This window comes from Pantoea septica, from assembly GCF_002095575.1.
Taxonomy (GTDB): Bacteria; Pseudomonadota; Gammaproteobacteria; order Enterobacterales; family Enterobacteriaceae; genus Pantoea; species Pantoea septica.
Window position 1 is genome coordinate 57,672 of record NZ_MLJJ01000013.1, and the last position, 57,671, is coordinate 115,342.

Here is a 57,671-nt window from a genome sequence, read left to right on the forward strand (position 1 = left end):
AGCGGGCGCTTACCGTCACCTGCTGACCGGCGTCTCCTATATGCTGCCGATGGTGGTGGCGGGCGGCCTGAGCATTGCGCTCTCCTTCGCCTTCGGCATTACCGCCTTTAAAGAGCCGGGCACGCTGGCGGCGGCGCTGATGCAGATCGGCGGCGGCAGCGCCTTTGCGCTGATGGTGCCGGTGCTGGCGGGCTTTATCGCGTTCTCTATTGCCGATCGTCCGGGCCTGACGCCGGGCCTGATTGGCGGCATGATCGCCACCAGCATTAACGCCGGCTTCCTCGGCGGCATCATTGCCGGTTTCATCGCCGGTTATGCGGCTAAGCTGATCAGCGGCAAGCTCAAGCTGCCGCAGAGTATGGAAGCGTTGAAGCCTATTCTGATTATTCCGCTGGTGGCCAGCCTGATTACCGGCCTTCTGATGATCTACGTGGTGGGCAAACCGGTTGCGGCGATCATGACCGGCCTGACTGCCTGGCTGGCGAACATGGGCACGGCGAACGCGGTGCTGCTGGGCGCGATTCTGGGCGGCATGATGTGTACCGATATGGGCGGTCCGGTGAATAAAGTGGCCTACGCTTTCGGCGTCGGCCTGCTGAGTTCGCAGACCTACGCGCCGATGGCGGCAATTATGGCTGCGGGTATGGTGCCTCCGCTGGCGATGGGCGTTGCAACGCTGGTGGCGCGCCGTAAGTTCAACAAAGGTCAGCAGGAGGGCGGTAAAGCGGCGCTGGTGCTCGGCCTCTGCTTTATCTCTGAAGGCGCGATCCCGTTTGCGGCACGCGATCCGATGCGCGTACTGCCGTGCTGTATCGTCGGCGGCGCACTGACCGGCGCTATCTCGATGTATATCGGCGCGAAGCTGATGGCGCCGCACGGCGGCCTGTTCGTGCTGCTTATCCCTGGCGCGATTACGCCGGTGCTGGGCTACCTGGTATCGATTATCGTCGGCACGGCGGTGGCGGGACTGAGCTATGCCATCCTGAAACGCCCGGAAGAGGAGCTGGCGAAAGCCTGATCCTTGCTATAAGAAAAAGGGAGCCATGCGGCTCCCTTTTTCTTTCGTGCCTGCGCGGGTGGCATGGCCCGATCGCAAAGACGCAAAAGACGGCATCCTTGCCAGCTCGGCCCACGCGTCTACGCACCTCATCCCTGAGGCGCGCCCGTTCCCGGGCCAACGCCTGGCGTTGTTCAAACAGGCTCCCGGCGTTTTTGTCCATGGCGCGGGACGCTTCGCTCTTCGGCCCATGCCACCCGCTTGTTAACCTTTGTGCGGTGTGCAGGCAGCAAGGCGGTTTTAACTCTTCTGCTCTGCCTTTAGCCAGGCGATCTCATCTTTCCAGATATCCGGATTAATGGTTTCCAGAATCAGCGGAATACCATCAAAGCGCGCATCCTTCATCAGCCAGCTAAACGGCGTTTTGCCGATATTGCCTTCGCCAAGGCTGTGATGACGATCAACGCGGCTGCCGAAGGCGCTCTTGGCGTCATTAAGGTGCATGCCGCGCAAATACTGGAAGCCGACGATGCGCTCGAACTCGGCGAAGGTCTCTTCGCACGCCTCTTCGGTACGCAGATCGTAGCCGCCCGCGAAGGCATGACAGGTATCGATACAGACGCCGACGCGCGATTTATCCTCGACGTGCTCGATAATGGTCGCCAGATGTTCAAAGCGAAAGCCGAGGTTGCTGCCCTGGCCGGCGGTATTCTCGATGACCGCCACCACCTGCGAGGTCTTATCCAGCGCGATATTCACCGACTCGGCGATGCGCTTCAGGCACGCCTCTTCGTCTATCTTGTTCAGATGGCTGCCGGGATGGAAGTTAAGCAGCGTCAGACCGAGCTGCTCGGCGCGCTGCATCTCGTCGATAAAAGCGGCGCGCGACTTCTCCAGCGGCTCCGCTTCCGGATGGCCCAGGTTAATCAGAAAGCTGTCGTGCGGCAGGATCTGCTGCGGGCCAAAATGATATTTTTCGCAGGCGGCCTTGAAGGCGTCGATGGTCTCCGCCGAAAGCGGGGCCGCCTTCCACTGCCGCTGATTCTTGGTAAACAGGGCAAACGCGGTGGCTTCCAGTTCATGGGCACGAATCACTGCCTGCTCTACGCCGCCAGACGCGCTGACGTGTGCGCCGATATATTTCATGCCGCTTCTCCAGAAAAGGCTGACTAAAAGAAGCCCGCATCATACCCGATGCGTCTAATGCAAGAAATGCTGCGCCAGCAGATTGATGGCGCCGCCGCCGACGATCAGCCAGACGAATACCATCAGCCCCAGCAGCAGCGGTTTCACGCCTGCCTGACGCAGCGCGCCGAAGCGCGTGGTGAGGCCGAGCGCCGCCATCGCCATCGCCAGCAGCAGGTTAGCGACCTGATTAATATCGGCGACCCAGGCGGCCGGCAGCAGATGCAGCGAGTTGAACAGCGCCACGCCGATGAAACCGAGCGCGAACCAGGGAAACGCGATGCCCTGGCGCGGCGTTTGCTGCGGCGCGCGGCGCAGCCAGCCGCTCAGGCAGAGCAGAAACGGCGCCAGCATCATGACGCGCAGCATTTTAGCGATCACCGCGCTGTTCTCCGCCACCGGACCTACCGCATGACCGGCCGCCACCACCTGCGCCACCTCATGGATGGTCGAACCGGTAAAGATGCCGAACTGCGCGACGCTCAGCTGAGGGAAGTAGTGCTGCGCCAGCAGCCAGAGCGGGGGATAGATCAGGATCGCGAGGGTGCCGTACAGCACCACGGTCGCCACCGCCACCGCCACTTTCGTCGGCGACGCTTTCACCACCGGCTCGGTCGCGAGCACCGCCGCCGCACCGCAGATGCTGCTGCCCGCGCCGATCAGCCAGACCGTTTCGCGGTCAAGCTTCAGCAGCTTTATGCCCAGCAGACAGGTAATAAAGAAGGTCGAGCTCAGCGTCAGCACGTCGATCAGCACGCCGCTCGCGCCGACATCGGCGATCTGCTGCAGCGTAATGCGAAAACCGAACAGAATCACGCCGAGGCGCAACAGCTTCTGCTTCGCCAGCAGCACGCCCGCGTCGCAGTGCGGGGCGAGAGAAGGGTAAAGCGTGTTGCCGACCAGAATGCCGAGCATAATCGCCAGCGTCAGCGCGCCGAGGCCCAGACCGGCGATCTCCGGGCGCTGCGCCAGCCAGGCGGCACCGCCGGCAATCGCAGCGGTCAGCAGCAGGCCGGGAAAGCGGTGATGAATAAAAAAGGGAAGTCGAGGAAAAGTCAGCTCTGTCATAATCTGCTCCTTATGTCGGGCAAAGCATGCGCCGCGCTGGCTTAAAAGTGAAATTGATAATATATTTATAATTAACCAGATAAAACGATAAGGCCGAAAAATGTTGTTTGGACGTTTGCGCCGCTGGGCCGCTCTGATCAAAAAAGATGTGCTGACGCTGTGGTTCGCCTGCCGTGACCCGCGCACCCCATGGTGGTTCAAGCTGCTGGCCTTCGGGCTGGTGGCCTATGCGCTCAGCCCCATCGATCTGATCCCCGATTTCATCCCCATCGTCGGCCTGCTCGACGATGCGATTATCATTCCGCTCGGCGTGCTGATCCTGCTGCGTCTGCTGCCGCGCGACGTCCGCATCGGCAGCGCTGAGCGCGCCGAAGTGCAGCGGGCGCGCGGCAAAAAAGTGGTCAGCGGCTTCGGCCTGTTTCTGATGGTGCTGATCTGGCTGGCGGTGCTGTACTACCTTGTCCAGCGCTACGCGATGTAAGGAGAGCCCATGCATATCACGCTGCGGCAGATAGAAGTTTTTACCGAAGTGCTGAAAAGCGGCTCGACCACGCAGGCTTCGCAGGTGCTGGCGCTCTCGCAGTCGGCGGTGAGCGCGGCGCTGGCGGATCTGGAAGGCCAGCTTGGCGTGCAGCTGTTCGATCGCGTCGGCAAGCGGCTGGTGCTCAACGAACACGGCCGCTTGCTCTATCCGCGCGCCGTTGGCCTGCTGGAGCAGGCGGGCGAAATCGAACAGCTGTTCAAAGAAGACAACGGCGCGATCCGCATCTACGCCAGCAGCACCATCGGCAATTACCTGCTACCGGGCATGATAGCCGCCTATCGCCGCGACTTTCCCGGCCTGCCGCTGGAGTTGAGCGTCGGCAACAGCCAGGATGTGATCAACGCGGTGGCCGATTTTCGCGTCGACGTCGGCCTGATCGAAGGGCCGTGCCATATGACCGAGCTGGTAAGCGATGCCTGGCTGGAGGATGAGCTGGTGGTCTTTGCCGCGCCCGATGCGGAGATCCTGCGCCAGCCGGTGACGCTGGAGAGTCTCGGCAACGCCCCCTGGATCCTGCGCGAGCACGGGTCCGGCACGCGTGAAATCGTCGACTATCTGCTGCTTTCGCACCTGCCCGCTTTTCAGCTGGGCATGGAGCTGGGCAACTCCGAGGCGATCAAGCATGCGGTGCGGCACAATATGGGCATCAGCTGTCTGTCGCGGCGCGTGATCGCCGATCTGCTGGAGGCGGGCTCCTTAGTGGAGCTGACGATTCCGCTGCCGCGGCTGACGCGTACCCTGTACCGCATTCATCACCGTCAGAAGCACCTTTCCAGAGCGCTGGACCGTTTTCTCTCCTACTGCCGAGAGTAGCCGCAAGAGGTTTTTGCTTATAATTCAGCGGCGATCATGAAGGTAACTAATAACACGGCGTCAATGCTATACAGCGCAGGGTGAATTGCTACAATCGCGCCTCATTTTTAGCGAGCCTAGTGTTTACACATGCATAACGACACAAATACAACACAACAACCTGCGTTACGACGCGAGTTAAAGGCGCGTCACCTGACGATGATCGCCATCGGCGGATCGATCGGCACCGGCCTGTTCGTGGCCTCCGGCGCCACCATCTCCCAGGCGGGGCCGGGCGGCGCGCTGCTCTCCTACGCGCTGATTGGCCTGATGGTCTACTTTCTGATGACCAGCCTCGGCGAGCTGGCGGCCTTTATGCCGGTTTCCGGCTCCTTCGCCACCTACGGCGCAAAATATGTGGAAGAGGGCTTTGGTTTCGCTCTCGGCTGGAACTACTGGTACAACTGGGCGGTGACCATCGCCGTGGATCTCGTCGCGTCGCAGCTGGTGATGAACTACTGGTTTCCCGATACGCCGGGCTGGATCTGGAGCGCGCTGTTCCTCGGCCTGATGTTCCTGCTTAACGTTATTTCGGTAAAAGGCTTTGGCGAAGCAGAGTACTGGTTCTCGCTAATCAAGGTGGCGACCGTGATTATCTTTATCGTGGTCGGCGTACTGATGATCGTGGGCATCCTGCGCGGCGGCGAGCATGCCGGCTGGCATAACTGGCAGGTCGGCGACGCGCCCTTCGCTGGCGGATTCGCCGCAATGATCGGCGTGGCGATGATTGTCGGCTTCTCTTTTCAGGGCACCGAACTGATCGGCATCGCGGCGGGCGAATCAGAAGATCCGGCGAAAAACATTCCGCGCGCGGTGCGCCAGGTGTTCTGGCGTATTCTGCTGTTTTATATCTTCGCTATTCTGATTATCAGCCTGATCCTGCCTTATACCGATCCGCAACTGCTGCACAACGACGTGACCGACATCAGCGTCAGCCCCTTTACCCTGGTATTCCAGAACGCGGGTCTGCTCTCGGCGGCGGCGGTAATGAACGCGGTGATCCTGACTTCGGTGCTGTCGGCGGGCAACTCCGGCATGTACGCCTCGACGCGCATGCTCTATAACCTGGCGAGCGAAGGCAAAGCGCCGCGCATTTTCGCCCGGCTGTCGAAAGGCGGCGTGCCGCGCAACGCGCTGCTGGCGACCACCGTCGTGGCGGGCCTCTGCTTCCTGACCTCGAAGTTCGGCAATCAGGAGGTTTATCTCTGGCTGCTCAATACCTCGGGCATGACCGGCTTTATCGCCTGGCTGGGCATCGCCATCAGCCACTATCGCTTCCGTCGCGGCTATATCAAGCAGGGCCGCAGCCTGGACGACCTGCCGTACCGCTCGGGCTTTTTCCCGCTCGGCCCGATTTTCGCCTTCGTGCTCTGTCTGATTATCACGCTGGGCCAAAACTATCAGGCGTTCCTCAACGACAGCATCGACTGGTACGGCGTCGCCGCCACCTATATCGGCCTGCCGCTGTTTCTGCTGATCTGGATGGGCTATAAGCTGACCCGCGGCACCCGCTTCGTGAAGTACAGCGAGATGGACTTCCCGACACATAAAGAGTGAAGCTAACCAACGCAGCAAGCGCGGCCCGGCCGCGCTTTTTTCGTTAAGATGCCGTTTTGTTTAGGTTGGAGAATTGATAATTATTATCATCTGCTCTATTGTGGCAGCGTTTTCGACCGAACCCTTAAAACAGGCTTTTTATGACGGACTCAACTCTGCCCGCGCAGGGCGCTATGGGCCGCTATCATCAGGTACTGCGCCGCCGCATGCTGATGATTGCCGTGCTGGTGCTGGCGATTATCGCCTCGCTGGTGCTGGACTTTACCCTTGGCCCGGCCGGCCTCTCGCTGTCGACTCTCTGGCAATCGCTGCTCCATCCCGCCACGGTTGACGCCGGCACGCGCGTCATCGTCTGGGATATTCGTTTACCCTACGCGCTGATGGCGGTAGTGGTCGGCTTTTGCCTCGGACTGGCGGGCGCCGAGATGCAAACCATCCTCAACAACCCGCTGGCCAGCCCCTTTACCCTCGGCGTCTCTTCGGCGGCGGCGTTCGGCGCGGCGCTGGCGATTATTCTTGGCATCGGCATTCCCGGCGTGCCGGATCAGTGGCTCATCTCCGCCAACGCCTTTGTGTTCGCGCTGTTCGCCGCGCTGATGCTCGACGGCGTCACGCGCTGGACGCGGGTCTCCACCTCGGGCGTGGTGCTGTTCGGCATCGCGCTGGTGTTCACCTTTAACGCGCTGGTGTCGATGATGCAGTTTATCGCCAGCGAAGATACCCTGCAGGGGCTGGTGTTCTGGACAATGGGCAGCCTGGCGCGCGCCTCCTGGGAGAAACTCGGCGTGCTGAGCGCCGCCTTCGCGCTGCTGCTGCCGTTCTCGCTGCTCAGCAGCTGGAAGCTGACCGCGCTGCGCCTCGGCGAAGATCGCGCCGTCAGCTTCGGCATCGACGTGCGCCGCCTGCGCCTGGCGACGCTGCTGCGCATCAGTATTCTCTCTGCGCTGGCGGTCGCCTTTGTCGGGCCGATCGGCTTTATCGGGCTGGTCGCGCCGCATATCGCCCGCATGATCTTCGGCGAAGATCATCGCTACTATCTGCCCGCCAGCGCCCTGACCGGCGCGCTGGTGCTCTCTATGGCGTCGGTCGCCTCCAAAAACCTCATTCCCGGCGTGATTATTCCGGTCGGCATCGTCACTTCGCTGGTCGGCGTGCCGTTCTTCCTGAGCATTATTCTGCGCCATCGGGGGAATGTATGACTCAGGGTCTGACGTTAAAAGGGTTCACGGCGGGCTATCCCAAACGCAAGGTGATTGAAAACCTCAGCGTGGCGCTGCTGCCGCGCGGCCAGATCACCGTGCTGCTGGGGCCGAACGGCTGCGGCAAGTCGACGCTGCTGCGCGCGCTGGCCGGGCTGAACAAAGGGCAGGGCGAGCTGTGGCTTAACGGCGAAGAGCTGATGCAGCAGCCGTTCGCGCGTCGCGCCCAGCGCGTGGTCTATCTGCCGCAGACGCTGCCTGCGGGCGTGCATCTGCACGTGCTGGAATCGATTATCGTGGCGCAGCGCGCTTCGGGCGGTTTGCATAACGCCGCCAGCGAGGCGGAAGTGATGTATCTGCTGGAGCAGCTCGGCATTTCGCATCTGGCGATGCGCTATCTCGATCAGCTTTCAGGCGGGCAGAAACAGCTGGTCGGTCTGGCGCAGTCGCTGATCCGTCGTCCGGAGCTGCTGCTGCTGGATGAGCCGCTGAGCGCGCTGGACCTGAATTATCAGTTTCACGTGATGGATCTGGTGCGTCGCGAAACCGCCCAGCGCAATATCGTCACCGTGGTGGTAGTGCACGACATCAATATCGCCTTACGGCATGCGCACCATGCGCTGATGCTGAAAGAGGGCGCATTGATAGCGGACGGCGTGCCGGAGCAGGTGATTACGCCGGAGACGCTGGCGCAGGTGTACGGCGTGAAAGGGCGTATCGAACGCTGCTCGCAGGGGATGCCGCAGGTGATGATTGACGGGCTGGTCGGCTCGGGGCTGGTTTAAACCGCGCGCAGCGGAGTTGAGAACGTGGTTGGCATGGCCCGAAGAGCAAAGCGTCCCGCGACAGGGACAAAAACGTCGGGAGCGTTTTTGCACAACGCAGCGCGTTAGCCCGGTGACGGGCGCACCTCAGGGATGAGGTGCGAATGTCGCGGGCCGAGCTGGCAGGGATGCCGTTTTTTGCGTCTTTGCGATCGGGCCATGCCAATCGCGTGTGCGCAATGCCTGTCGGCTGCACACCTTGCCAAACGTTCAGGGCCGCGATGCGGCCCTGAACGACCTACACCAGCAAGTGCTGCGCGTGGAAGCGCAGATGATCCTCGACGAAGGTCGCGATGAAGTAGTAGCTGTGGTCATAGCCCGGCTGCACGCGCAGCGTCAGCGGGAATCCAACCTCTTTCGCCACCGCATCCAGCCGCTCCGGCTGCAGCTGATCCGCCAGGAACTGATCGCTGTCGCCCTGATCGATCAGGATCGGCAAGCGCGACTGCACCTCGCGCATCAGCGCGCAGCTGTCGTATTCGCGCCAGGCCGCGCGATCCTCGCCCAGGTAAGCGCTGAACGCTTTCTGCCCCCAGGGCACCTCGGCTGGATTCACGATAGGCGCAAAGGCCGACGCCGACGCAAAGCGGTTGCCGAGACGCAGCGCCAGCATCAGCGCGCCGTGGCCGCCCATCGAATGCCCCATAATCGACTGCCGCTCGCTGATATTGAAGTTGCTGGCGATCAGCGCCGGCAGCTCCTGACTCAGGTAGTCGAACATGCGAAAGTGCGCCGACCAGGGCGCCTGGGTCGCGTTAAGGTAAAACCCCGCGCCCTGGCCGAGATCGTAAGCCTCGTCGTTGGCGACCGCCTCGCCGCGCGGGCTGGTGTCCGGCATAATCAGCACCAGACCCAGCTCCGCCGCGACGCGCTGCGCCCCGGATTTGGTGCTGAAGTTCTCATCCGTGCAGGTCAGGCCTGCCAGAAACCACACCGCAGGCGGCGGCGTGTCGCCTTTCGGACCGGGCAAAAAAATGCTGAAGGTCATCGGGCAGTTAAGCGCGGCTGACTGATGTCGCCAGCGTTGCTGCCAGCCGCCGAACATCCGGTGTTCTTCCAGCAGTTCCAGCGTGGATGCCATATCGCCTCCCGATTACTTGTTAAAGTGCACCACCGAACGGATCGACTTCCCTTCATGCATGAGATCGAAAGCGTCGTTGATCTCTTCCAGCGGCATGGTGTGGGTAATAAAGTCGTTCAGCGCGAATTTGCCGTCGAGGTAATCCTGCACGATGCCCGGCAGCTGCGAGCGGCCCTTCACGCCGCCGAAGGCGGAACCGCGCCAGACGCGACCGGTCACCAGCTGGAACGGACGGGTTGAGATCTCTTCGCCCGCGCCGGCCACGCCGATAATCACCGATTCGCCCCAGCCTTTATGACAGCACTCCAGCGCGGAACGCATCACGTTGACGTTGCCGATGCACTCAAAGGAGAAATCGACGCCGCCGTCGGTCATCTCGACAATGACTTCCTGAATCGGCTTCTCATGATCTTTCGGGTTCACCAGGTCGGTCGCGCCCAGCTTGCGCGCCAGGTCGAATTTGCTGGTGTTGATGTCGATAGCGATGATGCGTCCCGCTTTCGCCATCTTCGCGCCGATAATCGCCGACAGGCCGATGCCGCCGAGGCCGAAAATCGCCACGGTATCGCCTTCTTTCACTTTGGCGGTATTCATCACCGCGCCCATGCCGGTGGTCACGCCGCAGCCCAGCAGACAAACTTCTTCCAGCGGCGCCTCTTTGCTGATTTTCGCCAGCGAAATTTCCGGCACCACGGTGTACTCGGAGAAGGTCGAGGTGCCCATGTAGTGGAAAATCGGCTTGCCGTCTTTAAAGAAGCGCGTGGTGCCATCTGGCATCAGGCCTTTGCCCTGGGTGGCGCGGATCGCCTGGCAGAGGTTGGTTTTACCCGACAGGCAGAATTTGCACTTGCCGCACTCCGGGGTGTACAGCGGGATCACGTGATCGCCGACTTCAACGCTGGTGACGCCTTCGCCGACCGCTTCTACCACGCCGCCGCCTTCATGGCCGAGGATGGCCGGAAATACGCCTTCCGGATCTTTGCCGGACAGGGTATAGGCATCGGTATGGCACACGCCGGTAGCGACGATGCGCACCAGCACTTCGCCTTTCTGCGGGGGCATCAAATCCACTTCTTCGATTTTCAGCGGTTCGCCAGCAGCCCAGGCAACGGCGGCGCGAGTTTTAATCATGTTCATGCAATCCCTCTTGCGGTCAGATAGGGACGCGCCGGTCTGGACGCGTCCGTGGGTCGTGATATCAATAAAAATAGCGCGTAATCGGCAATTACTCTGCCAGCTGCAGCGGATGCAGCAGCTGGTCGTCCTGCGGGCGGTCGTCGAACATATCAATAATCAAATACTTCAGCGCTTCGACGTTGGGCGTAAAGGCGTCGCGACGCCACATCAGCCAGGTGGCGGTGTCGCGATACGCCGCCGGCAGCTGATGCGCCTGCACGCGGGCGCGCTCAGGCATCTGCTTCAGCACTGATTCGGGGATCATCGCCACGCCGGCGCCGCCCGCCACGCAGGCCATCATCGCGTGGTAAGACTGGATCTCCATTACGCTAGCAGGGGCGACGCCGCTCTCGCGATACCAGGCTTCCAGCTTCACGCGATAGGAGCAGCTGTTGCGAAAGGCGAACAGGGTGTCGTTTTGCGTGTCGCGCGCGCTCTCGACCGGCGCATGATCCAGGCTGGTGATCAGCGTCAGGGTTTCGCGAAAGGCGATGCAGCCGTTGAGATCGTCATAAGGCGCCGGACCGTCCACCAGCGCGGCGGCCAGCGTGCCTGCGCGCACCTTGTCGATAATCTCGCCGGAGGTGCTGGTGATCAGCGACAACGACACTTTCGGGAAGCGCTGATGATAGGCCGCCAGCAGGCCTGGCAGGCGCGTCGCGGCGGTGCTCTCCATTGAGCCGAGCGCGAAGTTGCCGGCCGGTTCACCCGCGCGCGCCATGCTCAGCGCCTCGTCGCTCAGCGCCAGGATGCGCTGCGCGTAGTTAAGGAAATTGTGGCCCATCGGCGACAGACGAAGGCGCTGTTTCTCGCGTATAAACAGATCGACGCCCATCTCCTCTTCCAGCTGGCGCAGCCGCGTGGTGAGGTTGGAAGGGACGCGATGGAGTTGTTCCGCGGCGCGCGCCAGCGAACCGGTTTCGGCCACGGAACAGAACATGCGTAGCTGGACAAGATCCATGTATTCTCTTCCCGTAAACAACTTGATGTGAATTATTCAGTTTTCGTAAGTTTAATAAGCTGGCATGTTATAAGCAAGCGATAATGAAACCCAGGAGTAGGGATATGGCTTTTCGCGTGGCGCTCAGCGCCTTTCTGGCGCTGGTGGTGGTGATGGGCATCGGGCGTTTCGCCTTTACGCCGCAGATGCCGCTGATGATACATGACGGGCAGCTGACGCTGACCAGCGCCAGTCTGGTGGCGGCCCTCAATTATCTCGGCTATCTGTGCGGCTCTTTTGACGCGATGCGCGCGCGGCGGCGCGTTGAGCTGCGCCTGCAGCTGGGCGTCTGGGGGGCGGTGACGCTGACGCTGCTTTCCGCCTGCGTCAGCGGCCCCTGGCTGCACGGGGCGGTGCGCTTTTTAATCGGCTGGGCGAGCGGCGTGGCGCTGGTGCTGGTCGCCGCCTGGAGCAGCGAGCAGCTGCATCATTACGGGCGCCCCAGCCTGTCGGCGGCGGTATTCGCCGGACCGGGCGCGGGCATCTTTATCAGCGGCCTGCTGGCGGTACAGCTGCATGCCTCGCAGGCGTCCGCCTCGCTGGCGTGGGCCGCCTACGGCCTGCTGGCGCTGCTGATTATCGCCGCTATCGCGCGCAATTTGCCGCGCCGCGTCGGCGAGCTGCATCGTCCCGATCAGGCGCCGGATCCGCTGGTGCTGACCGCTGACCTGCGGCGGCTGGTGCTGAGCTACAGCCTGGCGGGCTTCGGCTATATCCTGCCCGCCACCTTTCTGTCGCAGATGGCGGCGGCGCGCTTTCCCGACGGCGCTTTCGCCCAGTTCGTCTGGCCGATCTTCGGCGGCGCGGCAATAGTCGGCATCGCGCTGGGGATCCTGACGCGCGGCCTCGCCAGCAACAACCAACGACTGGCTTATGTGCTCTGGGCGCAGGCGCTGGGCGTAGCGGCGGCGGCGGCGCTGCCCGGCTTTAGCGGCCTGCTGCTCGGCGCGCTGCTGGTGGGCGGCGGCTTCCTCTGCGTGGTGCAGCTGGCGCTGGCCTATGCGCGCGAGCTGGCGCCGCAGCACACGCGCTATATGGCGGGGCTGCTGACCACCGGCTACGCCGTCGGACAGCTGGTGGGACCGGTGCTGTCGTCGCTCTCCACCGCGCTGCTGCATCGTCTGGAGCCGGCGCTCTGGATCGCCGGGCTGGGACTGGCGGCGGCCGGACTGCTGGTGTGGCGACGATCGTCGTGAAAAGCTTTCATCGCCGATTGGATTGATTACTGGATTACCCTGGCGGAAAGCTTCACAATACGCGCTCAGAATTGAACCCGCCGGTCTCTCCGGCGGGCGTTACACCTGCGGAGATGAGTACGATGAGCACCCTTAGTCAGGAAGCTATCCTGGTTCACGAAGCGCTGCTGGCGCGAGGCCTGGAAACGCCGTTACGCGCGCCGACGCGTGAAATGGATGATGAAACCCGTAAGCGCCTGATCGCCGGCCACATGACCGAGGTCATGCAGCTGCTGAATCTGGATCTTGAGGATGACAGCCTGATGGAGACGCCGCATCGCATCGCCAAAATGTATGTGGACGAGGTTTTTTCCGGTCTGGATTACGCTAACTTCCCCAAGATCACCGTTATCGAAAACAAGATGAAAGTGGATGAGATGGTGACGGTGCGCGATATCACCCTGACCAGCACCTGCGAGCATCACTTCGTGATTATCGACGGCAAAGCGACCGTGGCCTATATTCCGAAAGAGAAGGTGATCGGCCTGTCAAAGATCAACCGCATCGTGCAGTTCTTCGCCCAGCGCCCGCAGGTGCAGGAGCGTCTGACTCAGCAGGTGCTGGTAGCGCTGCAGACGCTGCTCGGCACCAATAACGTCGCGGTCTCTATCGATGCGGTGCACTACTGCGTGAAAGCGCGCGGGGTGAAAGACGCCACCAGCGCCACCACCACCACCTCGCTGGGCGGCCTGTTTAAGTCGAGCCAGAATACCCGTCAGGAGTTCCTGCGCGCGGTGCGTCATATTTAAAGATTACCAGCAGCCTTAGCCGCCGCCTGCCATCAGGCGGCGGTGCTTTATGCCAACAGGGATCGCTATGCAACGTTATCATGCGCTGGATTTCATTCGCGGCTGCGCCATCCTCGGCATTCTGTTGCTCAATATCGTCGGCTTCGCCTTGCCTTCCGCCGCCTATCTTAATCCCGCCTGGCGCGGCGATCCCGCAACCGACGAGGTCTGGACCTGGGCGGTGCTCGACATCCTGGCGCAGCTGAAATTCCTGACCCTGTTCGCGCTGCTGTTTGGCGCGGGCCTGCAGCTTCAGCTGCCGCGCGGCGGCCGCTGGCTGTCGGCGCGCCTGACGCTGCTGGCGCTTATCGGCCTGTTTCACGCCGTGGCGATGTGGGAAGGGGATATCCTGCTCGATTACGCCATTATCGGCCTTATCGTCTGGCGTATGCTGCGCGACGTGCCCTCGACGCGCAGCCTGTTTCATACCGGCGCGCTGCTCTACCTGGTGGGCTGCGGCGTGCTGCTGATCTTCGGCTCAATCTCCGATCCCGAGCCGAGCCGCTCGTGGCTGCCCGGCGCGGCCGACCTGGAGTATGAACGCTTCTGGAAGCTGGCCGGCGGCTGGGAGGCGGTGCAGAACCGCCTCGACCATCTCTCCTCCAGCCTGATGGCGCTGGCGGCGCAGTATGGCTGGCAGCTGGCCGGGCTGATGATGATGGGCGCCGCGCTGCTACGCTGCGGCTGGCTGACCGGCGAGTTTAGCCTGCGCCACTACCGCCGCTGCGCCGCGCTTCTGCTGGCCGTCGGCTATGCCATCGCCCTGTTTGGGGTAGCGACGCAGTGGATGCTGCACTGGTCGTTTCGCTGGAGCGGCTTCTACCTGCAGGTGCCGCGCGATCTCGCCAGTCCCTTTATCAGCCTCGGCTACGCCGCGCTGATCCTCGGCTACTGGCCGCAGCTGGCGCGCTGGCGCGTCACGTCGGCGATTCAATGCGTCGGCCGCATGGCGCTGAGCAACTATCTGCTGCAAACCCTGATCTGCACCACGCTGTTCTACCGCTTCGATCTCTTTATGCGTTTCGATCGCCTGCAGCTGCTGGCGTTTGTGCCGGCTGTCTGGCTGGTCAATATTCTCTTCTCTACGATTTGGCTGCGCTTTTTCCCGCAGGGCCCGCTGGAGTGGCTATGGCGTCGCCTGACGCGGCTGGCGGCGGGCAAAACGCCGCATCGCTCCTCATCCAGATAATGATGTTCATCACAAAGGTTACATAATTGTATGTAACCGTTTTCATGAGTGTGACGTGATTCACGCTGCTGCCTCGCCGCGCCTGCCAGAATAGCGCCGGATTACTTCCCGGCGTGATGCCTTTTTTTCCTCTGTGGAACAGCTGCATGATAACGATTCGTGATGTTGCCCGTCTGGCTGGCGTGTCGGTGGCGACCGTCTCGCGCGTGCTGAATAACAGCAGCGCCGTTACCGCGGAGACGCGCGACGCGGTGCTGCAGGCGGTGGATTCGCTGGGCTACCGGCCCAACGCCAACGCGCAGGCGCTGGCAACGCAGATCAGCGACACCATCGGCGTCGTGGTGATGGACGTCTCCGACCCCTTCTTCGGCGCGCTGGTGAAAGCGGTGGACACCGTGGCCCAGCGCCTGCACAAACATGTGCTGATCAGCAACTCCTGGCATCAGGAAGATAAAGAGCGCCATGCGATCGAGGTGCTGATCCGTCAGCGCTGCAATGCGCTGGTGGTGCATGCGAAAACGCTTTCAGACGAAGAGCTCGCCTCGTTTATGCAGCAGGTGCCGGGCATGGTGATGGTCAACCGCATCGTGCCGGGCTTCGCCCATCGCTGCGTCAGCCTGGATAACGTGGCGGGCGCCCTGATGGCGACCCGCATGCTGCTGCAGCAGGGACACGGCCGCATCGGCTATCTCTGCTCCAGTCACGACATCGAAGATGTGCAGCAGCGGCGCGAAGGCTGGGAGCAGGCGCTGGCGGAGCAGGGGATTCGGCCGCAGGAGAGCTGGATCGCCAGCGCCGAGCCCGATATGCAGGGCGGCGAGGCGGCGATGGTGGAACTGCTGGGACGCAACGTGCATCTCAGCGCTATTTTCGCCTATAACGACGGCATGGCGGCCGGCGCGCTTACCGCGCTGAAAGATAATGGCATTCAGGTGCCGCAGCATTTCTCCGTCATCGGCTTCGATGATATCCCGATGTCGCGTTACACCGATCCTCAACTCACCACGGTGCGCTATCCCATTGTTTCTATGGCCAAACTCGCCACCGAGCTGGCGCTGAGCGGCGCGGCGGGCCAGCTGGACGTCAGCGCGCAGCACGTCTTTATGCCGACGCTGGTGCGTCGCCATTCCGTGGCGCAGCGGCAAAATGTGGAGTCGGTCACTAATTCAGGCGATAGCGCCATGTAACCGTTTTCAATCTGTGATTGTATTCACAGTTAATTAACATGCCGCTCACTATGATGGCAGCGTCTTACCGGACTGAAACATTATGTAACGCCGCACTAACCGCAGCAGGCGTGGTTTCAGCAACCCGTTGAAAAGGTTCATCACATCTTGAGGATGCGTTGTCGCACATGGAAGTCAGTTTTCTGGACGGCGATTCAGCGGGGCAGCGCGATCTCACTCGCCTCTTTGCGACTCGCCGAATCTTATTTTACCGAAAGCTCCTGCGCGCCAGACGCGTCTGAGCCAGTACTACCCTGCAAAAAACCGGAGATACCATGAATAAGAAGGTTTTCACGCTCACAGCTTTGGTTGCCAGCATGATGTTCGGCGCAACGGCACACGCAGCGGACACGCGTATCGGCGTGACCATCTATAAGTATGACGACAACTTTATGTCGATGGTTCGTAAGGACATCGAGAAAGAGGCCAAAACCCTCGGCGGCGTACAGCTGCTGATGAATGACTCGCAGAACGACCAGTCCAAACAGAACGACCAGATCGACGTGCTGATGGCGAAAGGCGTGAAGGCGCTGGCGATTAACCTGGTGGATCCGGCCGCGGCGGCCGTGGTGATTGATAAAGCGCGCGGCAACGACGTGCCGGTGGTGTTCTTCAACAAAGAGCCGAACGCGAAAGTGCTGGCCAGCTACGACAAAGCCTACTATGTCGGCACCGACTCTAAAGAGTCCGGCATTATTCAGGGCAAACTGATCGAGAAGCACTGGAAAGCGTCGCCGAACTGGGACCTGAACAAAGATGGCCAGATTCAGTTCGTGCTGCTGAAAGGCGAGCCGGGCCATCCGGATGCTGAAGCGCGCACCAAATACGTTATCGATACCCTGAATCAGGACGGCATCAAGACCCAGCAGCTGGCGATGGATACCGCGATGTGGGATACCGCTCAGGCGAAAGACAAGATGGATGCGTGGCTCTCCGGCCCGAACGCCAACAAAATCGAAGTGGTGATCGCCAACAACGACGCCATGGCGATGGGCGCCGTCGAAGCGCTGAAAGCGCATAACAAGACTTCAATTCCGGTGTTCGGCGTCGATGCGCTGCCGGAAGCGCTGGCGCTGGTTAAGTCGGGCGCGCTGGCGGGCACCGTGCTGAACGATGCAGAGAACCAGGCGAAAGCGACGCTGGATATGGCGAAAAACCTGGCGGACGGCAAAGCCGCGACCGAGGGCACCAGCTATAAGATCGCCGATAAGATCGTCCGCGTGCCTTACGTGCCGGTCGATAAAGAGAACCTGTCTCAGTTCCAGAAGTAATCCTGTCCGGGCGCGGCTGAGCCGCGCCCTGTTTTCACGTGACCAACGCTTTTTTTAGCCAGGTAAATTATGGCCAGTGATAATCCGACCGCGCAGCGTGAATATCTGCTGGAAATGACGAACGTCTCTAAGTCATTTCCAGGGGTTAAAGCCTTAGATAATGTGAATTTAAAAGTGCGGCCTCACTCCGTTCATGCATTGATGGGTGAAAACGGCGCCGGTAAATCGACATTATTGAAATGCCTGTTTGGTATTTATAAAAAAGATACGGGGAGCATCCTGTTTCAGGGTGAGGAAATCGATTTTAAAAGTTCGAAAGAGGCGCTGGAAAACGGCGTTTCGATGGTGCATCAGGAGCTGAACCTGGTATTACAGCGCACCGTCATGGACAATATGTGGCTGGGCCGCTATCCGCAAAAAGGGCCGTTCGTCGATCAGGAAAAAATGTATCGCGATACCAAAGCGATTTTCGACGAGCTGGATATCGATATCGATCCGCGCGACAAAGTGGCGACGCTCTCTGTTTCGCAGATGCAGATGATCGAAATCGCCAAGGCGTTCTCTTATGACGCCAAAATCGTCATCATGGACGAGCCGACCTCTTCGCTGACCGAGAAAGAGGTGAACCACCTGTTCACCATTATTCGCAAGCTGAAAGATCGCGGCTGCGGCATTGTTTATATCTCGCACAAGATGGAAGAGATTTTCCAGCTGTGCGACGAGATCACTATTCTGCGCGACGGTCAATGGATCGCCACCCAGCCGCTGGAAGGGCTGGATATGGATAAGATCATCGCCATGATGGTCGGCCGTTCCCTGAACCAGCGCTTTCCCAACAAAACCAACGTGCCGGGCGAAACCATTCTTGAGGTGCGCCATTTAACGTCGCTGCGTCAGCCGTCGATTCGCGACGTTTCGTTCGACTTGCGGAAAGGGGAGATTCTGGGCATCGCCGGGCTGGTGGGCGCCAAGCGTACCGATATCGTCGAAACGCTGTTCGGGATCCGCGAGAAGGTGAGCGGCACGATTAAGCTGCACGGCAAGCCGATTAATAACCACAGCGCCAATGAAGCCATCAACCACGGTTTCGCCCTGGTGACGGAAGAGCGCCGCTCGACCGGTATTTATGCCTTTCTCGATATCGGGTTTAACTCGTTAATCTCCAATATCAAGAAGTATAAAAACAATATCGGGCTGCTCGATAATAAGCGGATGAAAAGCGATACCCAGTGGGTTATCGACGCCATGCGCGTAAAAACGCCGGGCCATCATACGCAAATTGGATCGCTTTCGGGCGGCAACCAGCAAAAGGTGATTATCGGCCGCTGGTTACTGACCCAGCCTGAAATATTGATGCTCGACGAACCGACGCGCGGCATTGACGTCGGCGCGAAGTTCGAAATTTACCAGCTGATTGCCGAGCTGGCGAAGAAAGAGAAGGGCATCATTATTATCTCTTCCGAAATGCCGGAGCTGTTGGGCATTACCGATCGTATTCTGGTGATGAGCAACGGTCAGGTAGCGGGCATTGTAGATACCAAGACAACCACGCAGAACGAAATATTGCGTTTAGCGTCATTACACCTTTAATGAAGCAAGGGCTGTTAACATGAAAGCGACTACTAAAAAGAATGCGCTAACCTGGCTGAAAGAGGGCGGCATTTATGTCGTTCTGCTGGTTTTGCTGGCTATTATTATTTTCCAGGATCCGACATTTTTAAGCCTGATGAACCTGAGTAATATTCTGACCCAATCCTCGGTGCGTATTATTATCGCGCTGGGCGTGGCGGGTCTGATCGTTACGCAGGGCACCGACCTGTCGGCCGGTCGTCAGGTCGGTCTGGCGGCGGTGGTGGCGGCGACGCTGCTGCAGGCGATGGATAACGCCAATAAGGTGTTTCCGACGCTGGATACCGTGCCAATTCCGGTGGTGATTCTGGTGGTGTGCGCGATCGGCGGCCTGATCGGCCTGGTGAATGGCCTGATCATCGCCTACCTCAAGGTGACGCCGTTTATTACCACGCTCGGCACCATGATTATCGTTTACGGCATCAACTCGCTCTACTACGATTTCGTCGGCGCGTCGCCGATTGCCGGGTTTGACAGCGGCTTCTCGAAGTTCGCTCAGGGCTTCCTGCGCTTTGGCGACTTCAAGCTCTCTTACATCACCTTCTACGCGATTGCCGCCATCATTTTCATCTGGATCCTGTGGAACAAGACCCGCTTTGGCAAGAATATTTTTGCTATCGGCGGCAACCCGGAAGCGGCGAAAGTCTCTGGCGTTAACGTCAACCTCAACCTGATTCTGATCTATGCGCTTTCCGGCGTGTTCTACGCCTTCGGCGGCATGCTGGAAGCGGGCCGTATCGGCAGCGCCACCAACAACCTCGGCTTTATGTATGAGCTGGACGCCATTGCGGCGTGCGTGGTGGGCGGCGTTTCTTTTGCCGGCGGCGTAGGGACGGTTGCGGGCGTAGTGACCGGCGTGCTCATCTTTACCGTGATCAACTACGGTCTGACCTATATCGGCGTGAACCCTTACTGGCAGTACATTATCAAGGGCGGCATCATTATCTTCGCCGTGGCGCTGGATTCGCTGAAGTACTCGCGTAAGAAGTAAGTCAAAAAGGTCGCTCAGGCTTGTTGCAGACAGCCTGGGCGTCAAAACGCGGGGGGCAGGGCTCGAGGAGCAAAGCGTCCCGCGACAGGGATGTCGCGGGCCGAGCGAGCATGAATGCCTTGAGCGACTTTGCGATCGAGCCCTGCCATCCGCGTGAGCACTTTATCTTTCTTTCAGGAGCGGCCTAAGAGCCGCTCTTGCTATTTCCGCGCTTTCTGCTCGCTTTCCAGCAGCTGCTCCGGCGTCACCGCCGGATAGCTCTGCGCATCTTCCGGCACCTCATGCACTGCCGGAATCGGCACCAGCGGGCCGAGGAAGCGCGGTTCACGCTTCATCACGAAGAGATCGGCCAGCGCACCGAGGCGCGCGCCCACCTCGCGGAAGCGGACGCTAAGCATATTCTTCGGCGACGGCACCGCGTAGCACTGCGCCTGAATCCCCATATGCAGGGCGATAAACAGGGCGCGCTCGCAGTGGAAGCGCTGGGTGATGATAATAAAGTCGTTGGTGTCGAACACCTTGCGCGTGCGTACGATGGAGTCGAGAGTGCGGAAACCGGCGTAGTCCAGCACGATATCCTGCGGATCGACGCCGGCTTTGATGAGATCGCGGCGCATGGTCATGGGTTCGTTATAGCTGCTCATGGCGTTGTCGCCGCTCAGCAGCAGATAATTGACCTTGCCGCTGTTATAGGCGTTCAGCGCGCCCTGAATGCGATAAAGGTAATACTGATTATAGACGCCGGTGCGGTAATACTTCGCGGTGCCCAGCACCACGCCCACCTGGCGATGCGGCAGCGAGGCGACATCTTCATAAATATAGGGCGCGGTTTTCCAGCTGATCCAGCGATCCAGGCCGAGCGCGGTCGCCACCACCAGTAAGATGATGAATAAGAGACCAATAAAAACGCGTTTCAACATACGCGTGAGCGCTCAGGGTCAGGAAAAATCGGTGCATCAAGGCTACTTGAGGACCGGCTACGAAGCAAGGCGGCGCCGGTTGGCTGATGGATTTTTGCGCGGCAGCCGGGCCTGGAACGGCCCGGCGACCGGTTGTCAGATCGAGGTACGACGATAGTGACGATACTGCGGCAGCCAGAAATTGTTGGCGACCGCCTGCGACAGCACATCTTCCGACGTGACCACCGCGACGCCCGCCAGCTGCGCGGCTTTGCCCACTTCCATGGCGATGATTTTCGACACGCCCTGAATATCTTTGATCTCAGGCAGCACCGGACCTTCGCCCTCGTTCACCAGCGGCGAACAGTCGGCCAGCGCGCGGCTTGCCGTCATCAGCATTGAGTCGGTGACGCGCGTCGCGCCGGCGGCGATCACGCCCAGACCGATGCCCGGGAAAATATAGGAGTTGTTGCACTGCGCGATCGGATAAATTTTGCCTTTCCAGCTCACCGGCGAGAAGGGGCTGCCGGTCGCTACCAGCGCCGCGCCGTCGGTCCACGCGATAATATCCGCCGGCGTCGCCTCTACGCGCGATGTCGGGTTCGACAGCGGCATCACGATAGGACGCGCGCAGTGCTTATGCATCTCGCGGATAATCTCTTCGGTAAACAGGCCCGGCTGGCCGGAGACGCCGATCAGAATATCGGGACGAGCGTTACGCACCACGTCCAGCAGCGAGATAGAATCGCTGGCGGTGTCCCACGTTTTCAGGTTCTCGCTCTTCTGCACCAGCTTGCTCTGGAAGTCGAGCAGGTTCGGCAGCTTGTCGGTCAGCAGGCCGAAGCGATCGACCATCAGCACGCGCGCGCGCGCCTCTTCATCGCTCAGGCCTTCCGATTTCATCTGCGCGATAATTTGCTCGGCGATGCCGCATCCGGCGGAGCCTGCGCCGAGAAACACCACTTTTTGCTCGCACAGGCGGCTGCCTGCGGCGCGGCTGGCCGCGATCAGCGTGCCGACGGTCACGGCGGCGGTGCCCTGAATATCGTCGTTGAAGCAGCAGATCTCGTCGCGATAGCGCTGCAGCAGCGGCATGGCGTTTTTCTGCGCGAAGTCTTCAAACTGCAGCAGCACGTTCGGCCAGCGGCGTTTAACTGCCTGGATAAAGTCGTTAACAAAGGCGTCGTACTCTTCGCCGGTGATACGCGGATGACGCCAGCCCATATAGAGCGGATCGTTAAGCAGCTGCTGATTGTTGGTGCCGGCGTCCAGCACTACCGGCAGAGTATAGGCCGGCGAAATGCCGCCGCAGGCGGTATAAAGCGACAGCTTGCCGATAGGAATGCCCATGCCGCCGATGCCTAAATCGCCGAGGCCGAGAATGCGCTCGCCGTCGGTAACCACAATCACCTTCACGTTCTGCTTGGTGGCGTTCTGCAGCATATCTTCGATGCGATCGCGGTTCGGATAGGAGATAAAGACGCCGCGTGCGCGGCGGTAGATCTCGGAGAAGTGTTCGCAGGCCGCGCCGACGGTCGGGGTGTAGATAATCGGCATCATCTCTTCGAGATGGTTGTCGAGCAGGCGATAGAAAAGGGTTTCGTTGGTGTCCTGAATGTTGCGCAGGTAGACGTGCTTATCGTTATTGTTTTTAAAGTCCTGGAACTGACGCCAGGCGCGCTCTGCCTGCTCTTCAATGCTCTCGACCGCTTCAGGCAGCAGGCCGTTGAGGTTAAATTCGTTGCGCTCTTCCAGCGAGAAGGCGCTGCCTTTATTCAGCAGGGGAAATTCCAGCAGGATCGGGCCAGCGTAGGGGATGTACAGCGGACGCTTACTTTCGTACTCATGTTCCATGAATTGATGCTCCGGTTGCGGTGTTGTCTGGCAAAGCTCAGACGCCAGTCGTTCTTTTTTTGTGTTGCTGGCGCACGATCCTATGAAATTTCTCGCCGATGTACAGCTTTTGTAAATAAAAGATATCGTAAGTGTTGGAAAGCGTGTTCTGTGCCTCAGCCCTGGCGCAGCGTGACGCGAGTCAGCTGGTCGCATCCCAGCGCGGCCAGGGTCGCCTGAGTCGCGGCGAACTGATCCAGCGTGGCGTTTTCCACTTCGGCCAGCGCGGCGGCCTCGATGTTTTCGCAGGCTTCGCCCTGCATATTCAGCAGGATCAGCGCGGCCTGTAGCGGCGGCAGGCTCGGGTTGAAGGCGGCGTTCTCGGCGTAGCGCCCGGTAACCGTCGCGCCGCTCGCGGTGCGCAGCGCAATGCCGCTGTGCGAACCGCTGTAAGGCGCATGGCTCTGGTTGGCGGCCGCGATTGCCGCCTGGGCGAGCGCGTCGCCTTCCGCCTGATAGCCGTGATCCACCTTGTCCAGCAGCAGGGTAGTGATGTTCAGGTCGCGCGGGCCGAAGGCGTCCGGCAGGTAGTCCGCCAGGGTGCTGACGCCACGACCGGGCAGGCTAATGCGCAGCTCGGTGCCGCTGTTGAGTTCGTTCATAAACTGGCGGCAGTGGCCGCACGGCGTGTAGTTAACCGTGACCGCCTCAAGGCGCTGCTCGCCGCGCAGCCAGGCGTGCGCGATAGCGCTCTGCTCGGCATGGATAGTCTGCTGTAGCGCTACGCCCGCGAACTCCATATTGGCGCCGAAGTACCAGCAACCGCTGACGCCGCGCGCCACGGCGCCGACGTTGAAGCGCGAGACCGGCACGACCGCACAGGCCGCCGCCAGCGGCAGCAGCGCCAGCGCCAGCGCGTCGGCCTCCAGTCGGGTCTGCTGCATCAGCGATGCGACCTGCTCCGGCGTCAGCGCCGCCTGAAACTGCGCGTCGTCAAGAATAGGACGCAGCGCGCTTTGCAGGGCAGCGGGCAGCGCGTCGAAGGCGGAGGTGAAACGTGGATGCATGATAGCCTCGTTAATATCAGGCGGCCCATTGCCGCCAGAGGGGTTATATGTGATCTGTATCGCTCTGACAATGCAACAGATTTGCATCGTTTCAACTTTGCGAGATCTATCGCAAAGTTTTATCCGAACGCATGCAGCAGCAGCGGAAAGATAAAGGGCGCCAGCAGCGAGGTGATGATGCCGCACAGCACCAGCGCCAGCGAGCTGAACGCGCCTTCCTGGTAATCCACCTCCGCCGCGCGCGCCGTGCCGAGCGCGTGCGACGCGTTGCCTATCGCCAGTCCACGCGCCGCGCGGGTTTTTATCCCCAGCAGGTTCAGCACCATATGACCGAAGACCGCGCCGAGCACGCCGGCGATCAGCACGCAAATGGCGCTGATAGCGGGGATGCCGTGCAGCGAGGCGGAGACCGCCATCGCAATGGGCGTGGTCACCGATTTCGGCAAAATGGTGGCGGCGATTTCCGGCGTCGCGCCCATCCACAGCGCGATAGCGGTGCCGGAGACCATCGCGGTCAGGCTGCCGATAAAGCAGACGCCGATAAGCGATTTCCAGCGCGCGCGGATTTGATGCATCTGCTCGTAGAGCGGCAGCGCCAGCGCGACCACCGCCGGCTGCAGCAGCTGATTGAGGATCTGGCTGCCGGCGAAATAGCGCGCGTAGGGGATTTGCAGCACCAGCAGCAGCGGGATAATGATTGCCATCGCCACCAGCAGCGGATTGAGCAGCGAGATTTTCAGCTTCGCCGCCAGGCGACGCGCCAGCATAAAAGCGCCAACGCTGAGCGGCAGCGACCACCAGATGTCACTCACTCGGTTTCTCCCGTACGTTGCGCGTATGAATTTTATGGGCGCTCCAGCCGACAATCGTCAACACCAGAAAGGTGCTGACCACGATAGAGACCACGATTGGACCGAACTGCGCGCTCAGCACGTCGGTGTAGTTGATGATGCCGACGCTGATGGGCACAAACAGCAGCGCCATATAGCGGATCAGCAGGTGGCAGCCGGGCTTTACCCATTCCACCGGAAGGATTTGCGACGCCAGCAGGGCGAACAGCGTCAGCATGCCGAGGATGCTGCCGGGAATGGTGACAGGCAGCAGCAAGGAGAGGGCGTTGCCCGCATAGAGGCAGAGATAGATGATGACGAAGGCGCGCACGTAGCGCCAGCACAGAGACAGCACGGTGGGCATAGCAGGCTCCTGTTTTCACTGCACAACATCATACGCGACATGGGATAAAAAAGGGCGACATTGCTGTCGCCCTTGATGACCGCAGAGAAGCTTGCGAGCGGGTGGCATGGACCGAAGAGCAAAGCGTCCTGCGCCAGGGACAAAAACGCCGGGAGCGTTTTTGAACAACGCAGCGCGTTGGCCCGGTGACGGGCGCACCTCAGGGATGAGGTGCGTATCTGCGCAGGCCGAGCTGGCAGGGATGCCGTCTTTTGCGTCTTTGCGATCGGGCCATGCCACCCGCGACGGGCACATTCTTTTGTGCCTTAAGGGCGACATTTTTACCGCCCTTATTCAGCCTTAACCCCTTATTTGACCGGCATGCCCGGCTGCGCGCCGCTGTCGACGGAGAGCACAAACAGATCTTTGCCGCCCGGGCCTGCTGACAGCACCATGCCTTCCGACACGCCGAAACGCATCTTACGCGGCGCGAGGTTGGCGACAATAATCGTCATTTTGCCGATCAGCACCGACGGATCCGGATAGGCGGCGCGGATGCCGGAGAAGATCTGGCGCTTCTCGCCGCCCAGATCGAGCTGAAGACGCAGCAGCTTATCGGAGCCTTCCACCAGCTCGGCGTGTTCGATCAGCGCTACGCGCATATCGACTTTGGCGAAATCGTCAATAGTAATGGTATCGCCAATCGGCGCATCCGCCAGCGGGCCGGTCGCCGGCTGGCTGGCCGCGGCGGCATCTTCTTTCGACGCTTCAATCAGCGCGTTAACTTTGGTCATTTCGATACGTCCATAGAGCGCTTTAAACGGCGCCACCTGATGATTAAGCAGCGGCTGCGGGATCGCATCCCAGCGTAATTCGCTGTTGAGGAACGCTTCGGCGCGCTCGCTCAGGCTCGGCAGTACCGGCTTCAGCCAGGTCATCAGCACGCGGAACAGGTTGATGCCCATTGAGCAGATCGCCTGCAGATCGGCGTCGCGACCCTCTTCTTTCGCCACCACCCACGGCGCCTGCTCGTCCACATAGCGGTTAGCCAGATCGGCCAGCGCCATGATTTCGCGAATGGCGCGGCTGTACTCGCGGCTCGCCCAGGCTTCGCCAATCTTCTCAGAGGCGTCGACAAAGGTCTGGTAGAGCGCCGGATCCGCCAGTTCGGCCGAAAGCTGGCCGTTAAAGCGTTTGGTCAGGAAGCCGGCGTTGCGCGATGCCAGGTTCACCACCTTATTGACGATATCGGCGTTCACGCGCTGCACGAAATCTTCCAGATTCAGGTCGATATCATCGATGCGCGAAGAGAGCTTGGCGGCGTAGTAGTAGCGCAGGCTGTCGGCGTCCAGATGCTGCAGCCAGGTGCTCGCCTTGATAAAGGTGCCGCGCGACTTAGACATTTTGGCGCCGTTCACCGTCACATAGCCGTGCACGAACAGATTGTTAGGCTTGCGGAACTGGCTGCCTTCCAGCATCGCCGGCCAGAACAGGCTGTGGAAGTAAACGATATCCTTGCCGATAAAGTGATAGAGCTCGGTGGTGGAATCTTTCTTCCAGAACTCGTCGAAATCGAGATCGCCGCGCTTGTCGCACAGGTTTTTAAACGCGCCCATATAGCCGATCGGCGCATCCAGCCAGACGTAAAAATATTTGCCCGGCGCGTCGGGGATTTCAAAGCCGAAGTAGGGCGCGTCGCGGGAGATATCCCACTGCTGCAGCCCAGACTCGAACCACTCCTGCATCTTGTTCGCCACCTGCTCCTGCAGCGCGCCGGAGCGCGTCCAGGCCTGCAGCATGGCGCTGAAGGACGGCAGATCGAAGAAGAAGTGCTCGGAGTCGCGCATCTCCGGCGTGGCGCCCGAGACCACCGACTTCGGCTCGATCAGCTCGGTCGGGCTGTAGGTGGCGCCGCACACTTCGCAGTTGTCGCCATACTGATCCGGCGATTTGCATTTCGGGCAGGTGCCCTTGACGAAACGGTCGGGCAGGAACATGCCTTTTTCCGGATCGTAGAGCTGAGAGATGGTGCGGTTCTTAATAAAACCGTTCTCTTTCAGTCGGGTGTAAATCAGTTCCGACAACACGCGGTTCTCGTCGCTGTGCGTCGAGTGGTAGTTGTCGTAGCTGATGTTGAAGCCGGCGAAATCGACCTGATGTTCCTGACTCATTTCGGCGATCATCTGCTCCGGCGAGATGCCTAACTGCTGCGCTTTCAGCATGATCGGCGTACCGTGCGCATCGTCGGCGCAGATGAAATAGACCTGATTGCCACGCATTCGCTGGTAACGCACCCAAATGTCTGCCTGGATATGCTCGAGCATGTGGCCGAGATGGATCGATCCGTTCGCGTACGGCAGGGCGCACGTTACCATTATTTTTTTAGCGACTTGAGTCATAGTTTGCGTAGCTTTCTGTTGATTGAAAAAACGGGCTTAGATGGTAACTCATGCCCTGGCGGGCGTAAACACAAGGGCGGTCTGGCGTCGACCGCGCCGACATCTGATATCATTGTTGTGTTACCGCTGAACCCAGCGACAGAATAAATAACAAGGAGTGGGGATGACAGCACAATCCCGGACATCACATTCACCTGAAGCCTTGCGCGCCGTGGTTATGGGCGTGTTAAGCGGCTTCCGGCATCCGACCCTCGATCGCAACCTCACCGCGCTGAAAGCGCTGCATCATGTCGCGCTGCTGGACGGCAAGCTGCATATCGAACTCTGCATGCCCTTCCCCTGGGCGAGCGCGTTTGAAGAGCTGAAGGCGCAGGCCAGCGCCGAACTGCTGCGCCTGACCGGCACCCAGGCGATCGACTGGCGGCTGCGCCACGATATCGCCACCCTGAAGCGCGTCAAAGGCCAGCCCGGCGTTAACGGCGTGAAGAACATTATCGCCGTCAGCTCCGGCAAGGGCGGCGTCGGCAAGTCGAGCACCGCCGTCAATATGGCGCTGGCGCTGGCGGCGGAAGGGGCGCGCGTCGGCATTCTCGACGCGGACATTTACGGCCCGTCGGTGCCCAATATGCTGGGCACCGAGCATGAGCGTCCCACCTCGCCGGACGGCACGCATATGGCGCCGATTATGGCGCACGGCCTCGCCACCAACTCTATCGGCTATCTGGTGACCGACGATAATGCGATGGTGTGGCGCGGACCGATGGCGAGCAAGGCGCTGATGCAGCTGCTTAACGAGACGCTGTGGCCCGACCTCGACTATCTGGTGCTCGATATGCCGCCGGGTACCGGCGACATACAGCTGACGCTGGCGCAGAGCGTGCCGGTGACCGGCGCGATTGTCGTCACCACGCCGCAGGACATCGCCCTGATCGACGCGCGCAAAGGCATGGTGATGTTCGAGAAGGTCAACGTGCCGGTGCTCGGCGTGGTGGAGAATATGAGCCTGCATATCTGCAGCCACTGCGGCTTCCACGAGCCGATCTTCGGCACCGGCGGAGCGGAAAAGCTGGTGGCGGACTATCAGACGCAACTGCTGGCGCAGCTGCCGCTGCATATCAACCTGCGCGAAGATCTGGACGACGGCGAACCGACGGTGATACGCCGACCCGAGAGCGAGTTTACCGCGCTCTATCGCCAACTGGCGGGCCGCGTCGCCTCGCGTCTTTACTGGCAGGGCGAAGTGATCCCCGGCGACATCGCTTTCCGCGCGCTGTAACGCCCTGTACCGCTGGCGTCGCCTCAGGACGCCAGCGGAAAGTGCATCAGCACATATTTTCCCTGCTCGCTCTCGCCCTGCGCGATAATTTTCCAGCCGTGCTTTAAATAGAATGCCTGCGCCGCCTTGTTCATTAACAGGCACTTCAGCGCGCCGGTGCTGGTAAAACTCGCCTGCACTCTCTCCAGCAGCGCGGCGCCGACGCCGCGGCCCTGATAAGCGGGATCGACGTAAAGGCTATGAAGGAAGTTGTCGTTTTCCAGCACGCCGGCAAAACCGACGCGGTGGCCGTCAAGCTCGGCCACCCAGACGGTCTCGCCCAGGATCACGCTGTCGAAATCTTCCAGCTGCCAGTGGCTGTCGTCGAGCCAGCGCCAGTTATGGCGACGCGCGGCAAGAAACAGCGTGCGCAGGAATGGACGATCGGCTTCGGTAAAAGAACGTATCTGCACGGTAAACTCCCTTAACGGCAATCAGAGGGCTGGCCATATCCGCAAACGGGAGAGAGGGCGCTGGCTCGTCATCAATAAGCGTCTCTACAAAACTAGCAGTTCTGCGATGAAAAGATAAACCGCGTTAAATCAAGGTGCTTTGCGTGTAGAATGCCGGGGCGGCGTCAATAGCGGTGCGGCTTGCCGCGTTTGATAGCTTTCGTTTATCTGATTGATAACGACTGCGTATTAGAAGTTGGCCCGAAAATTTTGTAACGTACATCACATCTTTTAGCGGAGGACTTCAGATGTCTATCATTAATACCAAAATCAAACCGTTTAAAAACGCTGCGTTTAAAAACGGCGAATTCATCGACGTAACTGAGAAAGACGTTGAAGGTAAATGGAGTGTATTCTTCTTCTATCCGGCTGACTTTACCTTCGTTTGCCCGACCGAACTGGGTGACGTGGCTGACCACTACGAAGAATTCCAGAAACTGGGCGTAGATATCTACTCTGTTTCTACCGACACCCACTTTACCCACAAAGCCTGGCACGGTTCTTCTGAAACCATCGCGAAAATCCAGTACGCCATGATCGGCGACCCGACTGGCGCGCTGACCCGCAACTTCGAAATCATGCGCGAAGCCGAAGGTCTGGCTGACCGCGGTACTTTCATCGTTGACCCGGAAGGCATCATCCAGGCGATCGAAATCACTGCTGAAGGTATCGGCCGCGACGCGTCTGACCTGCTGCGTAAAGTGAAAGCCGCTCAGTATGTCGCTTCTCACCCAGGCGAAGTTTGCCCGGCTAAATGGAAAGAAGGCGACGCAACCCTGGCTCCGTCTCTGGACCTGGTTGGCAAAATCTAATTTCCACACCGGCTTTTCGATCTTCTCTATCGGGTGCTGCGGCACCCGATTTCTTCTGACAGGAACTCACTATGCTCGACACAAATTTAAAAACCCAGCTCAAGGCCTACCTTGAGAAATTAACCAAGCCTGTTGAGTTGATCGCCACCCTGGACGATGGCGCCAAATCAGCGGAAATTCGCGATTTGCTGGCGGATATCGCAAGCCTGTCTGAAAAAGTCAGCTTCCGCGAAGAGAACGATCGTCCGGTGCGGAAACCCTCTTTTCTGATCGCCAACCCTGGCTCGCACAGCGGCCCGCGCTTTGCCGGTTCGCCGATGGGTCACGAATTCACCTCGCTGGTGCTGGCGCTGCTGCAGACCGGCGGGCATCCGTCGAAAGAGACGCAGAGCCTGCTTGACCAGGTGGCGTCGCTGGATAGCGACCTGCATTTCGAAACTTACTACTCGCTGTCATGCCACAACTGCCCTGACGTCGTGCAGGCGCTGAACCTGATGGCGATTATCAACCCGCGCGTCTCGCACACGGCGATTGACGGCGGCATGTTCCAGAATGAAATTACCGAGCGCAACGTGATGGGCGTGCCGGCGGTTTACCTGAACGGCAAAGAGTTCGGTCAGGGCCGCATGAGCCTTGCTGAGATCGTCGGCAAGGTCGACACCAACGCCGAAAAGCGCGCGGCGGAAGAGCTGAACAAGCGCGACGCCTATGAAGTGCTGATCGTCGGCAGCGGCCCGGCAGGCGCGGCGGCGGCGATCTACTCGGCGCGTAAAGGCATCCGTACCGGCCTGATGGGCGAGCGTTTCGGCGGCCAGGTGCTCGACACCGTCGATATTGAAAACTACATTTCCGTGCAGAAAACCGAAGGCGCTAAGCTGGCCGGCTCGCTGCGCGCCCACGTTGACGACTATGACGTTGACGTGATCGATACCCAGAGCGCTATCAAGCTGATCCCGGCGGCGAAAGAGGGCGGTTTGCACGCGATTGAAACGGCCTCTGGCGCCGTGCTGAAATCACGCAGCATCATCATTGCCACCGGCGCGCGCTGGCGCAACATGGGCGTGCCTGGCGAAGATCAGTATCGCACCAAAGGCGTCACCTACTGCCCACACTGCGACGGTCCGCTGTTTAAAGGCAAACGCGTTGCGGTCATCGGCGGCGGCAACTCCGGCGTTGAGGCGGCAATCGATCTGGCGGGCATCGTCGAGCACGTGACCCTGCTGGAGTTCGCTGGCGAAATGCGCGCCGATCAGGTGCTGCAGAACAAGCTGCGTAGCCTGAAAAACGTCGATGTGATCCTGAACGCGCAGACCACGGAAGTGAAAGGCGACGGCAGCAAAGTGACCGGCCTGGCCTATATCGATCGCAACAACCAGACGGCGCACGACATCGCGCTGAGCGGTATTTTCGTGCAGATCGGTCTGCTGCCGAACACCACCTGGCTGGAAGGCGCGGTAGAGCGCAACAAAATGGGCGAGATCCTGATTGACGCGAAATGCGAAACCAGCCTGAAAGGCGTTTTCGCGGCGGGCGACTGCACCACGGTGCCCTATAAGCAGATCATCATCGCCAGCGGCGAAGGCGCGAAAGCCTCACTGAGCGCTTTCGACTACCTGATCCGCACCAAACCGGCTGAATAACGTTTTGCGATAGCCACGCAACGGCCCCGGGACCTCTGTCTCGGGGCTTTTTTTTAATAGCCCGCCCACGACATCAGCATCATCCACACCGGCGTTGTTACCGCCGCGAATAGCGTAGAAAACAGCATGCTTGACGCCGCCGGGCCGGTCAGCACGTTGAACTTCTGCGACATCAGGTAGACGTTGACGCCTACCGCCATCGAACCGAGCAGCACCACCACCCGGCTCTCCAGCGGCGGCAGATGCACCAGCCAGGCGATCGCCCAGATGGTCATCGGCTGCAAAATCAGCTTAAGCAAGCAGATGGTGTAGCTTTCGCGCAGCCCGTCGCGTACGCGATAGTGCGCCAGGCTCATGCCGAGCGTCACCAGCGAGAGCGGCGCGGCGATAGAGCCGAGCATGCGCAGCGGTTCGGCGGCGATGGTGGGCAGCGGCTGTTTTAAAAAGCTCCAGGCGGTGCCGCTGAGGATGCCGATAATCAGCGGATTCTTCGCCACGCTGAGAAGGGTATGGCCGATGCCTGTCAGCGAGAAGCTGCCCTGTTTCGCCCACTCCACGGAGAGCGTCAGCAGCGTCCAGAGGATCAGGCTGTTGAACACCAGCACCAGCGCCACCGACGGCAGCGCCTGCGGGCCGAGCAGCACCGTCGCCACAGGAATGCCGAGCATCACGTTGTTGGAGAAGATGCCGCCCAACGCGAAAACCGTGCCCGCGACGCCGTCGAGCCTGAACAGCCGCGTCCCCAGGAAACGGCCGAGCATAAACATCAGTAAGCAGCTGCCGAAAAAGGCCAGCAGCAGCCGCACATCCACCGGCGGGCTTTTGTAGAAGTCGCTCATCACGCGGAACAGCATGCAGGGCAGGGCGACGTTAAAGACAAAGCGGTTCATGCCTTCGCTGATGGTCAGCGGCCATTTACCGACGCGCGTCAGGGCATAGCCAAGGAAAATCAAAATAAACAGCGGAGCGGAAAGGTAAATCTGATGGGTAAGGGTATCAAGCAAGCCAGGCATAGCGCGTCTGTTGTCGGCATCAGGTAACATCAGCCTAACATGTTGTTGCGAAAAGCGTCACCCGTCAGCGCATTGTCTAGCCTAGCCAGCGTCGCGCCTGCGCGTCGCTGATATCGCGATAATAGACGCGGTACAGCGTCTGGTCGCAGCTTCGGCAGCGGGCAGTAATATGAGTGGAAAAATAGCTTCTGCCATTCGGGGCGATGGCGTTGGCGCGAGTAATTACAACATCCTGCCAGTGGTGCCAGTGCGGGATAAGCGAGAGCAGTTTCATCAGGTTCCTCTGAAACGGATAGCCAGGATTAAACAGCAGGTTTGCGGGCCCGGAGCATTAGGCTCGTTTTTCAGCCGCCACTGGTTGATCGAGATCATGCCGCATCGCGCTAACTGGTAATACCTCTTAAGAGGTAGTCGCGTAGCCTTCGCTCGCTGCCTCTCCTGTACTGCTGGCGTAACATTCGACTCGGGGTGCCCTTCTTTGTGAAGGCCGAGAAACCTGATTTGGATAATGCCAGCGTAGGGGGCCGAAATTCGGCCTACTTATCATGAGATTGGCTCTCTCTTTTTCCGTGTGCGATGCCCTTGAGGTGCAAAAAGGATGTGATCATGGGGTACAGAACTCTTCAACCTTAAATGATCGAAACGCCATGGCACCACCCAGACGATAATAATGGGGGAGAGAGCCTGCGAAAAGTTTCGGCTGGATGCCTATAAAGCTCATCAGAATGATTGCTTGCACAATCAGTGATTAGGAAAACATATTTTGAGCGATAAAAGACGATACAATATGAAAATTAGTGATGAGGCTTTGTTGAGTTCTGGTTTTACACCATCTGACTTGCAGAGGATAAAAAAACAATGTTGAAAGCTATGGTGGCATGTTAAGTGGGGCGATTCAGGACTGGCTAGTTGATTCAGAATAGTTCTTTGGGTCTTTAACACTTTTATAGAAATATTTCTCTGAGTAATTATTTCAAATGAAATAGAATATATCATATCAACTGTGATTGGTTTATCTATAGCAATGTTGATTGCTGTTATTGTTCAACCGCCAGTCCTTTCTTACAAATCCTGGCGGTTCTGGAGAAAATACAGGAGTTAATGAGTCGGTGCTTCGGTGGAAAACAGGTCAAAAATAACTTTAGCCTTACCTGATGAAGAAAAAAAGGAATGCCAATGCTGTCATGATTCCTGTTACCCCTTTCCATTTTTGAGATTTTTCAAAGTAAAAAAAGATCATCTGGGATATGAATATAAATAACAGCATTAGTCCACCAAAAACTTTCCCATTATCACTGCTATTATTTAGTGAACCTTTAGGAATCGCCTGATCCATATCGTATACAACATCATATTTATCAACCATAGATAAATAAATTAATATCATGCACAGTATATAAAACAGGATAAATATAACTCTAATAATCTTATTCATGCTGCTATGCCCCTGTTACCAGACCAGTTTATTAAAGTATTGCCAGTTTTTCACAATAAAATCACCATATCGCGTATCTTTTTTGATACTTTCAAGGGTTGGATTTGTGCCCCGGTTATATCTGGCACCAATAATTTTTACATCATTCATACTGAGCCGGGATGATAATTTGTCATAGTCGGCAAGCTGGCGTAAGTGCATAGCCGCGAGGTTGATATTGTAGGTGTCTTTTTCAAGGCACAGCGACAGTGAGCGAAGTTCTGATGTGCTCATATGATCTGCATTAAGGCCCATAGTTTTAGCGGCTGTACGCAGTTGCATACTAACAAATCCAAATGAGGTTTTAGCCGGTGGAGAGGTTATAGTGAAATTACGGTCAATACAGGCTGGCCCGCTCCAGTCGATGGCACGGACCTCAAAAGCAAAACGATCTATAATATTTGGATCACCACCTACCTCAATCCAGCAGACACCAGCCAGTAACTCTGGGGGAAGTTTATAGCGAAGAGCAGCCGATCTAATAAGATAACTATGTTTTTTGACCCAGGCGTCTTTAAAACCTCTGGCATAGGCTCTTCCGCCGCCTAATTTTTCAGGAAGGACTTTCCAGCGCAATACATCAAGAAATGTCCATGAAGGTGATTTTGTCATCACCCTGCATTGTTTAAAGTTACGCATATCCATATATATAAACCTCCATTATTTTTTAATAGCGCTCAATTAAACTAAAGAATCACGTTAAAAATTTTCCCATGAAAATTCCCAAAAAATATAAAGCCTGCTTACCACTCTTCTTTTATTTATCTGAAAAATCAGTCCGCACGCATATTTTATGCGACATATGAGATCCCTCAGTAATACAAAACATGTGCTTTGTTGTTATAATTCTGAGGTTTTTGTGGCTGCTACTTGTATTTAAAGGAATACCGTTTATTTCATCCCCAACGCTTAACGCACCAAAAGGTGCATCACTCTTAAAATGACCAGCCACACAGTCGCTCATATCTGGTTCATAGATTTCGAGATGATATTGCGTTTTCATGATTATTTCCTTGTGTATTAAGTTAAACGCTGAAGGTTTTATTTCGACTCATCAATAACTTTGTAAATTGTAGAATGAGCAATGCTGAGTTGCCGGGCAATCTCTGTAGCACCAGTACCTTGTTGGTGAAGCTCCAGTACACTTGTTCTGTCGATCTTACGTCTGCGACTAAAACGGATACCTTTCAGTTTTGCCTCCTGTCTGCCTTCGTTCGTGCGTTCCAGTATTTCTCTGCCGTTCAGTCTGAGCCACCGCAGACAAGATAGTAACCACCATTTTTCCATTTCCCCATCAGTGCTGAGCTCGTCATCAATGAACCGGATGGCTATGCCTTGGGAGTCGAATTCCTTTATTAGCTGGATCGTATCGGCGGTATCGCGGTTAAGGCGGTCGAGTTTCTTCACCAGAATGACGTCGCCTTCTTCCACCTTCATACGTAGCAGATCCAGTCCGTTCCTGTCGGTATGGCTACCTGATGCTTTGTCAGTAAAGATGCGGTTAGTTGTCACCCCTGCGTCCTTGAGCGCCTTAATCTGAATATCGAGTGACTGCTGGCTGGTTGAGACCCACGCATACCCAAAAAGCCGCATAGCAACGTCTCTATAAATGAATGTCAGACAATAGACGTTTATTATCTAAAATTTCGATTAAATAGACAGGTAAACAATATCATTTTATGATGTCAGACAATTTATAACATTCACGCTGGCGAACTGGTGACCAAAGGACATCTGAGACCGTTAAAAGAGGCGTTTGAAGAAGAAAGCGTTGCTTAACGTGAGTTTTTGTTCCACTGAGCGTCAGATCCCTGGTAAAGCTTTGGCGGCGTCGGGTACCAGCAGGCGTGCGGCACCTGCTTTCCAGCTCAGAAAGACCAGGCTAGTTGCAGCATGCTCCGTGTCCCAATAGTTGGTTTGCTTTATCGACTGTCCTTCATTCCCAATAATAATCTTGTTATTCATATTACTTTCCTGTAATTAACTGTTCAGATAGACATTATTTACGACTCAAACTGACAGATCCTTCCTGTGTTCGGACTTAATTTTACATCTGGAGAGCGGTATAAGTTCGCGTATGACGTCCAAACCGATAAATTAAGGTCACATTTAGTCACTGCTGAATTTGCTTATCCAGAAGAATAAGGGAGTAAACTGTTCCCTGTTTAACTTCTACGCGCGTATGTAAACAAGCAAGGCTTACAGTTGCTACCTTTTATCGCTGGTATGCTTGTTGGTTGTTATATAACCGCCGTTCATACACTCAGGAAGGTACATTCTGAGGTACAAGGCGGGGTACAGCGTAAAGAAGCGATAACCGGAAGGGCGAACTTGAATCCGTAAGCCACTTCCCCTAATCTGCCAGCGAGTAACCTGTTTTGTACTCATGACTCGGGGTGCCCTTCTGCGTGAAGGCTGAGAAATACCCGTATTACCTGATCTGGATAATGCCAGCGTAGGGAAGTCAGATGCCTGACCGCATTCGCCTTCTTGTTCGCCGGTTGGGAGTTATAATGATCCGCCAACCTCAACGCTTTTCCGACGCGCACTTCGCGCCCGTTCTCGCCCGCTTCGTTCAGCGCCAGCCGCTGGTGCACTGCATGACCAACGACGTCGTGCAGAACGTCACCGCCAACGTCTTGCTGGCGCTCGACGCCTCGCCCGCTATGGTGATCGATCCCGATGAGGCTGCGCAGTTCGCCGCCGTGGCCGACGCCTTGCTGATCAACGTCGGCACGCTGACGCGCGATCGCCGCGACGCCATGCTGGCGGCGGTGCAGGCCGCCGACGCGGCGCAAAAGCCCTGGGTGCTCGATCCGGTCGCGGTCGGCGCGCTGCGCCTGCGCACTGAGTTCTGCCAGCAGCTTCTTGCGCTGCGGCCTGCCGCCGTGCGCGGCAACGCCTCTGAAATTCTCGCGCTGGCGCAGCAGGGCGCAGGCGGACGCGGCGTGGATACGCAGCACCAGTCGGAGGCGGCGCTGGAGGCGGCGCGCGGGCTGGCGCGGCAATACCAGACGCTGGTGGCGATCAGCGGCGAGGTGGACTATGTCACCGACGGCGCCGAGACGCTGAGCGTACCCGGCGGCAGCGCGCTGATGACGCGCGTGGTCGGCACCGGCTGCGCGCTCTCCGCCGTGGTGGCCGCCTTTTGCAGCCTGCCTGGCGACCGGCTGAGCAACGTCGCCAGCGCCTGCCGCGTCATGGCGCTGGCGGGCGAACGCGCCGCCGCGCAGAAAGCCGCGCCCGGCAGCTTCGCCGCGCTGTTTATCGACGCACTGTGGCAGCTGGCTCAGGAGGCGCGCGCATGAAGCGTATCAACGCTCTGACCATTGCCGGCACCGATCCCAGCGGCGGCGCCGGCATCCAGGCCGATCTCAAGGCTTTTTCGGCGCTCGGCGCCTATGGCACCAGCGTGATTACCGCGCTGGTGGCGCAAAATACCCGCGGCGTGCAGTCGGTTTATCGCATTGAGCCAGACTTCGTAGGCGCGCAGCTCGATTCGGTACTCAGCGACGTGCGCATCGACGCGGCGAAAATCGGCATGCTCTCGGAAACCGCCATCGTGCAGATCGTGGCGGAAAAGCTGAAAAGAGCCGACATCCCTTTCGTGGTGCTGGATACGGTGATGGTGGCGAAAAGCGGCGATCCCTTGCTCTCGCCTGACGCTATCGCCAGCGTGCGCGAGCTGCTGCTGCCGCAGGTGTCGTTAATTACGCCCAATCTGCCGGAGGCGGCGGCGCTGCTGGAGCGCGCGCCAGCGCGCAGCGAAGAGGCGATGCTGGAGCAGGGCGAAGCGCTGCTGGCGCTCGGCTGCCAGGCAGTGTTGATGAAAGGCGGCCATCTCAGCGACAGCGAAAGTCCCGACTGGCTCATCACCCGCGAAGGCGCAGAGCGCTTTACCGCGCCGCGCATCAATACGCGCCATACCCACGGCACCGGCTGTTCGCTTTCCGCCGCGCTGGCGGCGCTGCGCCCGCGGCATAGCAGCTGGTCGCAAACGCTGCGCGAGGCGAAAGCCTGGCTGCAGCAGGCGCTGATGCAGGCCGATACGCTGGAGGTAGGCAAGGGAATTGGGCCGGTGCACCATTTTCATCGCTGGTGGTAAAGGTCAGAAACAAACAAGGCCAGCAGCGCGCCGGCCTTGTTATGAATGCTCAGGACGGCGTTATAGCGACTCAAACCACTCGCTGTTGCGCTCGGCGATCGGCGTAATCGAGAAAATCATCTCCTGCAGATGGCGGCGCATCGCCGCTTCGGCCGCGTCGGCATCGTGGCTTTTCAGCGCCGACAGGATCTCTTCATGCTGCTCAATCAGGCTGCCTGGCGGCGAGACCTCGCTCAGCGTCAAAAAGCGCACGCGGTCCATCGCCGCTTTGATATTCTCCACCGTCTCCCATGCCAGCAGGCAGTTGATGCTTTCGGCAATCAGGCGGTGAAACTCATCGTCGAGGCTAAGAAACGCCTGGCTGTCATGGCGATCGGCGGCCATCTTCTGCAGCTGAAGGTTGTGCTCCAGCGCCATCAGCGCCACTGGCTCTATCTCCAGCGCCGCGCGGCGCACCACCGAAACCTCTACCGCTTCGCGAATAAACCGACCGTCCGCGACGCGGCGCGCGGAAATTTTACGCACGAAGGTGCCGCGCTGCGGCAACACCTGCACCAGACCCGCTTCCGCCAGCTTGATAAAGGCTTCGCGCACCGGCTGACGCGACACGTTGAACCGGGCCGACACTTCTTTCTCTGACAGCAGCGAACCCGGCTGAATGACGCAGGTCACGATATCCTTACGCAGATAACGATAAATCTGCTGGTTAACTGGTTCGCTGGTGGTGATGGTATAGGCGATTGACATGCGGCATATCCGTATTACGGCTGGCCGCAGCCAGCCCGTTGGGAAAGTGTCAGTCTAATCAGCGCGCTGCGACTGCGCCAGCGCTTTTGATACTGAACAATTACGGCGAACCCACCGCCTGCGCCACCGTGGCGCGCGCGCCTTGCTCGCGCAGCTGCAGCCAGAAGCGCGTCAGCGTCGCGACCACCTCCGCATTCTGCGCCAGATCCTCGCCAAATACCGCTTTCATGCCCAGCAGCGCCTTCACGCGCGCTTCGCCTTCGCCGCTGGCGGCCACGCGCTCCGCCAGTTCCGCTTTCAGCGGATCGCGGATCTCGATCGGCGCGCCTTGCTCGTCCACGCCGCCGACATAGCGCATCCAGGCTGCGACGCCCAGCAGCAGCAGGTCGCAGTTGCTGCCGTTGCGCAGATGCCAGCGCACGCTGTCGAGCAGGCGCTGCGGCAGCTTCTGCGTGCCGTCGGTCGCTATCTGATAAGTGCGATGCTTAATGGCGCGGTTTTCATAGCGCGCGATCAGCGAGTCGGCGTAGGCGGCGAGATCCACGCCCTGGGTGCGCAGCGTCGGCGCCTGCTGATCCAGCATCAGCCTGCGCGCGGCGGTGCGCAGGTTTGCGTCCGCCATACAGTCGCTGATGTGCTCATAGCCGGAGAGGAAGCCGAGATAGGCCAGAAACGAGTGGCTGCCGTTAAGCATACGCAGTTTCATTTCCTCAAACGGCAGCACGTCCTTAACCAGCTCCGCTCCTGCCTGCTCCCAGGCGGGCCGGCCGCTGACGAAATTATCCTCGATAACCCACTGGAAAAACGGCTCCGCTTCCACCGCAACCGGATCGCGACTGCCAAGACGCTCGGCAAGCTCGGCAAACGCGCTGTCGGTCATTGCCGGAACGATGCGATCGACCATGGTAGAGGGAAAGGTGACATGCTGCCGGATATAGTCCGCCAGCGCGCTATCCTGCCGCTGCGCCAGCTGCACGATCGCATTGCGCGTGACGTGGCCGTTTTCCGGCATATTGTCGCAGGACATCACGCTGAAGGGCGGCAGGCCTGCGTCGCGGCGGCGGCGGATGGCCGCCAGAATCAGGCCCGGCAGCGAGCGCGGCGCATCGGGATGGGCCAGGTCGTGCACAATATCGGGATGATCAGGGTTGAGATCGCCGCTGGCGGGATGATGGCAGTAGCCTTTCTCGGTGACCGTCATCGAGACAATCGCCACGTCCGGCTGGCTCATGGCGGCGATCACCGCCTCGATGCCGTCGCTTTTGCCGTGCAGCGCCGAGGTGATCACGCCGATAATCCGCGTGTTGAGCGAATCGTCGGCCATTTCCGTCAGGCTATAGAGGTGATCCTGCTGGCGCAGCGCCTGAATCAGCTCGCCGCTATTAAGGTTAACTTCGCAATAGCCCCAGTCGCTGCCCTGTTCCGCCAGCTTGTCGCTGCATAACGCCTGATGCGCGCGATGAAAAGCGCCGAAGCCGATATGCACCATGCGGGTTTTCAGTTTGCTGCGATCGTAGCGCGGGCGCTGCACGTCGGCGGGAAGGCGATCAATCTCTAACATAGTTCGTCCTTATGGCAAACGGGGCGTCCTGCGCCCCGTGATTCAGTCATGTAAAACCTGCTGCTTACGCCGAAATCGGCTTCTTGCTCGCTTTCGGGCTGCGGATAACGAACAGCACCAGGAAGGCGCCGACGGCGGCAACGCCGCCTGCCAGCACGAAGGCGCTATCAAACTTGCCGGTATGCTGCACGATAAAGCCGGTGACAATCGGACCGATAATGCCTGACAGGCTGCCCACCAGATGAATAAAGCCGCTGATGCTGCCGACGCGGCTCTTGTGCACCACGTCCTGAATAATCGCCCAGTAGATGGCGCCAGTGATGTAGAGGAAGAAGATAGAGATCGACATCATCATGACCGCAGAGTTGACCTCTTTTACCGTACCCGCCAGCGCCACACAAACGGCGGCGGCGAACAGTGAGACCACCAGCACAATTTTACGGGAGAGCAGTAACCTGCCGGTAATATTGAAGATCTTGTCTGAGGTCCAACCGCCGAGCGCGAGGCCGACGAAGCCGACAATCCACGGGATCATGGTGGTGATCGACATCGATTTAATATCCAGACCGTGCGCCTGCACCAGGTAGGCCGGGAACCAGCTCAGGAAGAAGAACAGAATATAGTTGTAGCAGAAGAAGGCGAAAGCGGTGACCAGGATAATCGGCTGACGCAAATAGTAGCCGAATCCGTGCGACGCCTGCGCCAGATCCGCCTCTTCGCCCGGCTGCTCGGCTTTCAGCTGGTCAACCAGCGCGCGCTCCTCGGCGGAGACGTGTCGGCTCTTCGCCGGGTTATCAGCCGAAACGAACAGCCAGATCGCCATCCACACCAGGCCGATCAGGCAGATGATCACGAAGGCCGGACGCCAGCCGAACGCGAGCGCGAGATAGCCGATAATCGGCCCGGCGATCGCGCCGCCCAGCGGCGAGCCTGCGCTCAGCAGGCCCATTGCGGTCGCCGCCTGTTTTTTCGGAAACCAGCCGTTAATCGCTTTGTTGGCCGAGGCGCAAATAGGGCCTTCCGCCATGCCGAACAGCACGCGCAGGATCAGCATCGACCAGAATCCGGTCGCCAGCGCGGTCATGCCGCAGAACAGCGACCACATGCCGACCGCGACGGCGAGCACGATTTTGGGGCCGAAGCGGTCGGTGGCGATGCCGCCAACGAAGTTGAACAGGGCATAGCCGAAGAAGAAGCTGCCGAAGATCATGCCGAACTGTTCGGCGTTGATCGCCAGATCTTTTTCTACCAGCGGTAAGGTCAGAGAGAGGGCAACACGATCGAGGTAATTGATCATGTAAACAAGAAACAACAGCAGTACGATTGTCCAGCGCAGATTTTTAAACATAGTGGCTCCAACGCTTTTTTATAGTGATATAACGCCGGCAGCGCGCCGCCGGCTGAATCCCCGGTGAGGGTAGGGCAAGCGCTACATGGCCAGCACGACCTTGCAGCAGGTACGGGGGTCTTTTTCGAACAGCGTCATCGCGCGTTCGATTTCGTCGAGCGAAAAATAGTGCGTCACCAGTTTTTCCGGCTGGATCAGGCCCTGCTCCATCCATTCCATCACCTGCGGGAAGCGGTGGCTGTTAAGACGCGAGGTAAACAGCGACAGCTCTTTGCTGGTCAGGCTTTGTTGGGTAATGCTGCAGGGCTCGCCGGAGAAGCCGAGCAGACCGATACGAGCGGCGGGCGAGGCGAGCGCCGCCGCTTCCGCCAGGATAGAGGGATGGCAGGCGGCGTCGATAATCAGCGTCGGCTGCACGCCTTCCAGCTGGGCCGCCAGCGGCACCTCGGCGTTGTTGAACACCCGATCCGCGCCGTTGGTTTTCGCCAGCTCAAGACGTTCCGGCAGGCGATCCACCACCAGCACCTGCGCCACCTTAAAGACACCTTTCAGCACCTGAATCGCCGTCAGGCCCATCGGTCCGGCGCCGTAGATCAGCGCCACATCCTGCGGCTGCGGCTTCAGGAACGCGGTGATATTGGCTGCGATGGTGAAAGGCTCGACCATGCTGGCGAGCTTGTCCGGGATCGCCGCCGGCAGCCTGTAGGCATTACCGGCCGGCGCAACCGCATATTCGCTAAAGCCGCCGTCGCGGTGCACGCCGATGACGCTCAGCGTGGTGCAGACGTTAGGACGGCCCACCGAGCAGGGATAGCAGCGACCGCAGCTCACGACGGGATCGACCGCTACCCGCTCGCCGATGCGGCTGGCGTCGACCTCGTCGCCGACCGCGTCAATCACGCCGAAAAACTCGTGGCCGATGACGCGCGGATATTTCGCGAAAGGGTTGTGGCCGTGCCAGATATGCACGTCAGAGCCGCAGATGCTGGCATATTTCACCTTGACGCGGACTTCGCCCGCAGCGGGCGTTGGCAGCGGACGCTCCGCCAGCACCAGCTCGCCGGGTTGTTCAATCACGACACTTTTCATGATGCGCTCCTTTACCAGTTCCACAGCGTGCCGTCTTCCAGACGGGCCACCGGCAGATAGGCGGGCTCATAGGGATATTTCGCCGCCAGCTTCTCGTTGAACCCGATACCCAGGCCTGGCTTGTCGCCCGGATGCATAAAGCCGTCTTCGAACGTCCAGCTGGCGTCGAACAGCTCCATCATCTGCTCGGAGAAGCCCATATACTCCTGCACGCCGAAGTTCGGCACCCACAGGTCAAAGTGCAGCGCCGCCGCCATGCAGACCGGCGAGAGATCCGACGGGCCGTGCGAGCCGGTGCGCACCTGATAGAGCGAGGCGAAATCGGCGATGCGGCGCATGCCGGTGATGCCGCCCGCGTGGGTGATGGTGGTGCGGATATAGTCGATCAGCTGCTCTTCAATCAGCTGTTTGCAGTCCCAGATGCTGTTGAAGACTTCGCCGACCGCAATGGGCGTCACGGTATGCTGGCGGATCAGGCGGAAGCACGCCTGGTTTTCCGCCGGCGTCGGATCCTCCATCCAGAACAGGCGGTAATCTTCGACGCTTTTGCCGAAGCGCGCCGCTTCAATCGGCGTCAGGCGGTGATGCATATCGTGCAGCAGATGTTCGTTGAAGCCGAACTTGTCGCGGATCGCGTCGAACAGCTTCGGCGTAAAGTCGAGATATTTTTCGGTAGACCAGAGCTGCTCTTCCGGCCAGTCGCCTTTAGTCGCCGGCTCATAGGCGAGCCCTTTGCCTTTCGCCATGCCGTAGGTGGTCTTCATGCCCGGCACGCCGCACTGGGCGCGAATCGCCTTGAAGCCCATCTCCTTGTGCTTCGCGTAGTCGTCCATCACTTCGTCGATGGTATGGCCGGTGGTATGGCAATAAACCATCACGCCGGTGCGCGATGCGCCGCCCAGCAGCTGATAGAGCGGCATATTGGCGGCTTTGCCTTTGATATCCCACAGCGCCATATCGACCGCGGAGATCGCCGACATAGTGACCGGCCCGCGGCGCCAGTAAGCACCTTTATAGAAGTACTGCCAGATATCTTCGATCTGATGCGCATTGCGGCCGATCAGCTGCGGGCAGATATGATCCTTCAGGTAAGAGGCGACCGGCAGTTCACGGCCGTTGAGCGTGGCGTCGCCGATGCCGGTAATGCCTTCATCGGTGGTGATTTTCAGCGTAACGAAGTTTCTGCCTGCGCAGGTGACAAAGACTTCAGCGTTAACAATTTTCATCTCTCGTAGCCTTTTCCAGCAATCAATGCTGAAAAAGTACGCGCATTTATACTACCATACAAGTTGGTATAACAGAGTTGTGAAGAGAATCACAGAGAGGATTTTGCGCGCTGCCGGCCGTAGGGAAGGAATGTCGAATTGCTGTTACGGGCTGCATAAAGGTTAAAACGCGGGCCAGCCTGCCCGCGTAAGCGCTTATCTTACAGCCTGAAGCGCGACTTCAGGCTAACAACGCGCACTGCGGCGGCAAGCGGCAGCTCAGCGCGCCGGGCATGACCTCAATCTCAAACTCGCGGCCGGAGAGCGGCTCGCCATCCAGATTAAAGGTCATCTCGTTAGGGGAAACGATGCGCAGCGAGGTCAGCTTCGCGGTCACGATGTTCGGGTTGTCATCATTGCTGGTCAGCGAGTGCAGCAGGGTAGGCAGCAGCTCCTGCGCGGTGACGATGCTCACATCGAGCTGGCCGTCATTGATCAGCGCTGACGGGCACAAACGCTGTCCGCCGCCGGCCTGACGTCCGTTGCCGACGCCGATCGCCAGCGCGTCGCCCTGCCACTGAAAGCCGGGGCCGGAAATCTCGCAGCTGTCTGGCTTCAGCGTATCCATGCGCATCAGGCCGTGAATAAAATAGGAGACGCCGCCCAGCGCGGATTTTAACTTTTCCGGCGTTTCGGTGGTGATACGGGTGCCGAAACCGCCGGTCGCCATATTAATGAAATAGCGATCCTGATTAACCCGCGCCAGATCGATCACGTGGGCTTTGCCCTGAACCGCGAGGCGCAGCGCAGGCTCCATCTCGGCGGGAATGCCGACGCTGGTGGCAAAATCGTTGGCGGTGCCCAGAGGAAGAATGCCGAGCACCGGCCGACGCGCGGCGTCGACGGCGGCCAGCGCGGTAGCGATCTCGTTAATGGTGCCGTCGCCGCCGCCTGCGACCACGGTCTCAGCGCCTAGCCGCAGCGCTTCTTCAACGTAGCGTTCGCCGTCGCCTTTCTCCCAGGTCACGCGCACGGCGACGTCGAAGCCTTCATCGCGCAGCGCGGTGACGGCCGCACGCAAATCTTCGTTGCCTGCGCCTTTGCCATTAAGAATAAGTAGAGTAAGCGATTGTTTTTCCATTTTCCGGTCCTTGAAAACCTGCAAAGATTTCTGCTTATAGCATAGTCAGGAGCGAAAATTTACGGGAGAAAAGCGGAAAAAGAAAACCCGCACGGGGGAGCCGGGCGGGTGAATGAGGTGGTTCCTGATACAACAGCTATTAGTTGTTACTCGTTCGCAGCAGGCGCGACTATAAAGGAGCGCGCCGCGGCGGTCTGTGATCCTGTTCTAACTTCATCGGTTTACTTGCGCGACGTGAGTAATTTGCTATGGGGATCGCGCGTGCTGCTGCCGTCGGTAAAATTGCGCAGCAGCAGACCAAAGGCGAGCTCGACGTCTGCGGGCACCGGCATCCAGACGCGATGGCCGTCGCCGGGTGCCACCTCGATGGCCCCGCCGCGCGCGTCCTGCAGCGCTTCCAGCGTGCAGTTCAGGTTGCCGTTCGGCGTCATGATTTCCAGGCTGTCGCCGAGCAGGAATTTATTTTTCACCGCGACCTCCGCCCAGTCGCCGCGCCGCTCGCCGGTAAATTCGCCGACGAACTGCTGACGCTCGGAGATCGAATAGCCCTGCGCATAGTTTTGATAGCTGTCGTGGGTATGGCGGCGCAAAAAGCCCTCGGTATAGCCGCGATGCGCCAGACCTTCCAGCGTGGTCAGCAGGGCCGGATCGAAAGGCTTGCCGGCTGCGGCGTCGTCGATAGCGCGGCGGTAAACCTGTGCCGTCCGCGCGCAGTAGTAGAACGATTTGGTGCGGCCTTCGATCTTCAGCGAATGGACGCCCATCTCGCTCAGGCGTTCAACGTGCGCCACGGCGCGCAGATCCTTCGAGTTCATGATGTAGGTGCCGTGCTCATCTTCAAAGGCGCTCATCACCTCGCCTGGCTTCATCTTCTCTTCCAGCAGAAATACCTTATCGGTTGGCTGGCCAAGCCCCAGCGTCGGCGTCACCTCCTGCACTTCGACGATATTGCCGACCTCGTCCTGTTTGCCTTCCTCAACCTTATATTCCCAGCGGCAGGCGTTGGTGCAGGTCCCCTGATTCGGGTCGCGCTTGTTCATATAGCCGGAGAGCAGGCAGCGGCCGGAGTAGGCCATGCAGAGCGCGCCGTGCACGAAGATCTCGATCTCCATCTCCGGCACCTGCTGGCGGATCTCCGCGATCTCCTCCAGCGACAGCTCGCGCGACAGGATCACCCGCGTCAGTCCCATCTGTTGCCAGAACTTCACCGTCGCCCAGTTGACCGCGTTGGCCTGCACCGAGAGATGGATCGGCATCTGCGGAAAGGCCTCGCGCACCAGCATAATCAAACCGGGATCGGACATGATCAGCGCGTCCGGCTGCATCTCCACCACCGGCGTCAGGTCGCGAATAAAGGTCTTTAGCTTGGCGTTATGCGGCGCGATATTCACCACCACATAGAATTTCTTGCCCAGCGCGTGCGCTTCGGCAATGCCTTTGGCGAGGTTGTCATGGGTGAATTCGTTATTGCGCACGCGCAGGCTGTAGCGCGGCTGGCCGGCATAAACCGCGTCGGCCCCATAGGCGAAGGCGTAGCGCATATTCTTCAGCGTTCCCGCTGGAGAAAGCAGTTCTGGTTTCATGATGTTCTCACTGATGTCAGGTCAGCATGCCGCCTGGCGCGGCACGTGCCGCAGCCGCAAAGAGAGCGGCCCGGCAAAAGGTGCAAAATTGTAGGCGGCGACGCGTGTCAGTCAGTTGATCTAGATCAACTGGCACAGATCCGCTTCCCAGCGATAGCCCATGCCGTAGACGGCGCGGATAAAGGGCTGGTCAGCGTCGAGATTCTCGAGCTTGCGCCGCAGATTTTTGATATGGCTGTCGATGGTGCGATCGGTCACGACGCGATAGTCGTCGTAGAGATGATTAAGCAACTGCTCGCGCGAAAAAACCTTGCCCGGCTCCAGCGCCAGGGTTTTCAGCAGCCGGAATTCGGCGGGGGTCAACTCCAGCGGCTGTTCGCGCCAGCTCGCCTGGAAGCGGCCTTCGTCGATTTTCAGCAGCGACGCCTTGCCGGGCTCTTCCGGCGAGCGCTTCACGCGGCGCAGAATGGTTTTCACGCGCGCTACCACTTCGCGCGGGCTGAAGGGCTTGCAGATGTAGTCATCCGCGCCGATCTCCAGGCCAAGCAGGCGATCGATCTCCTCGGTGCGCGCCGTCACCATCACGATCGGCAGCTCGGAGAAGCGGCGGATTTCGCGGCACAGCGTGAGGCCATCTTTGCCGGGCAGCATCAGATCCAGCAGCATCAAGTCGGGCGGCGTCTGCTGGACGAAAGGCAGCACGTCGCTGCCGTGGGCGATATGGTGCGTGCGGTAGTTAGAGGCTTCAAGATAGTCGATCATCAGCTGCGCCAGCTTCGGCTCGTCTTCCACTACCAGAATCAGCGGGTCGGTTTTTTCGAAGGTCATCGTCAGTTACGGCTGGGGAACATAGCGCAATTGTAGCGCGATTTTCAGTCCACCTAAATCAGAGTGCTCCGCAGCGATATGGCCGCCGTGGGCGTCGACGATATTTTTGCAGATCGCCAGTCCCAGACCGGAGCCGCCGCTGGCGCGATTGCGCGATCCTTCCGTGCGGAAAAAGCGTTCGAAGATCTTCGCCTGCTGCTGCGCGTCGACGCCAGGCGCGCTGTCGGCAAAGCTCATCTGCCACCAGGGCGCCTCATACGTGAGCCGCACCTCGACCTGGCCCGGCGAGTCGGTATAGCGCAGGCTGTTCTCCAGCAGGTTGGTGAAGAGCTGCATCAGGCGATCGGGGTCGCCGAAGAAAGGCGCTTCGTCCGGCATCTGCAGCGTCAGCGTCAGCCCGTGGCTGCGGTAGCGTTCGTTGAAGCTGCCGGCGGCCACCTCCAGCAGCTGCACCAGATCGGTGGCCTGCTTGCGATAGGCGAGGGCGCCTTCGTCGGACAGCGACAGCTGGTGCAGATCGTCCACCAGCTTGCTGAGAACGCCGACTTCGCTTTGCAACGAGGCGATCGCCTCTGGCGTCAGCTTGCGCACCCCGTCCTGCATCGCCTCCAGCTCGCCGCGCAGGATCGCCAGCGGCGTGCGCAGCTCGTGGGAGATATCGGCCATAAAGGCGCGCCGCATACTCTCGTTTTTTTCCAGCGAGCTGGCGAGGCGGTTAAAATCCTGCGCCAGCTGGCCCAGTTCATCCTGGCTGCCGACCTCAACGCGCGTCGCGAAATTGCCGGCGGCCAGATGGTGCGTCCCTGCGACCAGCCGTTTTACCGGCGCCAGCAAACCTCGTGACATGAGCCAGGTCACCAGCGCCGCCAGCAGCGTTGAGAGGCCGACAATCAGCCAGCTGGTGCGTTTTTGCTGATGATCGAAGTTAATATCGGTGCTGCGCGTCAGACGCTCCGGCGGCGACCCCACCACCCAGCCGACGACTTTGCCGTTGCTGGTGGTGATATTACGGCGCGACCCCTCCGGCGGCACCGGCGCGCGCGGGCCGACCAGCACCTTGTACTGCTGATCGATAACCCAGAACTGCGTGCGCCAGCCGTGCGGCGGTAGCTGGTTACTGCTGTCGGGATTCTGCTCCAGCGAGCGCAGCATGGTAAAGATCAGCCGATCGTTATGGCGCAGGAAATCCCAGCTGCCGTGCTGTTCGTACTGGTCGGCCAGCGCGTCGCCGAGCATCGCCAGCCGCTGCTCGTTGCCGCGCTTGATGTAGTCGACAAAGCCGTGCTCGAAGCTGAGACGCACGCCCCAGTGCATGGTGATCAGCACCAGCATGCAGGTGGAAAAAATCGCTAAAAAGAGTTTGGCGCTGATACCCAGGCGCAACGGCAACTTCATGGTTTTCTCCGGCGTCGCAGATCGACGTTTTTACTGGTTTCCTTTGGCACGCGCCAGAACACCAGCGCGGGCAGAGCGATAATCAATGCCATCCACGCCCAGGCGGTCATAAACAGGCTGTGGGTATGGTCGCTGCTGGCCAGCGCATCCTGGCCGAACGCGCCCAGCAGCAGGCCGGCGACGGTGACGCCGACGCTCATCGACAGCTGCATAATCATCGACAGCAGGCTGTTGCCGCTGGAGGCGAGCTCGTCCGGCAGATCCTTCAGCGTCAGGGTATTCATCGAGGAGAAGCGCAGCGCGTTCACCATGCCCTGCATCAGCAGCACCAGCGGCAGCAGCCACAGCCAGCCGAGCAGCGCGACCAGCGGAAAGAGCAGCACCACTACGGCGAGCGCCAGCGTGGTGCCGACCAGCGTGTTGCGGTAGCCGAACAGGTTAACGATACGCACAACCATGCGTTTGATGCCCATATTGCCGAGCACCATCGGGATCATCATCAGCCCGGCGTGAAACGGCGTAAAGCCCATGCCGACCTGCAAAAATATCGGCGTCATAAAAGGCAGCATGCCGCTGCCGATGCGGCCTAAAAAGCTGCCGAGCAGGCCGATAGAGTAGAGACGGTTGTCGAACAGCTTCAGGCTGAACAGCGCCTTGTCGTTGCCGCGCGCATGCATCAGATAGTACAACAGCGAAAAGAGGCCAGTCAGGATCATCGCGCCCAGCAGCAGGGGAGAGCCGCCGCTGCTGCGCTGGCCGTCGAGCGCCAGGGTCAGCGTCGCCATGCCGACTGCCAGCAGTAGAAAGCCGAGAAAATCGAAGCGCCGCGTCTGCATCGAGTAGTTCGGCATCAGCGTCAGGGTGGCGATGGCGCCGATGATGCCGACCGGAATATTGATCAGGAAGATCCAGTGCCAGCTGGCATACTCCACCAGCACGCCACCGAGCGCCGGCCCGACCAGCGGGCCGATCTGTCCCGGCAGGGTGACGAAGGTCATCGCCGACATATACTGCTCGCGCGGCACGATTTTCATCACGGTCAGGCGGCCCACCGGCACCATCATCGCGCCGCCAACGCCCTGCACCACGCGCGCCATCACTAGCTGGTCCAGCGTCGAAGAGAAGGCGCAGAGCAGCGAGCCGACGCTGAACAGCACGATGGCGCTGAAGAAGATGTTGCGCACGCCGAAGCGATCCGCCATCCAGCCGCTCATCGGCAGGGTAACCGCCACCGTCAGCAGATAGGAGACGATGACCGAATGCATATGCAGCGGGCTGACGCCCAGATCCTGCGCCATCGAGGGAAGGGCGGTGTTGACGATGGTGGTGTCCAGCGTCTGCATAAAGAAGCCGAAGGCGACAATCCATAGCTGCCAGCGAACCGTGGCGTTTTGGGCGTTCATTTGCTGTTCTCTCCTTAACTCTCCACCGGCTGGCCGATTTTACCGCGCTTGCGCCGCAGCTTGTCCATATAGAGATAGACCACCGGCGTGGTATAGAGCGTCAGCAGCTGGCTCATAATCAGCCCGCCTGCGATAGTAATGCCGAGCGGCTGGCGCAGCTCTGCGCCGTCGCCGCTGGTGATCACCAGCGGCAGCGCGCCGAACAGCGCGGCGAGCGTGGTCATCAGAATCGGGCGAAAACGCAGCAGACAGGCCTGGAAAATGGCGTCGCGCGCGCTCAGGTTGCCGTTGCGCTGCGCCTCCAGCGCAAAATCAACCATCATAATGGCGTTCTTTTTCACGATGCCGATCAGCAGCAGGATGCCGATAAGGGCGATCAGGCTAAAAGGCGTATCGAACAGCGCCAGCGCCAGCAGCGCGCCAACGCCCGCGGAGGGCAGGGTCGAGAGAATGGTTAGCGGATGGACGTAGCTCTCATACAATATGCCCAGCACGATATAGACGGCGGCGATGGCGGCGAGCATCAGCCAGAGCTGGCTGCTTTGCGACTGCTCGAACACCTGCGCGGTGCCGGCGAAGCTGCCGCGCACGCTGGAGGGCACGCCGATGGCCGTCATGGTGCGATCGATCGCCGCAGAGGCTTCCGACAGCGAAATGCCTTCCGGCAGGTTAAAGGAGATGGTCGAGGCGGCGGAGAGCCCCTCATGGTTGACCGCCAGCGGCGCGTTGGCGGGCTGCCATCGCGCGAACCACGACAGGGGGATCGGTTTGCCGTCGCTGTTGATCACAAACATCTGATCCAGCGCGCTGATGTCCTGGGTGTAGCGCGGGTCGACCTCCATCACCACCTTGTACTGATTCAACGGCTGATAGATGGTGGAGATCTGTCGCTGGCCGAAGGCGTTGTTCAGCAGGGCGTTAGCCTCAGAGACGTCGATGCCGAGGCGTGACATGCTCTCGCGATCGTAGATCAGCGCCATTTCGCTGCCTTTGTCCTGCTGATCGGAGTTGACGTCCGCCAGCTGCGGCAGCGCGGAGAAGGCCTGACGGATTTTCGGCTCCCATTCGCGCAGGGCGGCGAGATCGTCGGAGAGCAGCGAATACTGATAGCTGGCGTTCGATTCGCGGCCGCCGGCGCGCAGATCCTGCACCGCGTTGAGATAGAGGCTGGCGCCGGGCTCTTTCGCCAGCTTCGCGCGCAGCCGGGCGATCACCGCCTGGGCGTTCTCGCTGCGCTCCGAGAGCGGCTTCAGCGAGATAAACATCGAGCCGCTGTTGGTGCGCATGCCGCCGGTAAAGCCCACCACGCTCTCGACTGCCGGATCGGCTTTCACGATCACCATAAAATCCTGCAGCTTCTGGCGCATCGCCTGGAAGGAGATGCTCTGATCGGCGGAGATAAAGCCCGACAGCCGGCCGGTGTCCTGCTCCGGCATAAAGGTTTTCGGCACCTGAATAAACAGCCAGACGGTCAGGGCGACGGTGCCGAACAGCAGCAGCAGCACCCAGCGCGCATGGTTCAGCACCCAGCCCAGCGAGCGGCCGTAGCCCTGCTGGATCGCCAGCAGCATCCGGCCTGCGCCGCGCCGACGCGGCTGGGCGCGCGGCGCATGCGGCTTCAGCAGATACGCGCACATCATCGGCGTCAGGGTGAGGGAGACCACCATCGAGATGGCGATCGCCACCGACAGCGTAATGGCGAATTCAGAGAAGAAGCGGCCTATCAGCCCGCCGGTCATCAGCAGCGGCAAAAAGACGGCGATCAGCGACAGGCTCATCGACAGCACGGTAAAGCCCACTTCGCGCACGCCGGTCAGCGCCGCCTGCAGGGGTTTCATGCCCGCCTCGACGTGGCGCGCGATATTCTCCAGCACCACGATGGCGTCATCCACCACGAAACCGGTGGCGATGGTCAGCGCCATCAGCGACAGATTATTCAGGCTGAAGCCGCAGAGGTACATCGCGGCGAAGGTGCCGATCAGCGATACCGGCACCGCGGCGGCGGGGATCAGCGTGGCGCGGCCGGAGCGCAGAAAAACGAACACCACCATAATCACCAGCGCCACGGCGATGGTCAGCGACTGCTCGACCTCATGCAGCGAGGCGCGAATGGTGGGCGAGCGATCCTGCGCAATCTGCAGGTCGATGGCGGCGGGAATGGTCTGGTGCAGCGTCGGCAGCTCGGCGCGAATGCGGTCGACGGTGTCGATCACGTTCGCCTCCGGCGTTTTGCGCACCAGCAGCAGCACTGCGGGCTTGCCGTCCGCCATCCCGGCGTTGCGCACGTCCTGCACCGAGTCCTGCACGCTGGCGACGTCCGCCAGCTTCACCGCCGCGCCGTTGCGGTAATGCACCACCAGCGGCGCGTAGTCGCTGGCGGTTTTCAGCTCGTCGTTGGTGCGCAACTGCCAGCGCTGCTGGCGATCCTCCACCGCGCCCTGCGGACGACGCTGGTTGGCGTTGGCGATCGCCTCGCGCACCGCGTCCAGCGAGACGCCCTGGTTAAACAGCGCCTGCGGATTCAGCGCGACGCGCACCGCAGGCAGCGAGCTGCCGCCGACCGTGACGTCGCCGACGCCTTCGATCTGCGACAGCTTCTGCGCCAGCTGGGTCGAGGCGTAGTCGTAGAGCTGGCCCCGATTATAGATATCCGAGGTCAGCGTCATGATCATAATCGGCGCGTCCGAGGGATTGACCTTGCGGTAAGTCGGCCGGCTCGGCATGCCGGTCGGCAGCAGGCTTTGCGCCGCGTTGATGGCCGCCTGCACGTCGCGCGCCGCGCCGTTGATGTCGCGGTCGAAATCGAGCACCAGAATAATGCGCGTGCTGCCGAGCGAGCTGGTGGAGGTCATTTCGCTCACGCCGGCGATGCGGCCCAGCGAACGCTCCAGCGGCGTCGCCACCGACGAAGCCATGATTTCCGGCGACGCGCCCGGCAGCGAGGCGGAAATCACTATCACCGGGAAGTCGACCTGCGGCAGCGGGGCGACCGGCAGCAGACGAAAACCGAGCACGCCCGCCAGCGCAATGGCGAGGGTCAGCAGCGTGGTGGCCACCGGGCGGTGGATAAACAGCGCGAAAAATCTCACCGCTCCGCCTCCCGGCCGCTAAAGCGGCGGCGCGCGGCCTGGCCGAGGCGATCGAACAGCAGATAGATCACCGGCGTAGTAAACAGCGTCAGCACCTGGCTCAGGATCAGGCCGCCGACCATGGCGATGCCGAGCGGATGGCGCAGCTCTGCGCCGACGCCGGTGCTGAGCATCAGCGGCAGCGCGCCCAGCAGCGCCGCCAGCGTGGTCATCAGGATCGGGCGGAAACGCAGCAGGCACGCCTGATAGATGGCGTCATAGGGCGTCATGCCCTGCTCGCGTTCGGCGGCCAGCGCGAAGTCGATCATCATGATGGCGTTTTTCTTCACGATGCCGATCAGCAGAATAATGCCGATGATGGCGACGATATCCAGCTCGCCGCCGCTCAGCATCAGCGCCAGCAGCGCGCCGACGCCGGCGGTCGGCAGCGTCGACAAAATCGTGATGGGATGGATAAAGCTCTCATAGAGCACGCCCAGCACGATATACATCGCCACGATGGCGGCCACGATCAGCCAGACGGTGCTGGTAAGCGCCGCCTCGAACGCCAGGGTGCTGCCCTGGAACTGGGTCATCAGTTCGGAGGGCATGCCGAGCCGCTCTTCCGCCGCGCTGACCGCTTTCACCGCGTCGCCCAGCGAGTAGCCGTCGGCGACGTTAAAGGAGAAGGTCGCCGACGGGAACTGATCGAGATGGTTGACGCTTAGCGCGCTGTGGCGCTGCTCAACTTTCGCGATAGCGCTGAGCGGCACGCTGCCGCCGTCGGTGCTGGTCAGCCGGATGCCTTCCAGGCCCGCCAGTCCCGGCGTGGCGCGGTTATCCTGCTCCAGCACCACGCGATACTGGTTCGCCTGGGTATAAATGGTGGAGATCAGGCGCTGGCCGAAGGCGTTATAGAGCGCGTTATCGACGTCCGCCATACTGATGCCGAGGCGGCTGGCGCTGTCGCGATCGACATTGACATAGGCCTCCAGGCCCTGATCCTGCCAGTCGCTGCTGATGTCGCGCAGCTCAGGCGACTGGCGCAGCGCGTCCAGCAGTTTCGGCACCCAGGTGCCGAGCGACGCCAGCGAGCCGGACTGCAGCGTGAACTGATAGGGCGTGCGGCTCGCCTGGGTTTCAATCGTCAAATCCTGTACCGGCTGCAGCCACAGCGTGACGCCGGGAAGCTGGCTTATCTGTTGCTGCAGCCGCTGTTGCACCTGCGGGATGCGGTCTTCGCGCTCGCTCAGCGGCTTCAGGTTGATCTGCAGACGCGCGCTGTTGAGCGCGGCGTTGGTGCCGTCGACGCCGACGAAAGAGGTCATGCTCTGCACCGCCGGATCTTTCATGATCAGCGAGGCGACGTCGCGCGTGCGCTCCGCCATGCTGGCGTACGAGGCGCTCTGCGGCGCCTGCAGCGTGCCCTGAATAATGGAGTTATCCTGCTGCGGGAAAAAGCCTTTCGGAATCACTACCCACAGCAGCACGGTGAGCAGCAGCGTGCCGAGCGCCACCGACAGCGTCAGCCAGGGATGCGCCAGCACCTTGCGCAGCCAGCCGCCATACCCGGCGATCAACCGCTCGAAAAAGGCTTCGCTGGCGCGCGAAAAGCGGTTCTGCTTGCGCAGCGACTCGGCGCTCAGCATACGCGCGCACATCATCGGCGTCAGCGTCAGCGAGACCACGGCGGAAATCAGGATCGCCACCGCCAGCGTCACGGCAAACTCGCGGAACAGACGGCCGATCACGTCGCCCATAAACAGCAGCGGGATCAGCACCGCGATCAGCGAAAAGGTAAGGGAAATAATGGTAAAGCCGATTTCGCCCGCCCCCTTGAGCGCGGCGGTGAGCGGCTTTTCGCCTTTCTCCAGATAGCGGGTGATGTTTTCGATCACCACGATGGCGTCATCCACCACGAAGCCGGTGGCGATAGTCAGCGCCATCAGCGTCAGGTTATTGATAGAGAAGCCGAGAAAGTACATCGCGGCGAAGGTGCCGACCAGCGACAGCGGCACCGCGACGGCGGGAATAATCGTCGCCGGCACGTTGCGCAGGAACAGATAGATAATCATCACCACCAGGCCGATCGCCAGCATCAGCTCGTGCTGGGTATCGGTGACCGAGGCGCGAATATTGGTCGTGCGGTCGGTCAGCAGCTGGACCTTCACCGACTTCGGCAGCGAGGCGGTGAGCGAGGGCAGCAGCGCGCGGATATTATCGGCGGTGGCGATAATGTTGGCGCCCGGCTGGCGCTGCACGTTGAGCACGATGGCGGCTTCGCGGTTCGCCCAGGCGCCAAGCCAGCGGTTTTCCGCGCCCTGTTCGATAGTGGCGACATCGCCGAGCCTCACCGGCGCGCCGTTTTTATAGCTGACGATCAGCTGACGGTAATCTTCCGCCGATTTCATCTGGTCGTTAGCGGAGAGAGTAATAGAACGCTCCGGGCCGTCGAGGCTGCCTTTCGCCGAGTTGACGTTGGCGCTGCTGATGGCGGTGCGCACCGCTTCGCTGGTCAGGCCGAGCGCCGCCAGCGCCTGAGCGTTCATCTGCACGCGCACCGCCGGTCGCTGACCGCCGGAGAGCGTCACCAGCCCGACGCCGGAGACCTGGGAGATTTTCTGCGCGACGCGCGTCTCCACCATGTCCTGCACCTGGGTCAGCGGCATGCTGCTGGTGGTGACCGCCAGCGTCATGATCGGCGGATCGGCGGGATTGACCTTGCTGTAGACCGGCGGGTTAGGCAGATCGTTGGGCAGCAGGCTGGTGGCGGCGTTGATGGCGGCCTGCACTTCCTGCTCGGCGACGTCAAGCGGCAGCGTCAGCTGGAACTGCAGGGTAATCACCGACGCGCCGCCGGAGCTTTGCGACGCCATCTGTTTCAGCCCTGACATCTGGCCGAACTGGCGCTCAAGCGGCGCGGTAATCGCGGAGGTGGTAACGTCCGGGCTGGCGCCGGGATAGAGCGTCACCACCTGGATGGTGGGATAATCCACCTCCGGCAGCGCCGACACCGGCAGAAAACGGTAGCCGAGAACGCCCGCCAGCAGAATAGCGATCATCAACAGCGTGGTAGCGACCGGACGTAAAATAAACTGACGCGACGGCCCGCCGCTGGCGTCAGGAGGCGTAACCTGCATTACTCGCTCGCTCCCCTGGCCGGTTGCGCCGCGCGGCTGCTTTTCAGCGCAGTGCTCTGCGGCGCGACGACTTCCACCTGCGCCCCTTCCGTCAGGCGATCCAGCCCGTCGGTGACCACGCGTTCGCCTGCGCTGAGGCCGGCGTTGATCACCACCTGATGGCTGTCCTGCAGTCCGGCAGTCACGCTTTTCTTACTCACTTTATTGTCGCTGTTCACCACCCAGACAAAGTGGCCCTCGTTGCCCATCTGTAGCGCGGCGGCGGGAATAACGATCGCATCCTGCAGGGTATTGACCTTCAGCCGCGCGTTGACGAACTGGTTGGGAAAGAGCTTGTCGTCCTGATTGTCGAAGCGCGCCTTCATTTTGATGGTGCCGGTGGTGGCGTCGATCTGGTTGTCGATGCTGAGCAGCGTGCCCTGAGTCAGCAGCGTCTGGTTGCTGCGATCCCAGGCTTCGACCACCAGCGGCTGGCCGCTCTTTTGCGCCTGCATGATGTCGGGCAGATAATTTTCAGCCAGGCTAAACAGCACGTCGATGGGATGGGTCTGAGTGATCACCACCAGACCGTTGGTGTCGCCGCTGGTAATGTAGTTGCCGACGTCCACCTGTTTCAGGCCGACGCGGCCCGCAATCGGCGACGTAATGCGGCTGTAGGTCAGATTGAGCTGGGCGCTGGCGACGCTGCCTTCATCCGCCTTAATGGTGCCCTGGGTTTCGCTCACCAGCGAACGCTGGGTATCGAGCTCCTGCTGCGACACCAGCGAGGTTTTCGCCAGCTTTTCATAGCGCGCCAGATCGCGGCGGGCATTCGCCAGCGTCGCCTGATCCTTCGCCAGCTGACCCTGCGCCTGGGTTAACGCCACCTGATAAGGGCGAGGATCGATTTCCGCCAGCAGCTGGCCCGCTTTAACCTGCTGCCCTTCCTGAAAGTGGATCGCCATCAGCTCGCCGTCGACCCGGCTGCGCACCGTCACGGTGCTGGCAGCGGTCACGGTGCCGAGCCCGCTGAGAAAGTGCGGCACGCTCTGGCTGACAGCGGCGGCGGCCTGTACCGGCGCCGGCGGGGCGCCCGCGCCGCCCTTGCCGCGATGCGGCCGGGTCGACGCCTGAGGATCGGCGTCAGGCTGCGCCGGGTGGTGCCACCAGTAATAGCCGCCTGCGGCGGC

Annotated in this window: 50 protein-coding genes, 1 pseudogene and 1 riboswitch (2 of these 52 cut by a window edge); of the genes and pseudogenes, 19 read left to right on the forward strand and 32 right to left on the reverse strand. The window is 60.0% G+C overall.

Annotation, left to right across the window (positions count from 1 at the left end):
• On the forward strand, positions 1–1,018 hold the 3' portion of the coding sequence (fruA, locus tag HA46_RS09220; RefSeq protein WP_033791602.1) for a PTS fructose transporter subunit IIBC. 680 nt of this gene lie to the left of the window's left edge; only the last 1,018 of its 1,698 coding nucleotides appear in the window; its start codon lies off the left edge, out of view; it ends in the stop codon at positions 1,016–1,018.
• 279 nt (positions 1,019–1,297) lie between these two features.
• On the opposite strand, the gene nfo is transcribed toward fruA, so the two are convergent.
• Both nfo and HA46_RS09235 read right to left on the reverse strand, forming a co-directional pair.
• Positions 1,298–2,143 (reverse strand): deoxyribonuclease IV, encoded by an 846-nt coding sequence (gene nfo, locus HA46_RS09230; RefSeq protein WP_033791601.1) that lies wholly within the window; start codon positions 2,141–2,143, stop codon positions 1,298–1,300.
• Positions 2,144–2,197: 54 nt separating this feature from the next.
• Complete coding sequence (locus tag HA46_RS09235; RefSeq protein WP_084883800.1) at positions 2,198–3,250, reverse strand: YeiH family protein; 1,053 nt, start codon at positions 3,248–3,250, stop codon at positions 2,198–2,200.
• A 100-nt stretch (positions 3,251–3,350) separates the two neighbouring features.
• On the opposite strand from HA46_RS09235, the gene HA46_RS09240 reads away from it, so the two are divergent.
• From HA46_RS09240 to HA46_RS09260, 5 genes are all read left to right on the forward strand, one after another.
• Positions 3,351–3,731, forward strand: a complete 381-nt coding sequence (locus HA46_RS09240) for a YkvA family protein (protein WP_033791588.1) — start codon at positions 3,351–3,353, stop codon at positions 3,729–3,731.
• A gap of 9 nt (positions 3,732–3,740) precedes the next feature.
• Positions 3,741–4,607 carry a DNA-binding transcriptional regulator YeiE gene (gene yieE / locus HA46_RS09245; RefSeq protein WP_084883802.1) on the forward strand — a complete coding sequence of 289 codons (867 nt, stop codon included), beginning with the start codon at positions 3,741–3,743 and terminating at the stop codon, positions 4,605–4,607.
• Positions 4,608–4,736: 129 nt separating this feature from the next.
• Positions 4,737–6,203, forward strand: coding sequence for an amino acid permease (locus tag HA46_RS09250; protein ID WP_033791586.1), 1,467 nt, complete (start codon positions 4,737–4,739; stop codon positions 6,201–6,203).
• 140 nt (positions 6,204–6,343) lie between these two features.
• On the forward strand, positions 6,344–7,402 hold the full coding sequence (locus HA46_RS09255; protein ID WP_033791585.1) for a FecCD family ABC transporter permease: 1,059 nt from the start codon (positions 6,344–6,346) through the stop codon (positions 7,400–7,402).
• Positions 7,399–8,187: an ABC transporter ATP-binding protein gene (locus tag HA46_RS09260; protein ID WP_033791584.1), complete on the forward strand. Its 789-nt coding sequence runs from the start codon at positions 7,399–7,401 to the stop codon at positions 8,185–8,187. Before HA46_RS09255 ends, HA46_RS09260 begins: the two co-directional genes overlap by 4 nt.
• Before the next feature lie 277 nt (positions 8,188–8,464).
• Here the strand turns inward: HA46_RS09260 and fghA are convergent, their stop codons facing one another.
• From fghA to ptrR, 3 genes are all read right to left on the reverse strand, one after another.
• Positions 8,465–9,307 carry an S-formylglutathione hydrolase gene (gene fghA, locus HA46_RS09265; protein ID WP_084883804.1) on the reverse strand — a complete coding sequence of 281 codons (843 nt, stop codon included), beginning with the start codon at positions 9,305–9,307 and terminating at the stop codon, positions 8,465–8,467.
• Between the two features lie 12 nt (positions 9,308–9,319).
• Complete coding sequence (locus HA46_RS09270; protein ID WP_033750320.1) at positions 9,320–10,444, reverse strand: S-(hydroxymethyl)glutathione dehydrogenase/class III alcohol dehydrogenase; 1,125 nt, start codon at positions 10,442–10,444, stop codon at positions 9,320–9,322.
• Positions 10,445–10,532: 88 nt separating this feature from the next.
• Positions 10,533–11,444 carry a putrescine utilization regulator PtrR gene (ptrR, locus tag HA46_RS09275; RefSeq protein WP_084883806.1) on the reverse strand — a complete coding sequence of 304 codons (912 nt, stop codon included), beginning with the start codon at positions 11,442–11,444 and terminating at the stop codon, positions 10,533–10,535.
• 104 nt (positions 11,445–11,548) lie between these two features.
• Here ptrR and HA46_RS09280 point away from each other — a divergent pair, with 104 nt between their 5' ends.
• From HA46_RS09280 to mglC, 7 genes are all read left to right on the forward strand, one after another.
• A complete protein-coding gene (locus HA46_RS09280; protein WP_084883808.1) occupies positions 11,549–12,679 on the forward strand; it encodes a YbfB/YjiJ family MFS transporter in 1,131 nt (376 codons plus the stop codon).
• A gap of 122 nt (positions 12,680–12,801) precedes the next feature.
• On the forward strand, positions 12,802–13,467 hold the full coding sequence (gene folE / locus HA46_RS09285; protein WP_033750312.1) for a GTP cyclohydrolase I FolE: 666 nt from the start codon (positions 12,802–12,804) through the stop codon (positions 13,465–13,467).
• A gap of 67 nt (positions 13,468–13,534) precedes the next feature.
• Positions 13,535–14,695 (forward strand): DUF418 domain-containing protein YeiB, encoded by a 1,161-nt coding sequence (gene yeiB, locus HA46_RS09290; protein WP_033791580.1) that lies wholly within the window; start codon positions 13,535–13,537, stop codon positions 14,693–14,695.
• 146 nt (positions 14,696–14,841) lie between these two features.
• Positions 14,842–15,882, forward strand: coding sequence for an HTH-type transcriptional regulator GalS (galS, locus tag HA46_RS09295; protein ID WP_033791579.1), 1,041 nt, complete (start codon positions 14,842–14,844; stop codon positions 15,880–15,882).
• 314 nt (positions 15,883–16,196) lie between these two features.
• On the forward strand, positions 16,197–17,192 hold the full coding sequence (gene mglB, locus HA46_RS09300; RefSeq protein ID WP_084883810.1) for a galactose/glucose ABC transporter substrate-binding protein MglB: 996 nt from the start codon (positions 16,197–16,199) through the stop codon (positions 17,190–17,192).
• Between the two features lie 69 nt (positions 17,193–17,261).
• Positions 17,262–18,782, forward strand: a complete 1,521-nt coding sequence (gene mglA, locus HA46_RS09305; protein ID WP_033791577.1) for a galactose/methyl galactoside ABC transporter ATP-binding protein MglA — start codon at positions 17,262–17,264, stop codon at positions 18,780–18,782.
• 19 nt (positions 18,783–18,801) lie between these two features.
• Positions 18,802–19,812 carry a galactose/methyl galactoside ABC transporter permease MglC gene (gene mglC / locus HA46_RS09310; RefSeq protein WP_084883813.1) on the forward strand — a complete coding sequence of 337 codons (1,011 nt, stop codon included), beginning with the start codon at positions 18,802–18,804 and terminating at the stop codon, positions 19,810–19,812.
• A gap of 200 nt (positions 19,813–20,012) precedes the next feature.
• On the opposite strand, the gene sanA is transcribed toward mglC, so the two are convergent.
• The 6 genes from sanA to metG all read right to left on the reverse strand — a co-directional run bounded on the left by sanA (position 20,013) and on the right by metG (position 27,183).
• Entirely contained in the window at positions 20,013–20,732 is a 720-nt protein-coding gene (sanA, locus tag HA46_RS09315) for an outer membrane permeability protein SanA (protein WP_033791576.1), read from the reverse strand.
• Positions 20,733–20,867: 135 nt separating this feature from the next.
• A complete protein-coding gene (locus HA46_RS09320; protein WP_033791575.1) occupies positions 20,868–22,565 on the reverse strand; it encodes an NAD-dependent malic enzyme in 1,698 nt (565 codons plus the stop codon).
• Between the two features lie 155 nt (positions 22,566–22,720).
• Positions 22,721–23,611: a cytidine deaminase gene (cdd, locus tag HA46_RS09325; protein ID WP_033791574.1), complete on the reverse strand. Its 891-nt coding sequence runs from the start codon at positions 23,609–23,611 to the stop codon at positions 22,721–22,723.
• A 119-nt stretch (positions 23,612–23,730) separates the two neighbouring features.
• Positions 23,731–24,423: a CidB/LrgB family autolysis modulator gene (locus HA46_RS09330; protein ID WP_033791573.1), complete on the reverse strand. Its 693-nt coding sequence runs from the start codon at positions 24,421–24,423 to the stop codon at positions 23,731–23,733.
• Positions 24,416–24,805 (reverse strand): CidA/LrgA family protein, encoded by a 390-nt coding sequence (locus tag HA46_RS09335; protein WP_084883815.1) that lies wholly within the window; start codon positions 24,803–24,805, stop codon positions 24,416–24,418. The genes HA46_RS09330 and HA46_RS09335 overlap by 8 nt, the downstream gene beginning before the upstream one ends.
• 347 nt (positions 24,806–25,152) lie before the next feature.
• The gene (metG, locus tag HA46_RS09340) at positions 25,153–27,183 is read right to left on the reverse strand and encodes a methionine--tRNA ligase (protein WP_084883817.1); all 2,031 of its coding nucleotides are present in this window, start codon (positions 27,181–27,183) and stop codon (positions 25,153–25,155) included.
• A gap of 163 nt (positions 27,184–27,346) precedes the next feature.
• Between metG and apbC the strand changes: the two genes are divergently transcribed.
• The gene (gene apbC, locus HA46_RS09345) at positions 27,347–28,459 is read left to right on the forward strand and encodes an iron-sulfur cluster carrier protein ApbC (protein ID WP_084883820.1); all 1,113 of its coding nucleotides are present in this window, start codon (positions 27,347–27,349) and stop codon (positions 28,457–28,459) included.
• A 23-nt stretch (positions 28,460–28,482) separates the two neighbouring features.
• On the opposite strand, the gene HA46_RS09350 is transcribed toward apbC, so the two are convergent.
• A complete protein-coding gene (locus HA46_RS09350) occupies positions 28,483–28,911 on the reverse strand; it encodes a GNAT family N-acetyltransferase (protein WP_033791569.1) in 429 nt (142 codons plus the stop codon).
• Between the two features lie 287 nt (positions 28,912–29,198).
• Between HA46_RS09350 and ahpC the strand changes: the two genes are divergently transcribed.
• Both ahpC and ahpF read left to right on the forward strand, forming a co-directional pair.
• Positions 29,199–29,762 (forward strand): alkyl hydroperoxide reductase subunit C, encoded by a 564-nt coding sequence (ahpC, locus tag HA46_RS09355; protein ID WP_033750273.1) that lies wholly within the window; start codon positions 29,199–29,201, stop codon positions 29,760–29,762.
• A gap of 71 nt (positions 29,763–29,833) precedes the next feature.
• Positions 29,834–31,402, forward strand: a complete 1,569-nt coding sequence (ahpF, locus tag HA46_RS09360; protein WP_084883822.1) for an alkyl hydroperoxide reductase subunit F — start codon at positions 29,834–29,836, stop codon at positions 31,400–31,402.
• 53 nt (positions 31,403–31,455) lie between these two features.
• Here the strand turns inward: ahpF and HA46_RS09365 are convergent, their stop codons facing one another.
• The 7 genes from HA46_RS09365 to HA46_RS21150 all read right to left on the reverse strand — a co-directional run bounded on the left by HA46_RS09365 (position 31,456) and on the right by HA46_RS21150 (position 35,854).
• Positions 31,456–32,415, reverse strand: coding sequence for an AEC family transporter (locus HA46_RS09365; RefSeq protein WP_084883824.1), 960 nt, complete (start codon positions 32,413–32,415; stop codon positions 31,456–31,458).
• 76 nt (positions 32,416–32,491) lie between these two features.
• Complete coding sequence (locus tag HA46_RS09370) at positions 32,492–32,689, reverse strand: hypothetical protein (protein ID WP_033791566.1); 198 nt, start codon at positions 32,687–32,689, stop codon at positions 32,492–32,494.
• Positions 32,690–33,562: 873 nt separating this feature from the next.
• Complete coding sequence (locus tag HA46_RS09380) at positions 33,563–33,850, reverse strand: hypothetical protein (RefSeq protein ID WP_084883827.1); 288 nt, start codon at positions 33,848–33,850, stop codon at positions 33,563–33,565.
• Positions 33,851–33,865: 15 nt separating this feature from the next.
• Positions 33,866–34,534: a hypothetical protein gene (locus HA46_RS09385; protein WP_084883829.1), complete on the reverse strand. Its 669-nt coding sequence runs from the start codon at positions 34,532–34,534 to the stop codon at positions 33,866–33,868.
• Positions 34,535–34,646: 112 nt separating this feature from the next.
• Entirely contained in the window at positions 34,647–34,892 is a 246-nt protein-coding gene (locus HA46_RS20815; protein WP_143807618.1) for a hypothetical protein, read from the reverse strand.
• A gap of 38 nt (positions 34,893–34,930) precedes the next feature.
• The gene (locus tag HA46_RS09390) at positions 34,931–35,482 is read right to left on the reverse strand and encodes a recombinase family protein (RefSeq protein ID WP_244277515.1); all 552 of its coding nucleotides are present in this window, start codon (positions 35,480–35,482) and stop codon (positions 34,931–34,933) included.
• A gap of 210 nt (positions 35,483–35,692) precedes the next feature.
• The gene (locus tag HA46_RS21150) at positions 35,693–35,854 is read right to left on the reverse strand and encodes a hypothetical protein (RefSeq protein ID WP_167626704.1); all 162 of its coding nucleotides are present in this window, start codon (positions 35,852–35,854) and stop codon (positions 35,693–35,695) included.
• A 54-nt stretch (positions 35,855–35,908) separates the two neighbouring features.
• On the opposite strand from HA46_RS21150, the pseudogene HA46_RS21495 reads away from it, so the two are divergent.
• The 3 genes and pseudogenes from HA46_RS21495 to thiD all read left to right on the forward strand — a co-directional run.
• Positions 35,909–36,034, forward strand: a pseudogene (locus tag HA46_RS21495) (putative T6SS immunity periplasmic lipoprotein); the annotation flags it as partial.
• Positions 36,035–36,271: 237 nt separating this feature from the next.
• Positions 36,272–36,368, forward strand: a riboswitch (TPP riboswitch).
• 34 nt (positions 36,369–36,402) lie between these two features.
• Positions 36,403–37,197, forward strand: coding sequence for a hydroxyethylthiazole kinase (gene thiM, locus HA46_RS09395; protein WP_244277516.1), 795 nt, complete (start codon positions 36,403–36,405; stop codon positions 37,195–37,197).
• Positions 37,194–37,994 (forward strand): bifunctional hydroxymethylpyrimidine kinase/phosphomethylpyrimidine kinase, encoded by an 801-nt coding sequence (gene thiD / locus HA46_RS09400; RefSeq protein WP_084883834.1) that lies wholly within the window; start codon positions 37,194–37,196, stop codon positions 37,992–37,994. The genes thiM and thiD overlap by 4 nt, the downstream gene beginning before the upstream one ends.
• 60 nt (positions 37,995–38,054) lie before the next feature.
• Here the strand turns inward: thiD and HA46_RS09405 are convergent, their stop codons facing one another.
• The 13 genes from HA46_RS09405 to HA46_RS09465 all read right to left on the reverse strand — a co-directional run.
• A complete protein-coding gene (locus HA46_RS09405) occupies positions 38,055–38,741 on the reverse strand; it encodes a GntR family transcriptional regulator (protein ID WP_084883837.1) in 687 nt (228 codons plus the stop codon).
• Positions 38,742–38,841: 100 nt separating this feature from the next.
• Positions 38,842–40,302, reverse strand: coding sequence for a mannitol dehydrogenase family protein (locus HA46_RS09410; RefSeq protein WP_084883839.1), 1,461 nt, complete (start codon positions 40,300–40,302; stop codon positions 38,842–38,844).
• Positions 40,303–40,366: 64 nt separating this feature from the next.
• Positions 40,367–41,650 (reverse strand): MFS transporter, encoded by a 1,284-nt coding sequence (locus HA46_RS09415; RefSeq protein WP_084883842.1) that lies wholly within the window; start codon positions 41,648–41,650, stop codon positions 40,367–40,369.
• An 81-nt stretch (positions 41,651–41,731) separates the two neighbouring features.
• On the reverse strand, positions 41,732–42,739 hold the full coding sequence (locus HA46_RS09420; RefSeq protein ID WP_084883845.1) for a Zn-dependent oxidoreductase: 1,008 nt from the start codon (positions 42,737–42,739) through the stop codon (positions 41,732–41,734).
• Positions 42,740–42,750: 11 nt separating this feature from the next.
• Positions 42,751–43,965: a D-mannonate dehydratase ManD gene (manD, locus tag HA46_RS09425; protein ID WP_033791558.1), complete on the reverse strand. Its 1,215-nt coding sequence runs from the start codon at positions 43,963–43,965 to the stop codon at positions 42,751–42,753.
• A 220-nt stretch (positions 43,966–44,185) separates the two neighbouring features.
• Positions 44,186–45,085 carry a lipid kinase YegS gene (gene yegS, locus HA46_RS09430; RefSeq protein WP_033791557.1) on the reverse strand — a complete coding sequence of 300 codons (900 nt, stop codon included), beginning with the start codon at positions 45,083–45,085 and terminating at the stop codon, positions 44,186–44,188.
• Positions 45,086–45,306: 221 nt separating this feature from the next.
• Positions 45,307–46,671 (reverse strand): prephenate-dependent tRNA uridine(34) hydroxylase TrhP, encoded by a 1,365-nt coding sequence (gene trhP, locus HA46_RS09435; RefSeq protein WP_033791556.1) that lies wholly within the window; start codon positions 46,669–46,671, stop codon positions 45,307–45,309.
• Positions 46,672–46,788: 117 nt separating this feature from the next.
• Complete coding sequence (gene baeR, locus HA46_RS09440) at positions 46,789–47,496, reverse strand: envelope stress response regulator BaeR (RefSeq protein ID WP_033791555.1); 708 nt, start codon at positions 47,494–47,496, stop codon at positions 46,789–46,791.
• Positions 47,497–47,502: 6 nt separating this feature from the next.
• Entirely contained in the window at positions 47,503–48,891 is a 1,389-nt protein-coding gene (gene baeS, locus HA46_RS09445; protein ID WP_033791554.1) for an envelope stress sensor histidine kinase BaeS, read from the reverse strand.
• On the reverse strand, positions 48,888–50,294 hold the full coding sequence (mdtD, locus tag HA46_RS09450; RefSeq protein ID WP_084883848.1) for a multidrug transporter subunit MdtD: 1,407 nt from the start codon (positions 50,292–50,294) through the stop codon (positions 48,888–48,890). The genes baeS and mdtD overlap by 4 nt, the downstream gene beginning before the upstream one ends.
• A gap of 14 nt (positions 50,295–50,308) precedes the next feature.
• Entirely contained in the window at positions 50,309–53,383 is a 3,075-nt protein-coding gene (gene mdtC / locus HA46_RS09455) for a multidrug efflux RND transporter permease subunit MdtC (protein WP_084883851.1), read from the reverse strand.
• The gene (locus HA46_RS09460; protein ID WP_084883854.1) at positions 53,380–56,502 is read right to left on the reverse strand and encodes an MdtB/MuxB family multidrug efflux RND transporter permease subunit; all 3,123 of its coding nucleotides are present in this window, start codon (positions 56,500–56,502) and stop codon (positions 53,380–53,382) included. Before HA46_RS09460 ends, mdtC begins: the two co-directional genes overlap by 4 nt.
• Positions 56,502–57,671 carry the 3' portion of an MdtA/MuxA family multidrug efflux RND transporter periplasmic adaptor subunit gene (locus HA46_RS09465; protein WP_084883857.1) on the reverse strand. 54 nt of this gene lie beyond the right edge of the window, so the window shows 1,170 of its 1,224 coding nt (coding positions 55–1,224); its start codon lies off the right edge, out of view; the stop codon is at positions 56,502–56,504. The genes HA46_RS09460 and HA46_RS09465 overlap by 1 nt, the downstream gene beginning before the upstream one ends.

Excerpts from the sequence above, each read along its gene's own strand:
- thiD (WP_084883834.1), top strand. The coding sequence starts at position 37,194 with ATGAAGCGTATCAACGCTCTGACCATTGCCGGCACCGATCCCAGCGGC.
- HA46_RS09380 (WP_084883827.1), bottom strand. The coding sequence starts at position 33,850 with ATGAATAAGATTATTAGAGTTATATTTATCCTGTTTTATATACTGTGC.
- HA46_RS09365 (WP_084883824.1), bottom strand. The coding sequence starts at position 32,415 with ATGCCTGGCTTGCTTGATACCCTTACCCATCAGATTTACCTTTCCGCT.
- yegS (WP_033791557.1), bottom strand. The coding sequence starts at position 45,085 with ATGGAAAAACAATCGCTTACTCTACTTATTCTTAATGGCAAAGGCGCA.
- HA46_RS20815 (WP_143807618.1), bottom strand. The coding sequence starts at position 34,892 with ATGAAAACGCAATATCATCTCGAAATCTATGAACCAGATATGAGCGAC.
- HA46_RS09260 (WP_033791584.1), top strand. The coding sequence starts at position 7,399 with ATGACTCAGGGTCTGACGTTAAAAGGGTTCACGGCGGGCTATCCCAAA.
- HA46_RS09460 (WP_084883854.1), bottom strand. The coding sequence starts at position 56,502 with ATGCAGGTTACGCCTCCTGACGCCAGCGGCGGGCCGTCGCGTCAGTTT.
- HA46_RS09370 (WP_033791566.1), bottom strand. The coding sequence starts at position 32,689 with ATGAAACTGCTCTCGCTTATCCCGCACTGGCACCACTGGCAGGATGTT.
- HA46_RS09405 (WP_084883837.1), bottom strand. The coding sequence starts at position 38,741 with ATGTCAATCGCCTATACCATCACCACCAGCGAACCAGTTAACCAGCAG.
- thiM (WP_244277516.1), top strand. The coding sequence starts at position 36,403 with ATGATCCGCCAACCTCAACGCTTTTCCGACGCGCACTTCGCGCCCGTT.
- HA46_RS09270 (WP_033750320.1), bottom strand. The coding sequence starts at position 10,444 with ATGAACATGATTAAAACTCGCGCCGCCGTTGCCTGGGCTGCTGGCGAA.
- mglB (WP_084883810.1), top strand. The coding sequence starts at position 16,197 with ATGAATAAGAAGGTTTTCACGCTCACAGCTTTGGTTGCCAGCATGATG.
- HA46_RS09335 (WP_084883815.1), bottom strand. The coding sequence starts at position 24,805 with ATGCCCACCGTGCTGTCTCTGTGCTGGCGCTACGTGCGCGCCTTCGTC.
- HA46_RS09235 (WP_084883800.1), bottom strand. The coding sequence starts at position 3,250 with ATGACAGAGCTGACTTTTCCTCGACTTCCCTTTTTTATTCATCACCGC.
- fghA (WP_084883804.1), bottom strand. The coding sequence starts at position 9,307 with ATGGCATCCACGCTGGAACTGCTGGAAGAACACCGGATGTTCGGCGGC.
- HA46_RS09390 (WP_244277515.1), bottom strand. The coding sequence starts at position 35,482 with ATGCGGCTTTTTGGGTATGCGTGGGTCTCAACCAGCCAGCAGTCACTC.
- ahpC (WP_033750273.1), top strand. The coding sequence starts at position 29,199 with ATGTCTATCATTAATACCAAAATCAAACCGTTTAAAAACGCTGCGTTT.
- nfo (WP_033791601.1), bottom strand. The coding sequence starts at position 2,143 with ATGAAATATATCGGCGCACACGTCAGCGCGTCTGGCGGCGTAGAGCAG.
- manD (WP_033791558.1), bottom strand. The coding sequence starts at position 43,965 with ATGAAAATTGTTAACGCTGAAGTCTTTGTCACCTGCGCAGGCAGAAAC.
- cdd (WP_033791574.1), bottom strand. The coding sequence starts at position 23,611 with ATGCATCCACGTTTCACCTCCGCCTTCGACGCGCTGCCCGCTGCCCTG.
- yieE (WP_084883802.1), top strand. The coding sequence starts at position 3,741 with ATGCATATCACGCTGCGGCAGATAGAAGTTTTTACCGAAGTGCTGAAA.
- HA46_RS09410 (WP_084883839.1), bottom strand. The coding sequence starts at position 40,302 with ATGTTAGAGATTGATCGCCTTCCCGCCGACGTGCAGCGCCCGCGCTAC.
- yeiB (WP_033791580.1), top strand. The coding sequence starts at position 13,535 with ATGCAACGTTATCATGCGCTGGATTTCATTCGCGGCTGCGCCATCCTC.
- baeR (WP_033791555.1), bottom strand. The coding sequence starts at position 47,496 with ATGACCTTCGAAAAAACCGACCCGCTGATTCTGGTAGTGGAAGACGAG.
- ptrR (WP_084883806.1), bottom strand. The coding sequence starts at position 11,444 with ATGGATCTTGTCCAGCTACGCATGTTCTGTTCCGTGGCCGAAACCGGT.
- HA46_RS09415 (WP_084883842.1), bottom strand. The coding sequence starts at position 41,650 with ATGTTTAAAAATCTGCGCTGGACAATCGTACTGCTGTTGTTTCTTGTT.
- sanA (WP_033791576.1), bottom strand. The coding sequence starts at position 20,732 with ATGTTGAAACGCGTTTTTATTGGTCTCTTATTCATCATCTTACTGGTG.
- baeS (WP_033791554.1), bottom strand. The coding sequence starts at position 48,891 with ATGAAGTTGCCGTTGCGCCTGGGTATCAGCGCCAAACTCTTTTTAGCG.
- mdtD (WP_084883848.1), bottom strand. The coding sequence starts at position 50,294 with ATGAACGCCCAAAACGCCACGGTTCGCTGGCAGCTATGGATTGTCGCC.
- folE (WP_033750312.1), top strand. The coding sequence starts at position 12,802 with ATGAGCACCCTTAGTCAGGAAGCTATCCTGGTTCACGAAGCGCTGCTG.
- mglC (WP_084883813.1), top strand. The coding sequence starts at position 18,802 with ATGAAAGCGACTACTAAAAAGAATGCGCTAACCTGGCTGAAAGAGGGC.
- HA46_RS21150 (WP_167626704.1), bottom strand. The coding sequence starts at position 35,854 with ATGAATAACAAGATTATTATTGGGAATGAAGGACAGTCGATAAAGCAA.
- HA46_RS09255 (WP_033791585.1), top strand. The coding sequence starts at position 6,344 with ATGACGGACTCAACTCTGCCCGCGCAGGGCGCTATGGGCCGCTATCAT.
- HA46_RS09320 (WP_033791575.1), bottom strand. The coding sequence starts at position 22,565 with ATGGAACATGAGTACGAAAGTAAGCGTCCGCTGTACATCCCCTACGCT.
- apbC (WP_084883820.1), top strand. The coding sequence starts at position 27,347 with ATGACAGCACAATCCCGGACATCACATTCACCTGAAGCCTTGCGCGCC.
- HA46_RS09250 (WP_033791586.1), top strand. The coding sequence starts at position 4,737 with ATGCATAACGACACAAATACAACACAACAACCTGCGTTACGACGCGAG.
- galS (WP_033791579.1), top strand. The coding sequence starts at position 14,842 with ATGATAACGATTCGTGATGTTGCCCGTCTGGCTGGCGTGTCGGTGGCG.
- HA46_RS09280 (WP_084883808.1), top strand. The coding sequence starts at position 11,549 with ATGGCTTTTCGCGTGGCGCTCAGCGCCTTTCTGGCGCTGGTGGTGGTG.
- HA46_RS09420 (WP_084883845.1), bottom strand. The coding sequence starts at position 42,739 with ATGAAAAGTGTCGTGATTGAACAACCCGGCGAGCTGGTGCTGGCGGAG.
- mglA (WP_033791577.1), top strand. The coding sequence starts at position 17,262 with ATGGCCAGTGATAATCCGACCGCGCAGCGTGAATATCTGCTGGAAATG.
- ahpF (WP_084883822.1), top strand. The coding sequence starts at position 29,834 with ATGCTCGACACAAATTTAAAAACCCAGCTCAAGGCCTACCTTGAGAAA.
- HA46_RS09385 (WP_084883829.1), bottom strand. The coding sequence starts at position 34,534 with ATGGATATGCGTAACTTTAAACAATGCAGGGTGATGACAAAATCACCT.
- metG (WP_084883817.1), bottom strand. The coding sequence starts at position 27,183 with ATGACTCAAGTCGCTAAAAAAATAATGGTAACGTGCGCCCTGCCGTAC.
- HA46_RS09240 (WP_033791588.1), top strand. The coding sequence starts at position 3,351 with ATGTTGTTTGGACGTTTGCGCCGCTGGGCCGCTCTGATCAAAAAAGAT.